Origin of the sequence: Mucilaginibacter sp. 3215 (assembly GCF_050433785.1) — a bacterium.
GTDB lineage: Bacteria > Bacteroidota > Bacteroidia > Sphingobacteriales > Sphingobacteriaceae > Mucilaginibacter.
Map to the genome: position 1 here is coordinate 171,117 of NZ_JBNPWO010000006.1, position 57,671 is coordinate 228,787.

The 57,671-nt window shown below is 43.2% G+C and carries 52 protein-coding genes (2 of these 52 cut by a window edge); 32 read left to right on the forward strand and 20 right to left on the reverse strand.

The features are described 5' to 3' along the window. The 8 genes from ABIC84_RS13300 to ABIC84_RS13335 form a co-directional block, all read left to right on the forward strand. Positions 1-109, forward strand: the 3' portion of a protein-coding gene (locus ABIC84_RS13300; protein WP_176623691.1) for a DEAD/DEAH box helicase. Its footprint begins 1,244 nt before the window's first position; only the last 109 of its 1,353 coding nucleotides appear in the window; its start codon lies off the left edge, out of view; the stop codon is at positions 107-109. Between the two features lie 8 nt (positions 110-117). Beyond that, the gene (locus tag ABIC84_RS13305) at positions 118-384 is read left to right on the forward strand and encodes a hypothetical protein (protein WP_090524369.1); all 267 of its coding nucleotides are present in this window, start codon (positions 118-120) and stop codon (positions 382-384) included. An 8-nt stretch (positions 385-392) separates the two neighbouring features. After that, positions 393-725, forward strand: coding sequence for a gliding motility protein GldC (gene gldC, locus ABIC84_RS13310; protein ID WP_090524371.1), 333 nt, complete (start codon positions 393-395; stop codon positions 723-725). A gap of 9 nt (positions 726-734) precedes the next feature. Beyond that, positions 735-1,169, forward strand: coding sequence for a hypothetical protein (locus ABIC84_RS13315; RefSeq protein WP_429263837.1), 435 nt, complete (start codon positions 735-737; stop codon positions 1,167-1,169). 88 nt (positions 1,170-1,257) lie between these two features. Further along, positions 1,258-4,716 carry a response regulator gene (locus ABIC84_RS13320; protein WP_429263838.1) on the forward strand — a complete coding sequence of 1,153 codons (3,459 nt, stop codon included), beginning with the start codon at positions 1,258-1,260 and terminating at the stop codon, positions 4,714-4,716. Positions 4,717-4,718: 2 nt separating this feature from the next. Next, a complete protein-coding gene (locus tag ABIC84_RS13325; RefSeq protein ID WP_429263839.1) occupies positions 4,719-5,549 on the forward strand; it encodes a CheR family methyltransferase in 831 nt (276 codons plus the stop codon). After that, positions 5,539-6,126 (forward strand): chemotaxis protein CheB, encoded by a 588-nt coding sequence (locus ABIC84_RS13330; protein ID WP_176623699.1) that lies wholly within the window; start codon positions 5,539-5,541, stop codon positions 6,124-6,126. The genes ABIC84_RS13325 and ABIC84_RS13330 overlap by 11 nt, the downstream gene beginning before the upstream one ends. 28 nt (positions 6,127-6,154) lie before the next feature. Then, positions 6,155-8,083 carry a response regulator gene (locus ABIC84_RS13335; protein ID WP_429263840.1) on the forward strand — a complete coding sequence of 643 codons (1,929 nt, stop codon included), beginning with the start codon at positions 6,155-6,157 and terminating at the stop codon, positions 8,081-8,083. On the opposite strand, the gene ABIC84_RS13340 is transcribed toward ABIC84_RS13335, so the two are convergent. Then, on the reverse strand, positions 8,080-8,565 hold the full coding sequence (locus ABIC84_RS13340) for a methylated-DNA--[protein]-cysteine S-methyltransferase (protein WP_429263841.1): 486 nt from the start codon (positions 8,563-8,565) through the stop codon (positions 8,080-8,082). The genes ABIC84_RS13335 and ABIC84_RS13340 overlap by 4 nt on opposite strands. A gap of 92 nt (positions 8,566-8,657) precedes the next feature. On the opposite strand from ABIC84_RS13340, the gene ABIC84_RS13345 reads away from it, so the two are divergent. The 8 genes from ABIC84_RS13345 (at position 8,658) to ABIC84_RS13380 (ending at position 17,600) form a co-directional block, all read left to right on the forward strand. Further along, positions 8,658-9,341 carry a heme exporter protein CcmB gene (locus ABIC84_RS13345; protein WP_429263842.1) on the forward strand — a complete coding sequence of 228 codons (684 nt, stop codon included), beginning with the start codon at positions 8,658-8,660 and terminating at the stop codon, positions 9,339-9,341. A 485-nt stretch (positions 9,342-9,826) separates the two neighbouring features. Continuing rightward, positions 9,827-11,011, forward strand: a complete 1,185-nt coding sequence (locus ABIC84_RS13350) for a carboxypeptidase-like regulatory domain-containing protein (RefSeq protein ID WP_429263843.1) — start codon at positions 9,827-9,829, stop codon at positions 11,009-11,011. Positions 11,012-11,126: 115 nt separating this feature from the next. Next, complete coding sequence (ccsA, locus tag ABIC84_RS13355; protein ID WP_317131846.1) at positions 11,127-11,801, forward strand: cytochrome c biogenesis protein CcsA; 675 nt, start codon at positions 11,127-11,129, stop codon at positions 11,799-11,801. 1 nt (position 11,802) lies between these two features. After that, positions 11,803-12,012 (forward strand): CcmD family protein, encoded by a 210-nt coding sequence (locus ABIC84_RS13360; RefSeq protein WP_429263844.1) that lies wholly within the window; start codon positions 11,803-11,805, stop codon positions 12,010-12,012. A 152-nt stretch (positions 12,013-12,164) separates the two neighbouring features. Then, on the forward strand, positions 12,165-13,601 hold the full coding sequence (locus tag ABIC84_RS13365) for a Glu/Leu/Phe/Val family dehydrogenase (RefSeq protein WP_426589355.1): 1,437 nt from the start codon (positions 12,165-12,167) through the stop codon (positions 13,599-13,601). A gap of 392 nt (positions 13,602-13,993) precedes the next feature. Further along, the gene (locus ABIC84_RS13370) at positions 13,994-14,404 is read left to right on the forward strand and encodes a cytochrome c maturation protein CcmE (protein ID WP_429263845.1); all 411 of its coding nucleotides are present in this window, start codon (positions 13,994-13,996) and stop codon (positions 14,402-14,404) included. Between the two features lie 9 nt (positions 14,405-14,413). After that, a complete protein-coding gene (gene ccsA, locus ABIC84_RS13375) occupies positions 14,414-16,876 on the forward strand; it encodes a cytochrome c biogenesis protein CcsA (RefSeq protein WP_429263846.1) in 2,463 nt (820 codons plus the stop codon). Between the two features lie 10 nt (positions 16,877-16,886). Then, positions 16,887-17,600 carry a phytanoyl-CoA dioxygenase family protein gene (locus tag ABIC84_RS13380; RefSeq protein WP_429263847.1) on the forward strand — a complete coding sequence of 238 codons (714 nt, stop codon included), beginning with the start codon at positions 16,887-16,889 and terminating at the stop codon, positions 17,598-17,600. Here ABIC84_RS13380 and ABIC84_RS13385 read toward each other — a convergent pair. Both ABIC84_RS13385 and ABIC84_RS13390 read right to left on the reverse strand, forming a co-directional pair. Continuing rightward, on the reverse strand, positions 17,594-18,310 hold the full coding sequence (locus ABIC84_RS13385; protein ID WP_426589348.1) for a hypothetical protein: 717 nt from the start codon (positions 18,308-18,310) through the stop codon (positions 17,594-17,596). The genes ABIC84_RS13380 and ABIC84_RS13385 overlap by 7 nt on opposite strands. A 30-nt stretch (positions 18,311-18,340) precedes the next feature. After that, a complete protein-coding gene (locus ABIC84_RS13390; protein WP_429263848.1) occupies positions 18,341-19,261 on the reverse strand; it encodes an alpha/beta fold hydrolase in 921 nt (306 codons plus the stop codon). An 82-nt stretch (positions 19,262-19,343) separates the two neighbouring features. Here ABIC84_RS13390 and ABIC84_RS13395 point away from each other — a divergent pair, with 82 nt between their 5' ends. From ABIC84_RS13395 to ABIC84_RS13420, 6 genes are all read left to right on the forward strand, one after another. Then, the gene (locus tag ABIC84_RS13395; RefSeq protein WP_426589344.1) at positions 19,344-20,126 is read left to right on the forward strand and encodes a Rossmann-like and DUF2520 domain-containing protein; all 783 of its coding nucleotides are present in this window, start codon (positions 19,344-19,346) and stop codon (positions 20,124-20,126) included. A gap of 19 nt (positions 20,127-20,145) precedes the next feature. Beyond that, positions 20,146-20,478 carry a 2Fe-2S iron-sulfur cluster-binding protein gene (locus tag ABIC84_RS13400; protein WP_090524420.1) on the forward strand — a complete coding sequence of 111 codons (333 nt, stop codon included), beginning with the start codon at positions 20,146-20,148 and terminating at the stop codon, positions 20,476-20,478. Positions 20,479-20,568: 90 nt separating this feature from the next. Further along, positions 20,569-20,811, forward strand: coding sequence for a Fe-S cluster assembly protein IscX (gene iscX / locus ABIC84_RS13405; protein WP_091171429.1), 243 nt, complete (start codon positions 20,569-20,571; stop codon positions 20,809-20,811). Between the two features lie 151 nt (positions 20,812-20,962). Then, positions 20,963-21,484, forward strand: coding sequence for a KdsC family phosphatase (locus tag ABIC84_RS13410; protein ID WP_090524424.1), 522 nt, complete (start codon positions 20,963-20,965; stop codon positions 21,482-21,484). Positions 21,485-21,570: 86 nt separating this feature from the next. Then, a complete protein-coding gene (locus ABIC84_RS13415; protein WP_429263849.1) occupies positions 21,571-22,179 on the forward strand; it encodes a Maf family protein in 609 nt (202 codons plus the stop codon). A 265-nt stretch (positions 22,180-22,444) separates the two neighbouring features. Further along, a complete protein-coding gene (locus ABIC84_RS13420) occupies positions 22,445-23,110 on the forward strand; it encodes a DUF4136 domain-containing protein (protein ID WP_426589338.1) in 666 nt (221 codons plus the stop codon). A gap of 48 nt (positions 23,111-23,158) precedes the next feature. Here the strand turns inward: ABIC84_RS13420 and ABIC84_RS13425 are convergent, their stop codons facing one another. The 3 genes from ABIC84_RS13425 to ABIC84_RS13435 form a co-directional block, all read right to left on the reverse strand. Continuing rightward, positions 23,159-23,359 carry a hypothetical protein gene (locus ABIC84_RS13425; RefSeq protein ID WP_429263850.1) on the reverse strand — a complete coding sequence of 67 codons (201 nt, stop codon included), beginning with the start codon at positions 23,357-23,359 and terminating at the stop codon, positions 23,159-23,161. Positions 23,360-23,375: 16 nt separating this feature from the next. Then, positions 23,376-28,073, reverse strand: a complete 4,698-nt coding sequence (locus ABIC84_RS13430) for a T9SS type A sorting domain-containing protein (protein WP_429263851.1) — start codon at positions 28,071-28,073, stop codon at positions 23,376-23,378. Positions 28,074-28,708: 635 nt separating this feature from the next. Further along, complete coding sequence (locus ABIC84_RS13435; RefSeq protein ID WP_429263852.1) at positions 28,709-30,694, reverse strand: M1 family metallopeptidase; 1,986 nt, start codon at positions 30,692-30,694, stop codon at positions 28,709-28,711. Positions 30,695-30,854: 160 nt separating this feature from the next. Here ABIC84_RS13435 and ABIC84_RS13440 point away from each other — a divergent pair, with 160 nt between their 5' ends. The 4 genes from ABIC84_RS13440 to ABIC84_RS13455 are packed head-to-tail and all read left to right on the forward strand — an operon-like array spanning position 30,855 to position 34,002. Further along, positions 30,855-31,562 (forward strand): carboxypeptidase-like regulatory domain-containing protein, encoded by a 708-nt coding sequence (locus ABIC84_RS13440; protein WP_429263853.1) that lies wholly within the window; start codon positions 30,855-30,857, stop codon positions 31,560-31,562. Positions 31,563-31,584: 22 nt separating this feature from the next. Next, entirely contained in the window at positions 31,585-32,337 is a 753-nt protein-coding gene (locus ABIC84_RS13445) for a prolipoprotein diacylglyceryl transferase (RefSeq protein ID WP_429263854.1), read from the forward strand. After that, on the forward strand, positions 32,330-33,727 hold the full coding sequence (locus tag ABIC84_RS13450) for a radical SAM protein (protein ID WP_429263855.1): 1,398 nt from the start codon (positions 32,330-32,332) through the stop codon (positions 33,725-33,727). The genes ABIC84_RS13445 and ABIC84_RS13450 overlap by 8 nt, the downstream gene beginning before the upstream one ends. Further along, positions 33,724-34,002, forward strand: a complete 279-nt coding sequence (locus tag ABIC84_RS13455; RefSeq protein ID WP_429263856.1) for a hypothetical protein — start codon at positions 33,724-33,726, stop codon at positions 34,000-34,002. The genes ABIC84_RS13450 and ABIC84_RS13455 overlap by 4 nt, the downstream gene beginning before the upstream one ends. Positions 34,003-34,293: 291 nt before the next feature. On the opposite strand, the gene ABIC84_RS13460 is transcribed toward ABIC84_RS13455, so the two are convergent. The 5 genes from ABIC84_RS13460 to ABIC84_RS13480 all read right to left on the reverse strand — a co-directional run bounded on the left by ABIC84_RS13460 (position 34,294) and on the right by ABIC84_RS13480 (position 39,560). Continuing rightward, positions 34,294-35,220 carry an exopolyphosphatase gene (locus ABIC84_RS13460; RefSeq protein WP_429263857.1) on the reverse strand — a complete coding sequence of 309 codons (927 nt, stop codon included), beginning with the start codon at positions 35,218-35,220 and terminating at the stop codon, positions 34,294-34,296. Between the two features lie 168 nt (positions 35,221-35,388). After that, complete coding sequence (locus ABIC84_RS13465) at positions 35,389-36,642, reverse strand: ABC transporter permease (RefSeq protein WP_429263858.1); 1,254 nt, start codon at positions 36,640-36,642, stop codon at positions 35,389-35,391. After that, the gene (locus ABIC84_RS13470) at positions 36,635-37,555 is read right to left on the reverse strand and encodes an ABC transporter ATP-binding protein (RefSeq protein ID WP_429263859.1); all 921 of its coding nucleotides are present in this window, start codon (positions 37,553-37,555) and stop codon (positions 36,635-36,637) included. The genes ABIC84_RS13465 and ABIC84_RS13470 overlap by 8 nt, the downstream gene beginning before the upstream one ends. Before the next feature lie 54 nt (positions 37,556-37,609). Beyond that, complete coding sequence (locus ABIC84_RS13475) at positions 37,610-38,266, reverse strand: hypothetical protein (protein ID WP_429263860.1); 657 nt, start codon at positions 38,264-38,266, stop codon at positions 37,610-37,612. A gap of 145 nt (positions 38,267-38,411) precedes the next feature. After that, on the reverse strand, positions 38,412-39,560 hold the full coding sequence (locus ABIC84_RS13480; RefSeq protein ID WP_429263861.1) for an exo-alpha-sialidase: 1,149 nt from the start codon (positions 39,558-39,560) through the stop codon (positions 38,412-38,414). Positions 39,561-39,742: 182 nt separating this feature from the next. On the opposite strand from ABIC84_RS13480, the gene ABIC84_RS13485 reads away from it, so the two are divergent. Both ABIC84_RS13485 and ABIC84_RS13490 read left to right on the forward strand, forming a co-directional pair. Continuing rightward, on the forward strand, positions 39,743-41,716 hold the full coding sequence (locus ABIC84_RS13485; RefSeq protein WP_429263862.1) for a prolyl oligopeptidase family serine peptidase: 1,974 nt from the start codon (positions 39,743-39,745) through the stop codon (positions 41,714-41,716). Between the two features lie 39 nt (positions 41,717-41,755). Beyond that, a complete protein-coding gene (locus ABIC84_RS13490) occupies positions 41,756-43,756 on the forward strand; it encodes a prolyl oligopeptidase family serine peptidase (protein WP_429263863.1) in 2,001 nt (666 codons plus the stop codon). 84 nt (positions 43,757-43,840) lie between these two features. On the opposite strand, the gene ABIC84_RS13495 is transcribed toward ABIC84_RS13490, so the two are convergent. From ABIC84_RS13495 to trpS, 9 genes are all read right to left on the reverse strand, one after another. Further along, positions 43,841-44,377 carry a pyridoxamine 5'-phosphate oxidase family protein gene (locus ABIC84_RS13495; protein WP_426589310.1) on the reverse strand — a complete coding sequence of 179 codons (537 nt, stop codon included), beginning with the start codon at positions 44,375-44,377 and terminating at the stop codon, positions 43,841-43,843. Between the two features lie 148 nt (positions 44,378-44,525). Next, positions 44,526-45,890 carry an exonuclease domain-containing protein gene (locus ABIC84_RS13500; RefSeq protein WP_429263864.1) on the reverse strand — a complete coding sequence of 455 codons (1,365 nt, stop codon included), beginning with the start codon at positions 45,888-45,890 and terminating at the stop codon, positions 44,526-44,528. A gap of 225 nt (positions 45,891-46,115) precedes the next feature. Beyond that, on the reverse strand, positions 46,116-47,963 hold the full coding sequence (gene yidC, locus ABIC84_RS13505) for a membrane protein insertase YidC (protein ID WP_429263865.1): 1,848 nt from the start codon (positions 47,961-47,963) through the stop codon (positions 46,116-46,118). A 22-nt stretch (positions 47,964-47,985) separates the two neighbouring features. Then, positions 47,986-49,596 (reverse strand): CTP synthase, encoded by a 1,611-nt coding sequence (locus tag ABIC84_RS13510; protein ID WP_426589304.1) that lies wholly within the window; start codon positions 49,594-49,596, stop codon positions 47,986-47,988. 196 nt (positions 49,597-49,792) lie between these two features. After that, positions 49,793-51,325, reverse strand: a complete 1,533-nt coding sequence (locus tag ABIC84_RS13515) for an ATP-binding protein (protein WP_429263866.1) — start codon at positions 51,323-51,325, stop codon at positions 49,793-49,795. A 3-nt stretch (positions 51,326-51,328) separates the two neighbouring features. Beyond that, positions 51,329-52,465 carry an FIST signal transduction protein gene (locus ABIC84_RS13520; protein ID WP_429263867.1) on the reverse strand — a complete coding sequence of 379 codons (1,137 nt, stop codon included), beginning with the start codon at positions 52,463-52,465 and terminating at the stop codon, positions 51,329-51,331. Positions 52,466-52,715: 250 nt separating this feature from the next. Next, positions 52,716-53,489 (reverse strand): 3-deoxy-manno-octulosonate cytidylyltransferase, encoded by a 774-nt coding sequence (gene kdsB, locus ABIC84_RS13525; protein WP_429263868.1) that lies wholly within the window; start codon positions 53,487-53,489, stop codon positions 52,716-52,718. Positions 53,490-53,536: 47 nt separating this feature from the next. Next, positions 53,537-54,151, reverse strand: a complete 615-nt coding sequence (locus ABIC84_RS13530; RefSeq protein WP_188831585.1) for a deoxynucleoside kinase — start codon at positions 54,149-54,151, stop codon at positions 53,537-53,539. Positions 54,152-54,278: 127 nt separating this feature from the next. After that, a complete protein-coding gene (trpS, locus tag ABIC84_RS13535) occupies positions 54,279-55,274 on the reverse strand; it encodes a tryptophan--tRNA ligase (protein WP_426589296.1) in 996 nt (331 codons plus the stop codon). 37 nt (positions 55,275-55,311) lie between these two features. Here trpS and ABIC84_RS13540 point away from each other — a divergent pair, with 37 nt between their 5' ends. The 4 genes from ABIC84_RS13540 to ABIC84_RS13555 form a co-directional block, all read left to right on the forward strand. After that, complete coding sequence (locus ABIC84_RS13540) at positions 55,312-56,067, forward strand: lysophospholipid acyltransferase family protein (RefSeq protein ID WP_429263869.1); 756 nt, start codon at positions 55,312-55,314, stop codon at positions 56,065-56,067. Between the two features lie 136 nt (positions 56,068-56,203). Further along, positions 56,204-56,494 (forward strand): Asp-tRNA(Asn)/Glu-tRNA(Gln) amidotransferase subunit GatC, encoded by a 291-nt coding sequence (gene gatC, locus ABIC84_RS13545; RefSeq protein ID WP_176623769.1) that lies wholly within the window; start codon positions 56,204-56,206, stop codon positions 56,492-56,494. Positions 56,495-56,634: 140 nt separating this feature from the next. Beyond that, complete coding sequence (locus ABIC84_RS13550) at positions 56,635-57,375, forward strand: ABC transporter ATP-binding protein (RefSeq protein ID WP_429263870.1); 741 nt, start codon at positions 56,635-56,637, stop codon at positions 57,373-57,375. 66 nt (positions 57,376-57,441) lie between these two features. Further along, positions 57,442-57,671: the 5' portion of a helix-turn-helix domain-containing protein gene (locus ABIC84_RS13555; RefSeq protein WP_429263871.1), read on the forward strand. Its footprint extends 586 nt past the window's final position; only the first 230 of its 816 coding nucleotides appear in the window; the start codon lies at positions 57,442-57,444; its stop codon lies off the right edge, out of view.

Consider the following 57,671-nt stretch of genomic DNA (forward strand, 5'->3'; position numbering starts at 1 on the left):
CCTCAACCAGCGTAAAAAGTTTGATGCCAATAAAGACAAGGCTAAATATGGCTCAAAGGCTGCAAGGCAGGGTTCAGGCCGATCATCCAAAAGCAAAAAAAGACACTAAGCCCATCAATGAAATTCAGATTTACCCCCTTAAATTTTTTTACCGCTTTTTTGGTAGCGGTGGCAGCCTATGTTTTTATTTACGGGGCCGGTATGGCCGGACGTCCGCTTGAGCATTGGGGTGGCACCATAGGCTGGATCTTTTTATTGTTTGCGTTTGTGGTTTTTGTGATTGATATCATGTTCCGCAATTTTTTTATTGAAACCAAAAAAATATGGATGGTAGAGACATTTTTCATTGTTTTGGTTATAATTATATTCTTACTTGTTAAATAAATTTTGAAATGAAAACTGCTGAAATAAAGCTTACCGTTACGCTTGATGATAATAACGTTCCTGAACATATCCTTTGGGAATCAACCGACTCAACCAACAAGGAAGCGCTACCCGTAAAATCGATGATGCTTGCCCTGTGGGACCAAAGCTATAAAAATACCCTGCGCATTGACCTTTGGACAAAGGATATGCCTGTTGACGAAATGAAGCGCTTTTTTTATGAAACCCTGCAAACCATGGGAGACAGCTTTTTACGCGCTACCGGCGAAAAGAATATTGTTGAGGACCTGCGCGATTATTGCGCCCACTTTGCCGATAAGATGGAGATAACTCAAAAATAACAACCTAATATGCGCCTTAGCTCAATTTTATCATTCGCAGGGTTTGCCCTGTTATTTGTTGCAACCTATTGCCCGTTGCTGCGGGTATTCCATGTAACCAGCTGGAATATTTATAAGCTTAACCAACCTTATGGGCTGGTGCTTTTACTGGTAGCTGTTGTCGGGATCATAGTATCGTTCCTTAACCAGGCTAAAATTATGCGTGTGACTGCCTGGCTTTCGGTGGCTCTTGTAGTATTGCTGCTGGTTGCCGCTATTATGAAGGTTAATTCGGCATTTAGCTTTATTCCGTTTAAAGGTATTAACAGATTTTTAACCAGCCAGCTTAAATTTCAATGGGGTTGGTACGTGATGTTTGCCGGCCCGGTTTTGGCTTTAATTGGCGCGTTAAGTAGTAAGCCAAAAACTTTTATGCCAATTACGGCAGATCCTGCTGCAAATTAATACTCCCCGGGTGTTTAAAAAAAGCTGTAACGTTTACTTTACAGCTTTTTTTAAACATATTTGTAATTCAGATTAATACGGATACCTAATGTCAAAGTTTTCCTTCCGCCAGCAGGTTTTAGCTGGCTTTGTAGTGTCAATCATTCTTGTTTTTGTGGTGGGCATTTTGTCCTTTAACAGCCTGCGCCAATTTGAAGAGGATAATGCCTGGGTTGATCATACTCAAAGGGTTATTCATACGTCAACAAGTTTATTGCAGGATCTGGTAGATGCCGAAACTGGTATGCGTGGCTATGGTGCTACCAATAACAAGGCATTCCTTGAACCCTATAATGCCTCTTTGCCTAAAATAGCCGATGGCCTTGCCACTTTGAAGGATTTAGTGAAGGACAATCCTGTGCAGGTAAAACGTATTGATTCGATAAATAAACTGGTAAAGGAGCAATTGCTGATACTCAAAACAAACGTTGAAACACGCGGAAGCCAGGGGCTTGACTACATGGTGCAACGGGGCATGTTTTTAAATGGCAAAGAGAATATGGATCAGGTCCGTATGCTTATTGACCATATGACCAACGCTGAAGAGCGATTGCTTACCAACAGGGAGGAAAGCTCGCAGGAAGCATCTACATTTGCTAAGATCGTAATTGCATGCGGATCATTGGTATTCCTGTTCATTATCCTGATGTTGTTCTTCTATATTCAAAAAACATTTGATCAGCAAAGGAAGACGGAAGAGGAGGTGCGTGTTGCCAATATTGAACTTGGTAAGGTACTTGCCGATAACGAAGCTAAAAACTGGCTGCTTACAGGTACCGGCCAATTGAATGAGAAGATGCAGGGCCAACAGGTTGAAAAGGAACTGTCAAATAATATTCTGTCTGAAGTTTGTACTTACACGAATGCCGCGGCAGGTACATTTTACCTGTATAACGAAGCAAACAACAGGCTTGAGCTTTATGCTTCATACGCGTTCCACAATCCTGATTTTGTTAAAAAATCGGTACAAATGACCGAGGGCTGGCTTGGCCAGGTAGCTAAGGATGGTAAAGCGGCGGTTGTAAAAGGCAAACTGAATGATAAGCTTGAGCTTTCATCGTCGGTATTAAAAACTGAACTGGCCGAATCGTTTATCATACCTTTCTTTTTTGATAAAAAGCTTAAAGGCGTAATGGAGGTTGCTTTTAATGAAGGGATCTCAAAAAATAAATCGGAATACATTTTAGCTATCGCCAATGATATTGGTATAGCTGTTAATACTTCGCAGGCGCGTACTATTATGCACGACCTGTATGAGGAAACCCAGCAGCAGGCCGAAGAGCTGGAAGCACAACAGGAAGAACTGCGGGTTACCAATGAGGAGCTTGTTCAAAAAACTGAAGAGCTGCAGGCCTCAGAAGAAGAACTCCGGGTGCAGCAGGAAGAACTGCGTACCACCAATGCCGAGCTGGAAGAAAAAGCCAGTTTGCTTGAAGAAAAAAACCAGGCCATTGAACAGGCCCGCCAGGCTATCAATCTTAAGGTTGAAGAACTGGAAACCACGGGTAAATACAAATCGGAGTTTTTGGCCAACATGAGCCATGAGCTGCGTACACCGCTTAACAGTATCCTGGTACTGGCGCGGATACTTAAAGATAACAAGCCCGCCAACCTTTCTGAAGACCAGATCAAATATGCCAGCGTGATCTTCAACGCCGGTAATGACCTGCTTACTTTGATCAATGATATCCTCGACCTTTCAAAAATTGAATCGGGCAAGCTGGATATGCAAAATGAGGATATTAAGGTAAGCGATATTGTTGGCGATATGGAAATGCTGTTTGCCGAAGTAGCCAGCAACAAAAAAATTAATTATACAACAAGTATAGACAGGCAACTGCCGCAAACCATATTTACCGATAAGGTACGTATAGAGCAGGTGATCAAAAACCTGTTGAGCAACGCGTTTAAGTTTACTTCTGAAAACGGTTCTATCGCTATCAATGTAAAGCCGGGTGTTAAAGATAAAACCATCAGCTTTGCCATCAAAGATTCGGGTATCGGGATCCCTGCGGATAAGAAAAAAGTAATATTTGAGGCATTTCAGCAGGCCGATGGTTCAACAAGCCGTAAATATGGCGGTACCGGTTTAGGTTTATCTATAAGCCGCGAGCTTGCTTTCCTTTTGGGCGGTAGCATAACCCTGAGCAGTGAGCCGGGCATAGGCAGCGAATTTGTACTTACAGTGCCTTTTGAAGCTAAATTAACACCCGCCGCCCTAATTGAAGAGGCTTTGCCAACTGCCGAAACTTTTAAACCTGTAACAGAGTTCCTGAGCCCGGTTAAAGCTGCCCCGCGCGACCCCGGCAAAGAGCCTTTGGTTGTAATTGTTGAGGATGATAAGAACTTTGCAAACATATTGCAGGATTATGCCCGCGATCATGGGTATAAATCAATTATGGTGTATGAGGGTACCCGGGCGGTTGAAATTGTGAAGGAAGCCAAACCTGATGCAGTGATTCTGGATATTATGCTACCTGGTAAAGATGGCTGGCAGATTTTGAAGGAGTTAAAGAATGATGAGGATACGATGCACATCCCTGTTCACCTGATGTCGGCCGGGGATGCCGCAGCAAACCGCGTACGCCGGGAAGGTGCCATCAACTTCATGAAAAAACCTATCAATACCGAAACGCTGGATAAGCTTTTCGCCGATATCATGGTGCAAAGCGGCACCAGGTTTAAACAGATCCTGCTGGTTGAAGATCACAAGGCCCAAAGCCAGGCTTTGAAAGACCTTATGCAGGGCCAGGGGATTACCGTCGATCAGGCTTTTGACGGTGAATCGGCATTCAGGTTGCTGCATGAAAACGAGTACCAGTGCGTGATCCTTGACCTTAACCTGCCTGATATTTCAGGGTTGGATTTGCTGGATAAGATCAAAGAGGTTGATCGCTTTGCTTCATTGCCTGTTATCATTAATACAGCTATGGAACTTGATAAAACATCGGTTAACAGGTTAATGCACTATGCCAACGCCATGGTGGTTAAAACCAATAAATCATCCGACAGGCTGATTGACGAGGTTAACCTGTTCCTGAACAAGATAAGCGAAACGGCAAATGGACAGCTACAACAGGTGTCACCTGCAGTTCCTGCAAAGCCTAAATCATTAACTAAAGGCAAAGATGCTATTAAGGGTAAAAAAGTGCTCATTGTTGATGACGATATGCGCAACATTTTTGCGCTGAGCAGCGCCCTGCAAAGCTATGACCTTAATGTAGAGATAGCTAATGACGGTGAAGAAGCCATAGCTAAACTTGAGGATATAAAGGATATTGACATAGTACTTATGGACATCATGATGCCAAAAATGGATGGCTATGAAGCTACCAGGCATATCCGTAAGCAAAACAAATGGGCTAAATTACCCGTAATAGCATTAACTGCAAAAGCAATGAAAGACGACCGCGAAAAATGTATAGCGGCCGGCGCCAATGATTATATCACCAAGCCAGTTGATATGGACAGGCTGATTTCGCTGATGCAGCTTTGGCTTGAAAATTAGTTATGGATACAGAGCAGGGAATTATATCACATGCGCAGGTTCATGAGCTTATTGATATTGTAAGAAAGGTTCATGGCTTTGATTTTTCGGGTTATACCAAAGCTTCATTAAAACGGAGGTTAACCCGTATTATGCTGCTCAACAAGTTTGAGTTTTATGACCTTAAACATGTGCTTATTAATGACGCAGACTTTTTTCAAGGCTTTTTGGAAGAAATTACGGTTAACGTAACCGAGATGTTCCGCGATCCTTCATTCTATCGTGCGGTTAACTCACAGGTTGTTCCATATCTTTCAACTTATCAGCACGTTAAAATCTGGAGTGCAGGCTGCTCAACGGGCGAAGAGGTTTACTCTATGGCCATATTGCTGAACGAAGCTGGTTTGGGAAAAAAGTCGTTCATATACGGCACGGATATCAATACCGAGGTTTTAAAGGAGGCCCGCAAAGGGATCTACAGTTTGCGCAATATAAAAACCTACGCGGAAAATTATCAATATACTGATTTAAAAGGTTCAATTACAGACCATTTTACCATTTTGTACGATGCCGCGTCGATACACAATGAGTTAAAACAAAATACATTGTTTTCGGTGCATAATTTAATATCTGATACTGTATTTAATGAGTTTCAGATGATAAGTTGCCGGAATGTTTTTATTTATTTTGAAACTTACCTGCAGGAACGGATCCTTGACCTGTTTTATAAAAGCCTTTGCCCGCTGGGTTATTTATGCCTTGGCAGTAAAGAAACCATTCGGTCAGATACGTTTAAAAGTAAGTTTAAGGTGATCAACCAAAAAGAAAACATTTACCAAAAAGTTGGGACCTGATAAAAAGTTACTGGAAAGATGGCATGCCGCCCAGATCGTATTATTGGGCGGATCGGCAGGCTCGTTCAAAATTTTATTCAAGATCATAAAAGATCTTCCCGAAAAACTGGGAAAAACCGTAATTCTTATCATACACAGGAAAAAAAATTTTTTCAGCGAAATAGAAAAACTATTTGCCGAGAACAGCCGTATGTACATGCGCGAAATTGAGGACAAGGATATTCTTAAAACGGATACTATGTATATTGCCCCGGCAAACTATCATACCTTAATTGAACGCGGCGGTTATTTTAGCCTGGATGTTTCGGAGCCGGTATGGTATTCAAAGCCATCAATTGATGTTACTTTTGAAAGCGCCGCCGAGGTTTATGGTGACAGGTGCATGGCGATATTACTTTCAGGTGCCAACCAGGATGGCGCCGAAGGCTTATTAAAATTAAAGAAGAGCGGCAGCCTTACCATAGCGCAGGAGCCCGGCGACGCGGAAATGGCCGAAATGCCAAAGGCAGCTATAAATTTAGGTGCTGCCGATTATGTTTTAACACAGGATGAGATTTTTAAACTTTTACTTTCATGACAATCACCAACCCCCTAATTAATATTAAATGACCCCTGTTAATATTCTTATAGTTGATGACAGAGAAGGGAACATCATTGCTCTGGAGGCATTGCTTAAACGCGATGATATCAAAATATTTTCTACTACCTCGCCAAATGAAGCCCTTAAAATTGCCTGGGAAACCAATATTGCCATTGCTTTAGTTGATGTTCAGATGCCCGAAATGGACGGCTTTGAACTGGTGGAAATGCTCAAATCAAACCCGCGTACTAAAGATATCCTGGTTGTTTTTGTTACAGCTATTTCGAAAGAAGCCAAGTATGCTGTTAAAGGCCTGGGTACCGGCGCTGTAGATTATCTTTACAAACCGCTCGATCCTTACATTACATCGGCCAAGGTTGATTCATTTGTACAACTGGCCCGCACCCAGGCCGAAATAAAACAAAAGAACGATGAGCTGCAGAACTACGCCATAGTTGTAAAAAACTCGGCCGATATTATCACATCGGTCGACGCGCAAAGTCTCCGCATTGACAATATCAATCCAACCGTCGAAAAAATAATGGGTTTCAGGCCTGATGAGCTTATTGGTAAAAGTATTGTTGACCTGGCCATAGACGATCATAAGCCGCCGTTTCGCAAAAAACTGGGTGAAATCATAAAAGACAACCTGGCCTATGCCATTTTTGAATTTAAGTTTGAAACCTTTGATAAAAGGGTAATTTGGGTGGAGTGCCGCGCGGCATACCGCAACAAAACCATATTTATTAATATCAGCGATATTTCTCCGCAAAAAAGTTACCAGGAGCAGCTCATCAAATCGAAAGAAAACGCGGAATACAGCAAAAAGGTAAAAGAAACCTTTTTGGCCAATATGAGCCATGAGCTGCGTACACCGGTTAATGGCATAATAGGTATCACTTCGCTTTTGCGTAAAACAGATCTTACCGATCAGCAAGTGGGGATGCTTGATTTGCTTGATACCTCATCAAAATCGTTGTTGGGTGTGATCAATGATGTACTTGATATCTCCAAAATTGAGGCTGGTAAATTCAGCATCATCCGAGCGGCCAATAATGTTTATGACATTGTAAACTCGGTTTTTAACCTGCTTAAATTTAAAGCCGACGAAAATAATATTGAGTTTTTGCTGGATATTGAAGATGAAGTACCGGAATACCTCATGGTAGATTCATTACGCCTGAACCAGATATTGATGAACCTGCTGAGCAACGCGCTTAAGTTTACCGAAAGGGGTTATGTAAAGCTGAAGATTACCGTACTTCAAAAACACAATGATAAGGTAAAGCTGAAATTCAGTGTTGAGGATACGGGCATCGGCATCCCGGCCGACAGGCTTAACAGGATCTTTGATTCATTTGAACAGGCCGAAGAAGATACCGTAAGCAAATACGGTGGTACCGGGCTTGGTTTAACCATTGTGAAAAAGCTTGCCGAGCTAAAGGGAGGCGAACTTACCGTAAGCAGCCAGGTAGGCAGGGGCAGTACTTTCAACTTTGTATGCTGGTATACCATCAGTATTAAACCCAAAACTAAGGTAACTGCCAAAACTGATAAAATATTGCCGCCGTTTAATAATGTACGGGTGCTGGTAGCTGAAGATAACATGGTTAACCAGTTTATGCTTTCCAAAATATTAAAGGACTGGAATGTAGAGGTGGAGATGGTTGATAACGGTCGTAAGGTTATTGAAAGGCTTACCAATAAAGACTATGACATTGTTTTAATGGATACACATATGCCCGAAATGAACGGTTACCAGGCAGCTAAAACCATCAGGGTTGATTTTGAGGAGCCTAAACGGAGTATTCCCATCATATCGCTTTCGGCAGCAAGTTATGACCATGAGCAGCAGGAAGCATTATCGGCAGGGATGAACGATGTGCTTTCAAAGCCGTTTCAGCCATACCAACTGCATGAAAAAATGTCGATGTTATTGAAGGTGGGCATTTAAAACTCAAGACTGGTTTGCCCAACGCCCATTACCTTTGCCTCATGCTCAAGCAGCCATTTTTTGCGCCATATACCGCCCGCGTAGCCGGTTAAGCTGCCATTTGACCCTATTACCCGGTGACAGGGCACTACAACCCATAGGTTGTTACGGCCATTGGCAGATGCTATTGCCCTTATAGCCAACGGATTATTCATTTGGTTTGACTGCTGGGCGTAAGTAATGGTTGTTCCGTAAGGGATCTGGATCAACTCGTCCCAAACCTGTTGTTGAAACTCACTGCCTTCCTGCTTTATAGGAAAGGTAAATTGCTTCCTTGTACCGGCAAAGTATTCATTTAACTCATCAATAGCAGCTTGCAGCAGCGGGGTAGGAGCAGGAGCAATCTCATATTCCTCATCGCGTATCGATACTGATGCTATAAAGCCATCTTCTTCGGTTATGCGGGCAATGCCAACCGGCGTGCGGAAATAAGCTACAGGCATGGTAATTGGTATGTTATATTCAAAATTAAGCTAATTTTTTTAGCTTGTCAAATGTCCTTACTCACTCGCAGGTAATTATTACATTTGCGGTGATGAAACTTGTTAACGAAACCTGGTACCTGCTCAAAAAGGAAGTTTTGCTGGAGTGGCGGTCTAAATATGCTTTTAATGGCGTTTTGCTGTATGTGGTTTCAACGGTTTTTGTTTGTTATATCTCCCTCAACTTAAATCCCGGTTTTTCCAATAGCAGCGGTTACCCCATAGTTTGGAACGTGTTGTTTTGGATCATTATGCTGTTTGCATCAGTAAATGCCATAGCCAAAAGCTTTATGCAGGAAAGTAAAAGCCGGCTGCTCTATTACTATTCTATTGCCAGTCCGCAGGCAATTATCCTATCAAAAACAATCTATAATATTTTGCTGATGGCTTTATTAAGCACATTGGCATTGGTGGTATTTAAGGTGTTTTTCCCCAATACCCTTGGCGATCCGCTGTATTATTTTCTTGCTGTATTGTTAGGAAGCATCAGCTTTTCTACTGTGTTCACCATGATCTCGGCCATCGCGTCAAAGGCGGGTAATAATGGTACCCTCATGGCTATATTAAGCTTCCCGGTTATTATTCCTGTTATACTGGTGCTTATTAAGTTAAGTAAAAGTGCAATGGACGGGGTAGACCGGAGTTTCTTTTACGGCAACATAGGCGTTTTGTGCGCTATCAATGCCATTGTAATAGCTACTGCTTTACTGCTTTTCCCATACCTGTGGAGGGACTGAGTAGGGGACGATGCTTAAGTTTTGAAAAGAGAGGTACTGAAATAAACGTGATGGCTTGTGAATATATTTATCGACATTGTGCGTAGGGCAGCGTTAGGGATTGCAGCGGAAAACCCACAGCGCGGGCAGGCCATGCAGTACAGGCGAGGCGAGGATTTGCAGCGTAAAGCCCGGGCCGCAGGCAACGCCCACATGACAGCAAATTGCTCCAACTTGCGCTTGTTGTTAACGAGTGCTTACAATGGGCTTACGTTTATAACGTAAGCGGAGGCGATACAATCGCCAACCCACATTAAGCGCTCATTAAAAATCAGCGCAAGAAAAATAAAAACGAGCGGAAGAAAAAGATTAAAAATATAAATTCTCTAATTTAATAAATTCGGGTTCAGGCATTACCGCAACAAAAATTATACACCGGCAATTCATTAACCGTTCATAAAAAATGCGTTTTTTAGCAGATTGAAAAAATATCCTAATTTTAATTAATGCGTTTTTATTGGTTTTTGCTTATCGCGTTTATATGTCCGCTCATCGTTTCGGCACAAACCGGTACTATTACAGGTAAGGTAGTGCGGGCCGATACTAAAAGCCCGGTAGCCAATGCCAGCGTATTTTTAAATAATGCCACCTACGGTACCTCTACTGCCGAGGATGGTACTTTTACCCTGGCTGGCGTGAAGCCGGGACAATACCAACTGGTCGTCACTGGCGTTAGCATTGAAGAATATTCCACAACGGTGCTGGTTGGCCGCGAACCTGCAAAATTAAGTATCGAGGTTAATCAAAAAGTGCTGATGCTGCGCGAAGTAGTGATCAGCAGCAGTGCCGATTGGAAAAAGAACTATGAACTGTTCCGTAAGGAATTTGTTGGTGATACCGAAAACGGCAAGGAATGTAAGGTAACCAATCCACATATTTTAAATATCATTTATCATAGGGGTAAACAACAGTTGGAGGCATCAGGCGACGAGTTTTTGGTGGTAGAGAACCTGGCGCTGGGCTACCGTACCAAATTTTTGCTCAAAAACTTTTTGTACGATGCTATTGAGCATACCATATCCTATTCGGGAAGTGCGCTTTTTGAAAACCTGCCCGGTAGTTCGGCACAAAAGAAACTCTGGAAGCAGAAACGCGAACAGGCCTATTATGGATCGGCCCAGCATTTTTACCGCTCGCTTTATAAAGGAACGTTAAAACAAGAAGGGTTCGAAGCGCATGATTTTACGAGGCAAATTAATCCGGAGCGGCCGGAAGAAGCCGTGTTGATGCAGAAGATGAAAAAATACCGGGAGGGGCCGCGCGATTCGGCGATGCGTTATTATAACCTGTCGAAAATGACCAAATGGTACCGGGAAAACCTCGCGAAGCTACCCTACCAGGAGTTTGAGATCTTGAGGAAAACACCGCAGGATGGGATTTATGCCCTTACCTTTCCGCATTTTTTATATGTAGTATATACCAAACGCGAAGAAACTACCGAGTTTAAGGACGTTTATCATCCGCTGGATATGCCTAACTACGAAACCAGTATCATGACCAAATATTCAAGTTATATTGCTTTTGATATGAACGGTATTGTGATATCAAGCCCGAGCCCGCTTTATGAGGGCTCATGGTCAAAAGCAAAGCTTGGCGATTTGCTGCCGGTTGATTATGAGCCGGGGGATTGATTTTGGTCATTATGTCATTGCATCATTAGGTCATTTTTTATTTGCATGAATAATGACTCAATGACCTAATGAATAATGACAATGAAATTTCACTACATTTGCCTGCATAAATCATATGAAGTTTATTTATCAAACATGGTGGAAGGTTGCGGCTGTTTTGCTGGTGCTGTCTACCTTTTACACAGGCTTGGTTTTCAAAGCGCCGAGGCTGCCAATTATTCACGAAACCATCCGTAATTTGTATTTTCACGTACCCATGTGGATGGGGATGCTGACTGTTTTTGTGGTATCGGTTTATTTCAGTATTAAATACCTGCAAACGGGTAAAGAAGAGCATGACCTTGCTGCTGTTGAGAGCGTTAATACCGGGTTGCTGTTTTACACTTTGGGCCTTTTAACCGGTATGCTTTGGGCAAAATTTACCTGGGGTGAATTTTGGAGCGGCGACCCTAAACAAAACAGTGCTGCCATCGCATTTTTGTTGTACTGCGCTTACCTGGTGCTCCGCAACTCTATTGATGAGGAGCAAAAGCGGGCCAAGATTTCGGCCATCTACAATATCTTCGCTTTCCCCATCATGATTGTGCTGATATTTGTTTTGCCCCGCATGACAGATTCATTACACCCCGGCAGTGGCGGTAACCCTGCATTTGGTAAATACGACCTTGATAACGGTATGAAGATAGCCTTTTATCCGGCTATGTTAGGCTGGAGTTTTATTGCCCTTTGGATAGCAACTATCCGTTACCGCATCCGTTTAATTGAGAATAAGAAGAACGCTATAAATTAAGATGAAGAAATTAACGCTTTTATTGTTGCTGCTTACGTTTTGTACCGTTGTTTTTGCACAACCAGGGCAGCAGGTTGAAATGGCCGACGCTTTGCGCCAGTCGGGAAAAATTTACGTGGTTGTAGCAACTATTTCCATAATTTTTGTTGGCCTGGCCATTTACCTGTTTACTATAGACCGCCGGTTAAAAAAAGTCGAAAACGAAAAGTAGTTCAAATAATATGTTTAAACAATTTAAACATATTATTCATGGCGGTGTTAGGTAGTGTATACGGCACACTAACTAAGAAATATTTGCAATATTGATAAAAATTGTACCAAATTTGCTCACTTTTTTAAGAGATTAATATTTATACAATAGTTATGGCTACGAATATTTTGATTGCCGACCAGGAAACACACTTCTTCAGCGACGTGTGTAAAAACTTCGATTATGCTGCCCAATTCACCAAACATGATGCCGGTTTGCTTGATCAAATTAAATCATGTAACAGTGTTTACCGCTTCCGTTTTCCTATCCGCAGGGGCAACGGGTTCGAGGTAATTGACGCCTGGCGTGTGGAGCACTCGCACCACCAATCGCCCACTAAAGGCGGTATCCGCTACAGCGAAATGGTGAACGAGGATGAGGTGATGGCCCTCGCCGCGCTCATGACTTACAAATGCGCCATTGTTAACGTTCCGTTTGGCGGCGCCAAAGGCGGTATCAAAATTAATCCTAAAAACTATACCGTAAGCGAGCTGGAAAACATCACCCGCCGTTATACCGTTGAGTTAATCAAAAAGAACTTTATTGGCCCAAGCATTGACGTGCCTGCACCTGACTATGGATCGGGCGAGCGCGAAATGAGCTGGATTGCCGATACTTATGCTACCATGAACCCCGGTCAGCTGGATGCTATGGGCGCTGTAACCGGTAAGCCTATTGCGCTGCATGGTATCGCGGGCAGGAGGGAAGCTACCGGCCGTGGAGTAGCCATTGCCACCCGCGAGTGCGTAAGCGTTGGCGAGGATATGCAAAGGATTGGCCTTTTGCCAGGCTTATCAGGCAAAAGGGTAATTGTACAGGGCCTTGGTAACGTAGGCTACTATTCGGCTAAGTTTTTATCCGAAATGGGTGCTATAATAGTTGGCCTTTGCGAGTTTGAAGGCGCTATTTATAACGAGAACGGCTTAGATATCGAGGCTGTATTCCAGCATCGTAAGGCCACCGGTTCTATTTTGGGATATGCGGCTGCAATACAGGAATTTACCAATACCATGGAAGGGCTTGAACAACCATGCGATATTTTAGTGCCGGCAGCTCTTGAAAACCAGATCACTGAATCAAATATCCGTAACATACAAGCTAAAATTATTGTTGAAGGCGCAAACGGCCCAACATCACCCGAGGCTGAGGCTATATTTTACGCCAATGGTGGGATGATAGTTCCGGATATGTTTGCCAATGCCGGCGGTGTTACCGTATCATATTTTGAATGGTTGAAAAACCTGAGCCACGTAGCTTTCGGCCGTATGAACCGCAGGTTTGAGGAAAACTCCAACCTTAACCTGGTAAACATGGTTGAAGGGATCACTGGTGTAGCTTTAACCCCGGTACAGCGCTCAACCATTATTAAAGGTGCATCAGAGCTTGAACTGGTAAACTCAGGACTGGAAGATACCATGATCCGCTCATACCACGAGATCAGGGAGATCTACAAAAACAATCCCGATATCGGTACCCTGCGTAACGCAGCCATGGTTGGCGCAATCAATAAAATAGCGGTATCGTACCAAAATTTAGGTATCTGGCCATAATTAAGGATTTAATAGTTTTAATATATAGCGAGGTGGGTTTGAAAAAGCCTACCTCGTTTTTGTTTTTAATTATGCCACGATAGGGACCGCAGCGGATACCGGCCAATGAGCGTAGAGCCTGCAGGCGTATGAGCGTAGAGCCCGGGCCGAAGGCATCGCCATAAAACACTATAATAAATAACCGTCATTGCGAGGAACGAAGCAATCCCCGACTTTACAGAGCAGCCATGTAAATGTCCCTGTATAGTTCGCGATTGCTTCGTTCCTCGCAATGACGCTGATTTGCATTCAATCAAGAATGATTCTAAATAATACATATGTCTTGTAATAAACATTATTCGCTGCATGTTTTGTATTTTTGCAAATCGTTATTATAATAATATAAACCGCGGATGAAAAAAAGTGCAATTTTTGGTCTTGTTGTTATCGCTATAGCCATAGCGGTTATCATTAGTGTTTATTCAAGCTCAAGCACCTATGCTACCTTTGCCGAGGCGCAGCAAACCAGCAGCGAACTGCATGTAATAGGCCAATTCAGCAAGGGAAAGGAGATGGTTTATGACGCTACTAAGGATGCCAATTATTTTTCATTTTACATGAAAGATAATAAGGGAGAAGAACGTAAAGTTGTTTTTACCGGTACCAAGCCGGAAGATTTTGAGCGCTCGGAGCAACTGGTACTTACCGGCCAGATGGTTGGAAGTGAGTTTCATGCATCGAAGATCCTGATGAAATGCCCATCCAAATACACGCAGGATAAGTTAGAAGTTACAGAAGCGAAGGCTAAACAAGCCAGCATTTAATCATTTTTGATGAATACAGTTTTTAAGGGCGAACACCTTTTACCGGGACAAATCGGCCAGTTTTTTATTGTTCTTTCGTTTGGTGCAGCCCTGCTGTCATTTATAAGTTACTATTTTGCTACTACTGATGATGCCGGTAAGGCCGACAGCAGCTGGCAGCGTTTAGGCCGTTTAGGTTTCTACGTAAATTCTATCTCTATTTTAGGAATGGGTACCTGCCTGTTCTATGTGCTTTATAATCATTATTTCGAATATCATTATGCCTGGGCTTATACCTCACGCTCATTGCCTGTTTATTACCTGGTATCAGGTTTCTGGAACGGACAGGAGGGCGGCTTTTTGCTTTGGGCTTTTTGGCAGGCCGTTTTGGGTAACGTACTTATTGCAAGGGCCAAATCTTGGGAGCGCCCGGTAATGACCGTTGTTGCCCTGTCGCAAGTGATATTGGGCACTATGGTACTTGGTATCGATATTTTCGGTCAGCGGATAGGCAGCTCGCCGTTCCTGTTGCTGCGTAATTCAGGTATCGAAGCGCCTATCTTCTCGCAGCCAAACTACCTCGACTTTATAAAAGACGGACAAGGGATGAACCCATCGCTGCAAAATTACTGGATGGTGATTCACCCGCCTACATTGTTCCTGGGTTTTGCATCTATTATAGTTCCGTTTGCTTATGCGGTTGCAGGGCTTTGGCAAAAACGATATAAAGAGTGGGTACAGCCCGCTATATCATACGCCCTGTTTGGTTCTATGATATTGGGTACCGGTGTGATCATGGGCTCGTTCTGGGCATATGAATCATTGAACTTTGGCGGTTTCTGGGCCTGGGACCCGGTTGAGAACGGTTCGATATTTCCGTGGTTAACCATGGTTGCGGCATTGCACGTACTTATCGTATTTAAAAATACAGGTCACTCATATTTTACAGCTACGTTGCTGGTATTGCTAAGCTTTGTACTGGTATGGTACACCTCATTCCTTTCAAGGAGCGGTATCCTGGGCGAAAGCTCGGTGCATGCGTTTACCGATTTAGGTATGTTTTGGCAACTGGTTATCGGCATCCTGATATTCCTTTTGCTATCTGTTTTTGTTTTGGTATGGAGATGGAAAGAATTGCCCATCACCAAAAAAGATGAAGAAACTTACTCGCGCGAGTTTTGGATGTTTGTTGGTTCGGTGTTTTTAGGGCTGTCATGTTTCCACCTTATTGTAGTAACATCGGTACCTGTATGGAATGCCATGTTTGGTACCAAAATAGCACCTCCATCTGATGCTGTTAAACATTATAATGTGATCCAGTCGTCATTTGCTTTTGTGGTGACTTTACTTACTGGCTTTACGCAATTCCTGAAATATAAAAAGACTGATATTACCCGGTTTTTCATTACCACAGGCGTTTACCTTTTGTTTGCCATATTGGTAACGGCGCTTGTTGTTTACTTAACCGGGGTTTATCGCCTTAATTTCGTGTTCAATCTGGTGATGTGCGGTTCGGTTTATTCGGTTATTGCCAATGCCAAAGTTTTGGTTGATGCCTTTAAGGGTAAGTTTAAACTGGCCGGTTCGGCCGTAGCGCATTTAGGATTTGGCTTGTTGATGGTGGGCGCGGTAATAGCAGCAGGCACCAGTAAAGTAGTTTCTGAAAACGCGAGTGGCGTAGTTAATGTGCAGGGTTTTGACGCTAAGGCTGGCAATGCCCGCGAAAATATCATGATCTACAAAAACACCCCGGTAAAAATGGGCGATTATACAGTTACCTACCTTGGCGACTCGGTATCATCACCTTACCATTTTTACAGGGTTGATTATAAAAAGTTTGATGCTAACGGCAAAGTGCTTGAAAACTTTGTGCTTAAACCCAAAGTACAGGCCAGTCGCGATGCGGGAATGTCTTCATCGCCCGATACTAAACATTACTTGTTAAATGATCTTTATACTCACGTTACCGCTATCCCAAGCGAAGGTTTTGCTATGCAGGGCGAAGCCGGGCATGACGAAGGTAACGATGATAAAAACTATGATGAGCCGGTAGCTCATGAAGTTGCCATCGGCGATACCATCAGGTACCGCGACGGCTTTATGCTGGTTAAATCACTAAACAAACAGGCTACGGTACAAAACATTCCGCTTACTGCTAATGATGTGGCTATTGGCGCTAATATCGAGGTTCATGCCCGCGACGGCAAAGTATACAATGCCGAGCCCGTATTTATGATCAGGGGCGGTAACGTGTTTGACTTTGCCCGTAAGGTCGAGGATGCCGGTTTAAAACTGCGTTTTTCAAGGATCAACCCTGAAAATAAAAAGGTAGAGATCACTGTTTATCAGCAGCCACAAAATAAACGTCCGTGGATTGTAATGCGTGCTATCAGTTTCCCGTATATCAACTTCTTCTGGAGTGGTACGATCATTATGGTGATAGGCTTCCTGCTTTCAATTCAAAGACGTAATAAAGAACTTAAAACTGTTTAATTTCTGTTAGATGGATTTAACCGGGCACCGGTATCATATAGCTCATGACGGATTTACTGTTATGGATGATATTTATACCGGTGCCGAAGTTAATACCGTAATTAACGTCATAGAATCCGCTGACAGATCAGGCCCGCTTTTCCGCCAAACAGCCGATGTATTTGCTATAAGGCAGTTTCTGAAGGCTGTTCCGGATGTTTCTCCTCTTTTATTGAATAACAAGTTAAAAAACATTATCTCTGATATTTTTGGCGATGGCTACTTTGTTGTAAAATCAATCTATTTTGATAAGCCCGGATCATCAAATTGGTTTGTGGCCTGGCACCAGGATTTGACCATATCGGTGGATGGGAAAATTGACATAGCAGGTTATAGCCCCTGGACGGTTAAACAAAACCAGTTTGCTGTACAGCCTCCACTCCATATTTTGCAGGATAATTTCACTGTCCGCATTCATCTGGATGACACCAATGAAAATAATGGTGCATTGAAAGTATTACCCGGTTCACACCTTAAAGAAATATATCGCCCCGAAAACATCGACTGGCAGCAAGAAACTGAAGTGAGTTGTAATGTACAGGCCGGTGGTATCATGATCATGCGGCCGTTGCTCATGCACGCCTCAAGCCGAACCACCAATAACAAAAAACGTAGGGTAGCACATATTGAGTTTAGCAGGGTAACGCTTGCTGATGAGATTGATTGGGCGGAAAGGGTTTATTGATCATACTTCCTTGTTCCGTAAGGTACCCCGACACTTATGAAGAACGCTTTCAACATATCGTATTTCTGTTTACAATCTATTCCTATACTTATTTTTTCCGAACCGGACTCACTCGCCTTGCAAGCAAAACAAATATCAAGATGGTCAATCACATTATCATTCTTATCAAGAAATACGATCGAATTGCGTGGTTCGAAGCAACCCGGCAGGGCTGTTATCAGGTAGTTTTTCATACCGCTATAGCCATAGTTGAAAATAATATCAGAGACCTTTTCAAGTTGTTCACGCGTTAAGACTTTTGACTGCTTAACATTGTCGTATTTTAATTGGCCATTTTCTATAATAATGCCTCCAATGCTATCCGGTTCTTCTGATGCTTTAGGAAAACCTGCCGAATCAATAGTTATATTAGGATTCTTTGGTAGGCCAACATATGATATTGCTAAAATTTTAGTTGCAACTGAAAAAGGAAATTTCTTTAACCGCTGGGTGGCAGTAAATCTGTTTGTATAGAAGCAGTTGTCGAATGCAGGCTTATAGCCCTTGATGCTTTCACGCGGATATGTTACGTGATATACAGCTTTTCGTTGAATACGTTTAACCTTTTTATGAATTGTAGTATCCGCCGAATAAGAGGGGTGGTAATTGATATTTGCGTAACATGCCAGGTTTGTTAATAATAATAAGCAGGTAATAAATCTGAATTTCATCTTCTAAAACTAAAGATAAAAATGATTTTATTACCGCTTCAAAAACGAAAGGATTTTAGCATTCACTGTATCTGCTTTTTCGATCATGGGTAAATGCGCTGCACCATCAACCGGGAAAAAGTCGGTCTTTAATACACTGCGGATGGAATCACTAAAACGTATTGGCAGGGTTTTATCTGCTTTACCCCATATCAGCAGTACGTTTTTACCGGCACTATTTAAACAGGTATTACTTTGTTTACCGTCCTGGTTGTAATTGTACATGGTTGAAACCAGGGCCTTCCCGAAACCTTTATATCTCATTTGCGGCAGATAACGTTTTATCCATTCCGGATGAGCTTTTGGATGAAGAAAGTCACTCATTTGCCCTTTAGCACGTTCGCCGGAATTTACAGTTTCGTTGTAAAGGGTGAAATATTGCGGTGCTACCGGTTTCTTTTGTTCATATACAGGGTCAACAAGAATTACTTTATTAACCAGGTTGGGATGGCTGCAGGTAAAGTTTGTTATTACCGCACCGCCGAATGATACACCTGCTAAATTTACTTTGTTTCCTAATTTAAGCTGATTGATAAGATCAAGAATTTGGGTGTTGTAAAAATCCTGATTGTAAGGAACATTTGGCCTGTCTGAATAGCCGCGGCCGTACATGTCATAGCGTAATACCCGGTAGCCTTTTTTTATCAAAAAATCGTAGGTTGGGTCCCAGATATAATAGGGTACGCTAAAACCGTGAACAAGAATAACAACTTCGGCATTAGCAGGGCCTTCAAGTTGATAATGGGTTACGCCCTGACTTAATTTGATAAAGCTGCCAGGGATGTTTTTGCGGCTGGCATCGGTTAAGGTTTTGGTTTCCTTATTGTTATATCTATAGAAGCCGTAAAGGATTAATGACGCGGCCCCGACAAGAAATATCACAATTATTATGCTTACTTTAAGTATTTTCATGCGGTATTAGATGTTGGTTCCTAAAATACAGAAATATTTATACTACAGTTAGTTAAATAATTTACTCCATTGTAAAGATAATATGAACATTACCATAATAGGCTCGGGCAATGTAGCTACTCATATGGCTGCAGCGTTTAAAAATGCCGGCCACCGCATTGTACAGGTATACAGCCGCAATATGCAGCATGCCGCGCTGCTGGCTTACCATGTAGCTGCCGAAGCGATAGATAACCTTGACAATATTAATCCCGATACAGGATTGTTTGTTGTTTCGGTTAAGGACGATGCTATAACGACTGTTGTTAAAGCGCTATCGGCCCATAAAAAGTTAATAGTACATACATCGGGCTCAACCGATTTGAACAGTTTACTGGCTTTTACCCCGAAGGCCGGTGTATTTTATCCCCTGCAAACGTTTAGCAAGATAAGAGAGGTTGATTTCCGATCTGTCCCGCTCTGTCTTGAAGGTGCTGACGACGGTATACTTGCTGATTTAAAGCAGCTGGCATTTACCATCAGTAATAATGTATATAGCGTTAACTCCGCCCGGCGCAAAATATTGCACCTTGCCGCGGTATTTGCCTGTAATTTTCCCAATTATTTGTACGGGGTTGCCCAGGACCTGCTTGCGCAAAATCAGATGGAGTTTAACCTGCTGCGCCCCCTGATCCTGGAAACTGCCCAAAAAGTGCTTGAACAGGAGCCGCGCAATGTGCAAACCGGCCCGGCAGTGCGTAATGACGAAGGCACTATGGCCATGCACATGCAGATGCTAAGCGAGATGCCTATGTTACAGGAAGTTTATACTTTATTAAGTCAGGGTATTATCAAAAACAATAAAGGGTTTACCGCACCCGAGTAATTTTGTTACTTTTGCTTAAATGAACATTTATAAAATAAAGATCAATTTCGAGGAAAAAGGGCACGAAAGCGTTGAGTTACCTATAGCCGAAGGAGAATCTGTATTAGACGTATGCCTGGAGAATGGCATTGAACTACAGCACAATTGCGGTGGTGTTTGCGGATGCAGCACATGCCATGTTTATGTAAACAAGGGGATGGATAACATCCAGGAGATATCCGATAAAGAAGAGGATTTTATTGACAGGGCTGTTAACCCGCGCATTAATTCGCGCCTGGGTTGCCAGTGTGTGATTGTTGATGGCGACATTGAAGTTACCCTGCCGGATCAGTCGCAGTTTTTAGGCCACTAATATTTGCATCAATCCGTTTAAACAATAAATAAAACGTATAATTTACAACGTATTAGCGTAACCCCCGGGTAGTACGTAAAATCAACAACAATGAGCGATAATAAATTTGCCTTACCAATTCACTGGAATGATTATGAAGATATTGCCATTGAACTTTATGAAAAGTTTGGTGACGATTTTGACGAATCAAGAATATACCGCATCCGTTTTACCGAACTGCTGGAATGGGTATTGAGCCTGCCTAATTTTGCTGGTACCCGTGCCGAGTCAAACGAAGGCCACCTGGAGCAGATCCAATCGGCCTGGGTATACGAGTGGCGGGATAATCAATAATTCAGTTGGCAGTTTTGAGCTGGCGGTTTGCAGTTTTAAATTTGCCATTAGCAGTTTAGCACGAAGCAAACATTCTATAATCAAAAAAATCGGTGAAAATCACCTCAACAAATTGGTGTAATCACGAAACAAAATCGGTGTAATCACAACCATGGAATCATTCCTGAATAAATTAAAAGATATTACTACCCTCATTTTTGATGTGGATGGCGTTTTGACCGACGGATCTGTTTTTGTAACGGAAGCCGGCGAACAAAGCCGCGCCTTTAATATTAAAGATGGCTATGCGCTGCAGTTAGCTGTTAAATGCGGTTATAATGTTTGCGCGATATCGGGCAGCCGCTCAAAAAGTGCCATGTACAGGTTAAACAGCCTTGGCATCCAGGATGTGTATATGGGCACACATACCAAATCGCAAAGGTTCAAGATCTACCTGGAAGAAAAAAGCATTATTGCCACGAATGTATTATACATGGGCGATGATATCCCCGACCTGGAAGTGATGAAGCTTGCAGGCCTGCCTGTTTGCCCTGCCGATGCTGTTGAAGAGATCAAAGCGGTTAGCGCCTATGTATCGCCCTACGGCGGCGGCAAAGGCTGTGCCCGCGATATCATTGAAAAAGTGCTCAAGGTTCAGGATAAATGGATGAGCAAACAGGCGTATAGCTGGTAAACCCCACCCAAACCCTCCCCGAAAGGGAGGGCTTTAAGAAGAGTTCCCATTATATATTGGTTATGGATTTATCATCTACAAACACAATGCACAAGAAAGTCTCCCCTATCGGGGGAGATTTAGAGGGGGTGATCCCACCCGTAATTCTCGCGTCAAAATCGCCAAGGCGTCAAGAGCTGCTCCGGCTTATGGATATTGATTTCAGGGTTGTGCTTAAAGAGGTTGATGAGTCATTTCCTGATGGGCTTATCCCAACAGAGGTGGCCTTGCATATAGCCCGCAAAAAAGCAGAAGCATTTGATGAAACGGTAGGAGACGAGGTTGTGCTTACTGCCGATACCATAGTGTGTATTGATGGCCTGATACTGGGTAAACCCGAAACCCGCGCACATGCTATCGAAATGCTGCAAATGCTATCGGGCCGTGTACACCAGGTTATTACCGGTGTATGTTTGTTATATAAAGGGCGTTATAACAATTTCTATGATCTTACCGAAGTGTTATTCCGTAAGCTTTCTGATGCCGAGATCAGTAATTATGTAGATAAGTACCAGCCGCTTGACAAGGCCGGATCGTACGGCATCCAGGAACTGATAGGCCTCATAGGCATCGAACGGATTGAAGGCTCATATACCAACGTTGTTGGCTTACCTACCCAAAAGGTTTATGCGCAATTGCGCAGCTTAAGCAAATAGATGTCCCGGTATTACCCGCCTTGGCGTAAGTATTGGGCGGCTGTCCGTGCGGGGATTACTTGTGCCTTTCGCAATGTGTGGCTGGCATGAGGGCGGATGACTGGTGCCTTTCCTGGTAAATATTTTATTCGTCGTTACAGTTTCGCTAAACATCGTTACTTTTTGATAAAGCTTGTTTTTCCGGTACAATTAAATAAATAATTATTTAATTTAAACCTTTGTTTCCTGCATAGTCTAACGTATTAAATAAAGGGAGTAATTTGTCATGAAAAAAACTATTAATACAGGGCTGGTGTTACTGCTGGTGGCCACCTTGTCTGCATGCAGCAGTTACAATTATTACACCGCAGCCCGAAACAAAACAGATTTATCCGCTTACCGTACATTTGCCTGGCTACCTCCTGCAACCATGACCAATAAAGCCGGCGCAGTTGTAAAAAAGGAAGTGGCTGATGAAAGGGTTAAGGACGCGGCTATTTCGGCATTGGAAAACAAAGGGTTAAAATTTCAGGAAAACAACCCCGATTTACTGGTAAGTTATACCACAGTTACCGGCCGGGGAATGAAAACAGAGTTTTATCCTTACTACTATGGCGGTTACCCGGGCTTCGGTTTAGGATTTGGCTGGGGTTGGGGCGGTGGCTGGGGCTATCGTCCGTTTTATGGCTATGGCGGCTGGGGCTGGGGATATCCTTATGGTTACGGTTACGGCGGCGGCGGTTATGCCCGCGTGCCTTACAAAGAAGGTACCCTGATTATTGACATTATGGATACCAAATCGCGTAAACTGGTATGGCGTGGTTTTGGTGTTGGCGAACTGCACAACCCGCAAAAAACTGTAAAGGAACTGCCAAAAGTAGTTAACGGCATTATTGAGCAACTACAGCTTAACCAGGTACAGCAAGACCAGGTGCCAATGAAAAAAGCATAAGAAATTTGCTGATCAATTATAGAACTGATGCAAAAATCCCTTCGGGCGCTAAGCCTGGAGGGATTTTTGTTTGCGGTATAAATGGGTTACAGCAAAAGTAAGGGCAGCTACGGCTAAAACAATAACCCAGCCATCAAGCGGGCAGGTAGCGTCGCCATCGGCATTATCACATGGATTATCTAACTGGGCAAAACTGCTTAAGGTGCCGGCCGCAAGAACAAGGGCGGTTAAAAAGAACTTTTTTTTCATATGCGCAAATCGCTTGTTATTGTTTTAAAAATTTACCGGTGCCAATCAACTGTTTGGTTTTGTTATCGGTAACCCTTATAATATATGTTCCGGGTACCAAACCGGCTACGTTGTTTTTCCAGTAAAGCTGTGTGATATTTACTGCCTTCAGTATCACGCCACTGCTGTTAGTTAACTGAATATTATAGTTTGCTGAAGCGTTGGTTTGCCCTATGGTTAGGTTTAATGTTTCCGTTACAGGGTTTGGATATATCGTAAGCAGGCTATTGCTTATGTTATTTTTTGTATTGGCATACATTAATGGCAGTTCTTTTGACAGGCTGATATCATTGTTTAAATCAGTTAACTGAACACGGTAATTATTTAAGCCTTTTGCCGGGTTAGGGTCGGTATAAGAGTAAGTTCCCAAACCGTTCGATTTTATCACATCCAGATCGTCCCAGGTTTTGCCGTTATCGGTGCTTCTCTGCAGTGTAAATGTGGTGTAGTTGGCCTCATTTTCAACAATCCAGGTTGTTTTAGCGCCGCCGGCTGCTTTTACTGCATTAAAATCAAGCAGCCGCAGGCCCAATACAGGTGATTGGCGCAATATCAGCTGAAAACGTTTTTTACCAAAAGTAGCCGGGGTACTTTTATCAATATTGTAGCTGTAAATGTTGTTGTGTTTAAGATCCAGCGAATCTTTAGTAAAGTTATCCTTAAGCCATATTTCATAAATGGCAGGTACATTGCTAAGCGCTCTTAGTTTTAATTGATATGGCCCGGATGAGGTAGCGTCAGACGTTAGAGGGATGATCTCCTGCTGTTTTTTAGGGAAAGGCCGGTGATGGATAACGGTTTTAACGCTATCGCTTGACAGGGCCGACAAGGCTATCTGTGCACCATTGGTTCCGAGGTCTTCCGCGTCCTTACTATTTTCAAACGCTGTACTGGCGTCGTTGTTAAACGCAAGCACAATATCATCGGTATTAATGGAATCCTTTATCATTTGTAGCCTCAATATCGGTTCGGCCGATGATGATGAAGTTTGTTGTGATGCTGCTGATTGTGCTGTAGCTGCTTTCAATATGCCCATGTTGGCAGCGGTGGCAGCCAGTTTTTGCAGCCCTTTATCAGCAGGGGCACTTAATAAGGCTATCAAATTTGAAGCTGTTGGTTGCGTTGTTGATTTCGCCGATTCCCTGAAGGTTAATGACTGCGAAGCCGAGGTAGCCTGTATAAAAAACGCCTGTCCGCTGGCTATCATATTGCTTGCATAGCCATCGCTTGAAATGCCGGGGTTGATATTGGTAGTCGTATCTGCCGTTGATATAGCAGTCGCTTTTTGCATATAGCTGGCATACTGCTTTGTTTTTGGATTGTAAACCCATATTTTGCCCGGAGCCGATAGGGTTGCAGCCGAAGATACCTCAGAAGGGAAACCTGCTCCGTAAATTGAGGATGTGGCGGAAACTGTTGTTGTTGTGCCCCTGCGGTTAAATTTTTCCCAATTGATGGTGGCCGCGTAAGGATTTCCAATTAGGTTATATCCCTTTACCTGGCTGCCTGTTGTATTGCTGAACAAGAGGCTGGTTGTGCCGCTGTACCAGTTGTTTACTGTAATGTTACCTGTATTTAATGTACCTGTTGTTGTTAAAGTGGTGTTGGTAGGCACATAGCTTGCGGTTGTTGAAGTTGCAAGGTCGGCGGCTGTCCTGTCTCCCCTGAAAAAGAAAAGGAAGCCGTTGCCGGCAGGGATAGTATGTGAGCCGTCGGTATCAAAAACATAAGTTGGCGAGGAGTTAATGTTGTTGATCCCCCTGAAATTGCCGGCTGTAAATGATGCCTGCGACGAGGCTATGTTTTCCCTGAAGCAGTAAATTGTGGGATTGCCGGATTTATCAAAGCCGCCTGTAGTGCCTGTAGTACCGGTTATCCATGATGAGTTTTTAAGGTAATTTACACTGATTACCTTGGCTGCTGAACCGGTATTAACAGGTGATGAAAGTAACCTGTACCCCCTGTTATATGAATTGCCGCCGCTTATAAAACGCTGTACATTTACATTGCCTGTAATTGCTGTTCCCGAAGGAATAGCATCTACGGTGGCCGAACCAGTGGCATCGGAGTTTAATGTTAAAACGCCGCCGGCGGCAAGGGTAGCTGTACCACCCATAGTAAGGATACCCGATGATGATACCGCGAATTTACCGGTGCCCGACATGGTTTTGGTGCCGCTGCCATTTACAGTAACATTATTAAATTTTGTGCCGTTGGTACTGTTATCTGTGAGGGCTTGAGCACCTGCTTTACTAAAAAATACTGTTCCGGTACCTGCTGTAAATGTACCTGTATTGGTGTAATCTCCATTAAAAGTAAATGTGCCCGAGCCGCCTGTAATAACGGCGCTGTTAGTAGTGTTGCCCGTAATACTGATATTGCCCGAGCCCTGGGTTACGTTTGCTGAATTGGTCCAGGTTCCTGCAACAGTTATAATAGGGTTATTGGTATTAAGATTTACCGCCCCGCCGCTTGTGATCCAGTTTCCGCTTACGGTTAGCGCGCCTCCGTCAACAGTTTTGGCTGCCGCCCCTGATAAGGTAAGATTATCATAGTTGGAGGGGTTTGTACCTATAAAGCTGTCATTAGTAGCGTATACCGTTTGCGTGCCCGAAGTTGCCGCATAATTTACAAGTCCTGTACCGCTTCCGCCGGTTGTAAAATCAATAGTACCACCGGTAGCGGCACTTATTGGGGTATTGCCTGTTAAAGTTAATGTGGAGGCACCGGTACCGGTATCCATATCAATTAATGCAGCATTGGTTACAGTTACTATACCATCATTCCTGTTTACATAGTTTAAATTGGTAGTGGCTATGTTGCTTGCAGTTAATGATCCGGAATTTAGATGAAATGCCGCGTTATTTACCGAATAGTTTTGCAGGAACCCTAAGGCGTAGTAGCCAATTGCCGAAGACGTGGTATTTAATGATAACGAATTGGTGATACTAAATACGGGGACTGTTGTATTGATAGTGGTTGTATTTGATGTTGGCGAGGTAAATATGTTTGGTGCCGGTGGCGTTGTATTATCGCCCACTATAAAAGAGTTGCAGCTTAATGTTGCATTCCCTGTACCTGTAATAGTTGTTGTTACATCGCCGCTGCTGCTGTTGTGATTTTGTGTGATGGCGCCGTTTACCGTAAGTGAATAGGTGTTATTGATGGTTAAGGTAATTGACGGAGACCCGAATAGTGTACTGGTTAAAGGGCCAAATACCATGGATGCTATACTGGGTACACTACTTTGAACAATAGGTTGGTTTTTAAATGAAACAACACCTATGCGTGCCACATTGGTAGAAGTTGGCACCGTTGCGGAGCTCCAGTTACCGGTATTGTTCCAGTTATTGTCCGACGCGCCTGTCCAGTCAATTGCATTTGCAAAAGTTATGATATTACCATTTGACGAGGGGCCGGTGTAAGTAATAGCAGAGCTGTTTCCATTCCCTGTAAGGGTGTTAATACTGGTGACGGTAATGGTACCTGTAGGGCTGCTGCCATAGTTTAGCTGGCTTTTTACTGTACCTGTATAAAAATAATAGCCGGGGACAGAGTAGGATCCATCTGTATTGCCCGAGCTTGAGATAAGGTCGCCTACACTATAATCTTGTATAGCGTTACCAGTGTAAGTTACTGAACTTATCAGCGCGTCTGTCGATGTAGAATAATACGAATCATCTGATCGGTACAAACTCCCCGAACTATTGAAGTAGCCCTCGAAGCCTGCCCCGGAGGTATTCATTACCAGTTGATTAATGATAAAGTTGCCCCTTGATATTATTTTTAATCCGTAAAGGGTTACGCTTTCATTTTCATAATAAGCAGGTTGTGTTACATTATTAGCTGCATCGTTTGCCCCGGTGGTGGTAAATTGAAGCACACGGGTATACATATCAAAATTATCCCATTGAAAGCGGCCGGCAGTAGTACACGTTGATTCGAGATAGGAATAATAGTAAGTGCTGTAGCTGCCGCCCGTTGTGCTTGTACTTGAAGCAACAAGGGTTTTGGCTGTGGTCATGCCTGCTACAAAAACATCTTTAAAAATTGCCCAGCGGCCGTTTTTTAAACGTTGTACCTTGATCATATATGTTTGCTGATCATTGGCCATTGTAGCGTTAAGAAGCTCATTATAATGGCCCGAGTTCGTGCCATTGTCATACCTGTACCGCAAGCTGAGTGTCGTGCCCGTATGGGTTATATAAATACCCTGCATGTTATTGGTAGTATAATCGTTTGCGATAAGCCAATAACGCCAGGTATTGTTACCAACAGCCATCACGTCAGGATCAGAGGGGCCTGTACTACTGTTGTTTTTATAAATGAAGTTCCACTCAAAATCATTAGCGGTAAGATCTACGCTCCCTGATGTGCCGCTTCCGACAAAATCCCACCTGATGGCGCTTATCGCGTTGGTGGCCGGTACTGCGGATCGCAGGCTTACTGAGCCGTTTAAAGGACTTGTAGTTGATGCATCTATGGTAACCGAGGAACTTGTGCGGGTGGCATTACCAACCCCGGTTGCTCCTAATGATGTTATAGTACCGGCAGAGGAAGTTTCAAAGTTATTGTAATAGTAGGTAAGGTTATCGCTGGTTTCCTGGGCCGCAGCTGCACTGATCAGGCATAGCAGATATCCGGTAAATAAAACGCAGCGTAATTGTGTTTTCAAATTAATAGGGTTTCGGGCGAATAATGTCAATAATAATGCTGGTTCAATAAAAACCGGATTAAAGTACAAATTTCAACTCAGATGTGGGTTTGTGCTGCCAATTGCATCAGTTGCGATGTCTTTTATTGAAAAAATGGAAAATTGAGAGAAGTTAATTATTGATTATTGTTTACACGTTTTGGGGAATATTTTCCACTATGCTTTTAATCAATAAGCAGGTTGTTAACTTACAGTAAGGGCTGATTAATCACCGGTCAACGATAAATATTTAAAAAATATTCCTGTTAGGAGTGAGGATTTTTGTTGCTGATAAAAAACTGTTCAGATTTGATTGGGGATTATGTGTCCTGTAACAATCATCATCATTGACTTTAGTCAACCGAATGCCGGTTAATGTGACGATGACTACATGCTGCAGGGGTATTTCAGAGCGGCTTGGGATAAGTGTTCAATTTTTAAAAAAACGGGTGTTCAACTTTTTGTAGTGTATAATTGTAATGTCCTGATTGTCAATGTATATGTGTTCAGTTTGTATTTTATTGAGAATGCAAGTAGCTGATAATCAGTGTTTGTTTATTTAAAAAAATACGCCAGGTGTTCCACATTAAAAAATTGAACACCTGGCGTTATATGCTTTATTTAATCTTTTGTACGTTATTGCCGCGGTTAAGATCAGGCAAGGCGTTGTCGGGATCAATGGTCACCGATTCGGCTTCCCGTGTGGTGGGCAGTGTATAAGTGATTTGCCCGGCCTGCAGCCAGGTTTCAACCGGCAGGTAAAAGCGTTTCTTATTGCCGTCTTTAAATTTTACCTCAACAGTAAACGGCATGGGTAACTGCTCTTTGTTTACCGCTTTGATGGTGATCCCTTTGGATGCATCTTTACCTGCATATTTCGCGTCGATAAGCGCTATATCAACCAACCAGTTATTGTAAAACCAGCCCTTCCAAAACCAGGAAAGGTCTTCGCCCGCCCCATTCTCCATCGAACGGAAAAAATCATCAGGCTGCGGGTGCTTAAAGGCCCACTGGTTAATGTAATTTTTAAAGGCGTAGTCAAATCTGTCTTTTCCTATTATTTGCTCGCGCAGCAACACCAGGCCAAAGGCTGGCTTATAGTACGTGAGAGGGTGACGGTATTTTTCGGGGATGGCATCAGGGGCCGTCATAATGCTTGGCGATTGCGGATCAAGCAGCGAGGGGATGATCTCATCGGCAGGGTTACCGCCACCGGGTGCATACTCGCTATCACGCTTGGGTGCATATTCACCTTTATTGAAAGCGTCTGACGCGTATATGTCAATAAAAGTATTCAGGCCTTCATCCATCCAGGCATAGCGGCGCTCGTTTGATCCTACAATCATCGGGAACCAGTTATGGCCTATCTCGTGCGCTGTTACCCAGTAAAGTACGCTGCCTTTATCGGTAATGCCATCAAACACAATACCCGGATACTCCATGCCGCCGGCAATACCGGCCTCGTTAATGGCTACCGGGTAAGGGTATACAAACCATTTTTCAGAAAAGTATTCAATTGATTTTTTGAGATACTCGGTGGCCCGGCCCCAGGCATCGTTGCCATAGCTTTCGGCCGGGTAAACGCTCATCGCTAACGATTTTTTACCGCCGGGCAGGTTAACCCTCGCTGCATCCCATATGTAAGCTTTTGATGCGCCGAAGGCAACATCGCGGGTATTGAGCATTTTGAAATGCCAGGTGAGGGTACCCTTGTTAACCGGGCGACTTGCTGGGTCATTAACTTCGGCCAAATCGCGGATCATGATGGTTTTATCACTGCTGCGGGCTTGGTCTAAGCGGGCTATTTGTTTAGCAGTCAGTACCTCCTTTGGGTTAAGTAATTCGCCCGATCCTGCTACGATCATATCCCATGGTACGGTTACCGAATAATCTATATCTCCATAATCTAAATAAAACTCGCCGCTGCCCAAAAATGGCAGGGTGTCCCAGCCGTGGCTATCGTCATAAACACACATCCGCGGAAACCATTGCGCAATTTCGTAGATCTTACCATTTTTAGTATCGCAATAGTCGGTACGGCCACCAAAAGCACCCGGAATGGTATAATGATAATTGACGCGCAGCTTTATTGCACCTTTTTGCAGCGGATGTGCAAGGCGCACCTGCATGCGGGCGTCAGTAATTACATAAGGTACGGGTTTAACCACATCACCATTATCAACCGAAACGGATTCTATCTGGTAACCGCTGGTATGCTGGTCGGCGCCGGGGGTATGGTCTGTGAAGAAGTTAGAGCGGGCATCCTGTTTATAAGTATTTTGATCAAGCTGCAGCCAAAGATACGGAAGGGCATCGGGGCTGTTGTTGGTATAGTTGATCACCACAGTACCGCTGATTGTTTTCTTTACGGTATCCAGGGTAACTTTCAGGTTATAGTCCGCCCTGTTTTGCCAGTACTTTGGTCCGGGTGCGCCATTAGCCGAATGAAAGTCGTTACTTTTTTCGGTATAAAACCTAGGCGAAAAAGCTGCCGCCGGATTGTAGTTTGATGACGTATCGCTTGGATTGAGTTTCCTTTTTTGCGCGAATGCGCCGAGTGCTAAAACCGACAGTAAACCAATGCCGATAAATTTTAATTTCATGGTGTGCAATTAAGCACCCAATATACAAAGGATGGCCGGAAAACAGTTTGTTAAAAAAGTTTTAAATAATTATGGAATTTTATGCCGGGTAGCATCATTATAATAAACTACTTAATCACCCGGATGAATTAATATATTTATCAATTAAAACGTTGGTATAATGTCTATTCAACAAATCAGCATACCTAAACCCTGCCACGAGCAATGGTCACAGATGGTACCCGCTAACAGCGGTCGTTATTGTTATCACTGCTGCAAAACGGTTATCGATTTTACGGTAATGAGCAATGACGAGACCATTAAACTTCTTGCGGCAAAGGATAATGTTTGCGGCAGATTTGGCCAAATGCAGCTGATTGAAATTAATGCGGGTATTGGCGCAAATAATAAGCGATCCTTATCATGGATTGGTATCCTGACAGCAGCAATAATAAGCTTAACCCAGCTTGAAAAAGCTGAAGCCAAAACCAGGCACAGCCTTGAGCAGGGAGAGTTTCAACGTAAAAGCAATTTGCTCATACCTGTCCCTACCAGTGTTCAAATATTAGTAAAAGGCCTTGTAACCGAAAAAGGGACTAATGTTCCGATTCCCGGCGCTACAGTCCGTTGTAAAAACGGTGAAAGTGCAAGCACTGATGTTGATGGCGAATTTAAGTTTTTGGAACTTTCGGAGGCAGATACCCTTGTTGTTGGCTTTATCGGTTTTAAGACACAGGAAATAAGGCTTGCCGACATAGCTGACAGGTCGCAAATAAAAATAGAATTAGAGCCGGAACCGCTAACTGAACAATTTGTTGTGGTAGGAGGTGTATTTGTGCGCCATTCTTTTATTCATCGCCTGTGGCATAAAATAAAAAACATATTTTAGGGCTTTATTATAAAAGCTAAACTTGCATTTTCCTGTAAATATACCTTTAGGCAACTCATCTATCCCGGTACATTTTGTTTGCGAAACATTGTCGTACTTTTTAGGTTACCGGTATTACGCCTGGTTACGGAAACATACTGCTGATAAGATCAGTACCGATCATCGACTTATCATCTTTATAGGTGCGGCGGCAGGCGCATTTATTGGTTCGCACCTGGTTGGGATCTTTGAAAATCCGCCTTTGCTGTTTTCGCATTTCAATATCATCTATATTATGGGCAATAAAACCATAGTAGGTGGGATGCTTGGTGGATTGATAGGTGTCGAGCTTACCAAAAAACAGTTGGGGGTAACCGCGTCGTCCGGTGATCTGATGGTTTACCCGCTCATCCTAGCTATGGTTATTGGTCGTACAGGGTGCTTTTTGGCCGGACTGGAAGATGGTACTTACGGTATAGCCTCCAACCTGCCCTGGGCTGTCGATTTTGGCGATGGTATCCGCAGGCATCCTACCAATTTATATGAAATTGTGTTTTGGGTAATGCTTTGGGGTATACTCAAACTCATAGAACAAAACCACCGTTTTGCAGATGGTGCAAGGTTTAAAGTATTCATGGCAAGCTACCTCGTTTTCAGGCTACTGGTTGAATTTATCAAACCCGATTACTTTTTCAGTTTTGGTTTATCGGTAATTCAGTTAGTTTCTGTCGCCGGTATTTTGTATTATTATAAAGTATTTTTATATCCCCAAAAGCTGTTTGTAAACCATGCCTGAACGCCCGTATATATACTATGATTTTACGTTAAGCATTTGCTCCACCTGTTTGCGTAGGGTTGATGCCAAGATCGTTTTTGAGGATGATAAGGTTTACATGCTTAAAAACTGCCGCCAACATGGTTTTGAAAAGGTGCTGATTGCCACAGATGTGGAATATTATAAAAACTGCCGCAACTATGCCAAGCGGAGTGAAATGCCGCTTAAATTCAACGCCAAGACACATTATGGCTGCCCGTATGATTGCGGCCTGTGCCAAGACCATGAGCAGCACTCATGCCTTACTGTTGTTGAAGTAACAGACCGATGTAATTTAAGCTGCCCTACCTGCTACGCCATGTCATCACCCACATATGGCAGGCATCGCACTTTGGCCGAAATAGAACAGATGCTGGACGTAGTAGTAGCAAATGAAGGCCAACCGGATGTGGTACAGATCAGCGGGGGAGAGCCAACGGTGCACCCGCAGTTTTTCGAGATCCTGGATATAGCCAAAACCAAGCCTATCAAACATCTGATGATAAATACTAACGGCATTCGCATAGCTAAAGATGAAAATTTTGTAAAGCGGCTGGCAACCTACATGCCCGATTTTGAGATTTACCTGCAGTTTGATTCTTTTAAAAAAGAAGCGCTGGAGCATCTGCGGGGCGAGGATTTGCGTGAGGTAAGGCAAAAGGCAATTGAAAATCTTAATAAATATAACCTGTCAACAACACTGGTTGTTACTTTGCAAAAAGGTTTAAATACCGATGAGTTGGGGACAATTATTGAATATGCCTTACAGCAACCCTGCGTTCGTGGCGTGACCTTCCAGCCTACCCAGCAGGCCGGCAGGTTAGAGAATTTTAATGAGCAAACCGACCGCTATACCCTCACTGAAGTGCGTAGCGCGATACTGGAACAAACCAAGATCTTTAATAAAAACGACCTGATCCCGGTGCCCTGCAACCCGGATGCCCTGGTGATGGGTTATGCCCTTAAATTGGGCGACGAGGTGATCCCGCTGACCCGGATGATAAACCCGGATGATCTTTTAGATAATTCAAAAAATACTATTGTATACGAAAATGATGAACGCCTGAAAGGCCATCTGCTCAATATGTTCAGCACAGGTAATTCGGTTGACAAAGCTAAAGAACACCTGCACTCGTTATTATGCTGCCTGCCCGAAATTGACGCGCCAAGTTTAAGCTACGATAACTTGTTCAGGGTGATTATAATGCAGTTTATAGATGCGCAGAATTTTGATGTGCGTGCTATCAAAAAATCATGTGTACACATTGTAAATAAAGACATGCAGATCATCCCTTTTGAAACCATGAACATTTTTTACAGGGATGATAAGCGGGAATATCTGGAGCAATTAAGAGGAGAAATTTTGGTATGACAGAGGAAGAACAATTACAACCACCAAATCAGCTTCCTGGTAATAAACCTTCAGGCGGAATCAAGATAGTAGGGATTAATCTGGCAGTATTTGTCGGCTATACGTTGCTTAGTCTGCTGATCGACGGCGGTCTAATCGCCGGGTTGCTAATGATTGCCCAAGTGATTGTTTGTATTATACTTTCATTGTATTTCCGTAAATGGAGTTGGTTTTTAGCCGGTTTACTGGTTTTAGTAATTGGATTTTCAACCTGTGTTTCACTGGTAAGGTTTTAGTATCTTATAAGCTGGTATATATAAAAGTATAATGGAAACGCAGAAGAAGTCCCCCGGTAGTAATAAAATGATGGTTGTAGGTATCAATTTAGCGATATTGGCAGCTTACACTATATATTTCAGATGGGTTGTTAATGAAGAGTTTATTATAATAGCCGAAGCCTTCGTTATTTTTTTACATATATTACTATGCCTGATATTGGCAATTTTTGCTTTGAGAAAAGAATTTTTGTTTAGCGCACTCGTAGTACTGCTAATTGGTTTTTCGTCATGCTGGGTTGTTTTCTCCATTTAGGCTAACATCCCCGCCAAAACCCCTTCTTTTAATGAGTTAGTACACATGCTCACTTTATGAATATCCAGCGCATGCATAATAAAACGGGTAACCAAAGAGGCAGCTACGATCATATCAACCCGTACCGGGATAATCCCCGGATTACCCAAACGCTCTTTATGGCTTGAGAGAATAAGTTTATTGGTGATAGCCAACAATTCTTCTTCATCAAAATCATAATGCTGAATGCTCTTTAAATCAAAGACTCGGGCCTTTTCTGTTTCAATCAATCCGGCAAAAGTTTCAAACGAGCCTGATGAGCCAACAAGGGTATCAATTTCAATGCCTGCAGTGGCAATGAACAGATCATTCAGCGTATCCTCCAGATACAAATTCATGGCCTCAATAGAGGCGGGAGGAATAGGGTCAGTATGGTGAAACTGGTCCATAAGACGTGCCGCGCCAACTTCAAAACTTTGTTTCCATAGGATCTTATCGGCGTTGCCTAAAATAAACTCTACACTGCCGCCACCAATATCCATGATGAGCGAATTTTTGGCCGATAAACAGCCGCTTAACTTTACACCGCTGTAGATAAAGCCGGCTTCCTGTTCGCCGTCGATAATTTCGATAGTAATGCCCGTTTGGGCTTCAACTTCTTTAATAAAATCCTTTCCGTTTGATGCACTCCGCAAGGCCGAAGTTGCTATCGCCCTAACACCGTCAACATGGTTGGCTGCGATAAGTTCCTGAAAACGTTGCATGGTATTTACCCCACGTTGAAAAGCTTCGGGCAAAATATAACCCTTATTAATGCCGCCTTCACCAAGTTTAACGGCTTCAGTGATGTGCACAATTTCCCGGTAGTTGTGGACCTCGCCTTCGGCAATCAATAAATGGAAGGTATTTGTACCCAAATCCATTACTGCAACGCGTTTACTCATATGGCTAAAATAGTTTTTTTGAGCCTAAAGCTGAAGACTTAAAGCAAAAAGCTTTTGATGAGCCTAAAGCTCGAGCCCAAAAGCCAAAAGCTTAAGTTAAGTATAATGTAAAAGTCTGACACACTCAGGTGGCTTTAAGCCTTTCGCTTTCGGCTTTAAGCTTGAAAACTATTCTTTATAAAAAAACCATTTGGCCAATTCTTTATAGCTTGCTTTTTTGCCGTACATTAATACGCCTACCCGGTAGATCCGCGCCGCAACATACGTGGTAAATAAAAAGCCAATAACCATCATACACATGGAAACAGCAACCTGCCATATTGGTGGATCAAACGGAATCCGTACCATCATAGCTACCGGTGCTGTGAAAGGGATCATGGACAACCATACAGCCAGCGGACTATCCGGCGCGCGAAATAATACCGATACCGATAAAATATAAGTGAACAGTAAGGGCATGGTAATAGGAAACATAAACTGCTGGGTTTCTGTTTCACTGTCAACTGCCGAGCCTACGGCAGCAAACAGGGCAGCGTATAAAAGATATCCGCTTAAAAAGTAAAATATAAAGCAGCCCATGATATACCCGAACGGAATAGTTTGTAACACCGCGAGCGCATTTACCATAGGGCTGGTTGGAGAGTTAAGCGCGTGGCCGGCTATTTTGGTGGATATTACGGATAAAATTATCCAGGCGCCAAATTGGGTTAAGCCAACCAAGCCAACACCAATAATTTTGCCCAGCATCAACTGAAACGGTTTTACTGACGATATTACCACCTCGATAATACGATTGGTTTTTTCCTCAATCACCCCACGCATTACCTGCCCGCCGTATATAAACAGGGATATGTAAATAAGGATAGCGCAGGCAATACCGATCAAAATATTGGGGCCGATATTGGCGCTCTTATCGCCTTTGTCAGAAATTTCAATGGCGTTTAATGATATGTTGGTTCTTTTTATACTTCGTAATAAGGCTGTATCAATATGATGCCTGATGAGGTTGTTTGAAAAGGCAATATCGCTCATCTGCTTCTCAATTTCTTCGGAAAGAGGGATAGAGGCTTTCCTTTTTGAAAAGATCTGTACTGAGTCCTTCTGTGTATAGTGTGCAGGGATATATAAAATAGAAATACCCTCGCTCTCCTTTAATAATTGTTTTGACGACTTAAGATCAGTGAGGGCATAGGTGAACTTTACGTTAGTTACATCGTGAAATTTATTGGCGAAATCGCCGCTTTTATCAATCACATTAACCGTTTGTAAGGAAGATAATTTATCGCTGTCTTTGGCTACCATAGTAACAACAAATCCCATGGCCAGGATCAGCAGCGGTACTACGAATATCATGATGATAAATGATTTTTTTCGTACACGGGTAAGGTACTCGCGTTGTATAATGAGTAATACTTTATTCATGGCCGGTGGAATTTAGGTTTACTTTTTCAATAAAAATTTCGTGCATGCTCGGAATAACCTCCTGCAGCATATTTACCCGCGCTTTAGGAATTAAGTGTTGCAATATATCATTGGAGTTATGTCCTTCCTTTAGTTTTATCTTGATATTGTGATTATCATCATCGGCAATAACTTCGCTCATTATTTCAAATGGCTGGCGGCCATCAAATGCAATACGTTCGCCGGCATACTCAATGAGGTAGGTTTCGTTACGGTACGAATTGCGGATATGTTTAACCTTGCCATCCAGTATCTTGTGCGATTTATGGATGAGGGCAATAGCATCGCAAAGCTCCTCTACTGATTCCATTCGGTGTGTTGAAAATAAAATAGTAGCGCCTTTTTTATTCAGTTCCAGTATTTCGTCTTTAATCAGCTCGGCATTTACGGGGTCAAATCCGCTGAAAGGCTCATCTAAAATGATCAGGTCGGGCTCATGTAGTACAGTTGCCACAAACTGCGCTTTTTGCTGCATGCCCTTTGAAAGCTCTTCTATTTTCTTTTTCCACCAGGTTTCCATCCCCAGTTTCTCAAACCAAAATTTAAGGCGTTTTTGAGCTTCAGCCCGGCTTAAGCCTTTTAAACGGGCCAGGTAAATCATTTGCTCACCGATCTCCATCTTCTTGTACAAGCCGCGTTCTTCGGGCAGGTAGCCGATACGTTCAATGTGCGATTGATTAAGTTTTTCACCGTTAAAATAGATCTCGCCCGAATCGGGAGCGGTAATTTGGTTAACTATACGGATAAGGGATGTTTTACCGGCGCCGTTAGGGCCAAGCAAGCCGAAAATCTGCCCGCTTTCAACTTCCAAACTTACATCACTGAGTGCGCGGTGACGGGCGTATTGTTTAACAATATTGCGGATGCTTAGCATTTGTTCAGGTTTATGTATCTGTTTTGCTTGTTAGATGGAGTTAACCAATAAAAGTTACAGTTCCGGTTTATCATATGGTTGGCCGGGGTTGTCCATTTCATAGAACGGCTTTTGCCATTGCTGGTTATTGATAACATTTAAGGCTGTTACAGCTATGTAAATTCCGATAACAGGAATTATCAGATACACAAGTCCGAGATATCGGATGTAAAAAATATAACTGGAATTTCCGACGAGTGTAAATACTAACGGTACAGCTGTGTAAAATATCGGGATAAATAGCTCGCCCAGGGCAAAAAGCCGCAATGGCAGCCTGAATTCTGTTGGGCGTAGCAAAAAAGTCATGATCACGAGGCATATTATTATCAGGAAATTGATAGCACCGCTAACCTGGTAAAAGATGATTAATGATTGTACATTGATTTGGAAAATGCCGATAGCCGCACTAACTAAGCCCCATATCACGCTATAGATCGCGTAAATGATAAATGCATTCACTATAAAAGGTTTTTCATTGGTATACTTAAAAATACTTATCACAAATATCATCAGCCACGCAAAACAGATGACCGGAATAAATGAGAATAAATGCCTGACACTTTCCGGAACTGTAAATGAAATGGTTTGCATGGCATGCATTAGCAATAATACCAAAGCACTTATTACTGATGTGGCAATGGTAAGGTAGGCAGTATCTCGAGTTGGTTTCATGAGCAGGGTAGGTTTATATTTAAAGTGAACGGCATAACAATTTAGCCTAACCGGTAATAAGGTATGGCCGTTTATTGAAATTAAAAAACGGTGTAATTGTTTTGGTACAAAATACGTTGTTTGTTTAATTATATAGCCTGCGGATTTATTTCAGTTGCTTTAAGCTAAACCTCAGCGTTTCAATAGCCTCCTTTTGCCTCGAAATGATTACATACATATAGCCATTGTAAATGATGGTATGTGGGTAACCATATTGCCCGCCTTTCCACAAACCTTCTTTTTTTAGATGGTACAACTCATTAGCTATGATATAGTTTTTCTCGAATGATTTGCCATCGGCAGAAAGGGATAACACCAGCGGGTTACGGTCATAATGATGAAGTATATCAGGAATACCAACATAATAAAATCGCTTATCCGGTAACCGACCGAAATGAAATTTACTGTCATTGTCCGAAAAGGGGGCCTCAACCGGCCGCGACCAGCTTTTGCCGTTGTCTTTGCTTTCTGTAAGCCATAAATGGCCTTTCCAGCCTTTGCCGGTTACCCTGAGCAACATATGCAGTATATTGTCGTTTGTTTGGAAAAACGAACCTTCGCAAAGCGGCGGTAAACCTGATTTTGCGGCAGGCGCATAAAACATAGCAGGGTTATCCTGTTTATAAAGTGAATCGGGATAAAAGCTGCTCAGCTTCCAGCCCGAAAGTCCGCGGGGATCATCTGTGTAAGGGAAAGTGAAATTACCGCTGATGATCAGCTTTCCGCTATTGGTAACCTCCGGGCCGTGGTTTGGTACAACTGGCAAATGCATATCAAGCGGTTCGCTCCAATGCTCGCCGTCGGTGCTGGTTTTGGCCCACAAGTGGGTGTTATTGCGATGTTTGTCGTAATCGCCGTAATAGGCTACCAAAGTTCCTTTATATTGATAAAGCCCGGCGGCGGTGAGAACCGTGAGCGTATCGTTGACTTTGCCTGGAGTGACTAAGGTTTTTAATGCCGACCAGTGTTTAAAATCTTTAGAAGTGGCATAAACCACCCTTTGCCCCGGCGAATCCTCATCAATCATTCCGTTGCTCCATATTGCCACAAAGCGGTCTTTAAAATGAATGATAGAAGCATGATGGTTGTAAAGCCACTCTTTATCCGGCGAATAGATCATTGATCGTTCGATGGTTAACTTTGGCACTCCGGCTTCGGTTTGGTAATTGTTGCGAATAGCCGGGATTTGAGCATGGGTATTAAGAATGGATAAAAAAAAGCAGATAACAAAGAGTAGCTTGAATTTTGCAGACATGATCCTAATTAACGCAAATTATCCGGTAAGTGAAAGTGGAGTTGAGGTGCCCGCGTTTGTTTGTCCAGAAAAATCATCGTTATTAATATGCGAAAATTTTATAACAAAATCGTGGCAATCCTTTTATTCCATAAATCAAGGTTCTTTTACTAAATTACAGGCTCTATCAACATACATCATTTATGAAGCGAGCCTTATTCCTTATACTTACGCTTTCTGCCGCCGTTAATGTATCTGCCCAACAGAAAAAAGCTTTAAAACCTGCTGATGTTTACCGGATCCCAACGGTAAGCGACCCGCAATTATCGCCCGATGGCAAGTGGGTGGCTTATAGTGTTTCTGAAGTTGATACTGCAAAAGACCGTCGTGTATCACACCTGTGGATGCAGAGTTTTGATGGCAAAGAGTCTATCGAACTGACCCATGGTGAGGAGGCTGCCTCATCGCCGCGCTGGAGCCCGGATGGTAAGTATGTATCATTCCTGTCTTCGCGCGATTCAAAAACAGGCTCACAGGTTTGGCTCATCGACCGCCGGGGTGGCGAAGGGGTAAAACTGACCAATATTAAAGGCGATTTGAGCGATTACGCCTGGAGCCCTGATGGCAAGCGTTTGGTAATGGTGATAGGCGACCCGGAAAATAAAGACAAGGAAGAACCCAAAACCCCCAAACCCATTGTTATTGACCGCTATCATTTTAAACAGGATATAATAGGATATCTTCAGCACCTGCATAACCACCTGTATTTAATTGATGTAACCACAAAAAAGCTGGATACATTAACCAGGGGCGATAAAGATGAAAGTTCGCCGGTATGGTCGCCGGACAGTAAGACTATTGCATTTGTGAGTAACCGCAGTGCCGATCCCGATAAAAATCAAAATACCGATATTTTTACCATTGATGCCCGGCCAGGCGCCAGCATGTTGCAGCTAACCACCTGGAAGGGGAGGGACGGTAACCCGCAATGGAGCCCCGATGGCAGGTATATTTCCTACCTGCGCTCAACCAGCGATGCTGATTATATGATGTATGATCAAAATGTGGTTTGCATAATGGACGTTGTAGGGCAAAATAACAAACCGCTTACGCTGCAGCTTGATCGCCCCGCCGGGGCGCAAACCTGGGCCAAAGACAGTAAGAACATCGTATTTATAGTAACGGACGATCGTACCCGCTATTTGGCTAATATCAACATCAACACTGGCAAAATCACGCCGATTAACAAGGGTGATTATGTTTTCAACGATATAAACACCAACCTTTCGGGCAACTGGGTAGTACAAAAAACAGACCCGTATACCCCCGCCGAATTATTCGCTTTGGAAGATAGGAAGCTTCGCAGGTTAACTTTCCACCATCAGGCCTGGTTAAATACTGTACAACTGGCTTATGTCAAAGGTTTTGAATCAACCAGTGTTGATGGTACAAAAGTATCTGGTATCATTTTAACGCCCGACAGCGTTCCCAATAAAAAATATCCGTTGATCCTTTTTATTCATGGCGGCCCGGTAGGGCAGGATGAATTTGGTTTTGATGCTACAAGGCAAACGCTGGCTGCTGCCGGTTACGCTGTAGCGGCTGTGAACTACAGGGGTAGTAATGGCCGCGGGTTGGATTATTGTAAAGCCATTTATGCCGATTGGGGCAATAAGGAGGTAAAAGATTTGCTTGGGGCTGTCGATCAACTTGAGAAATTAGGCATCGCCGATCCTGATAAGCTGGGCATAGGCGGCTGGAGTTATGGCGGCATCCTTACCGACTATACGATAGCCTCTGATACCCGCTTTAAAGCAGCAGCCAGCGGAGCGGGTAGTGCGCTGCAGCTTTCGGTTTATGGTAGCGACCAATATGTGTTACAGTACGAAAACGAAATAGGCGTACCCTGGAAAAATGTTGATAAATGGATCCAGATCTCGTACCCGTTTTTTCATGCTAATAAAATAAAGACCCCGGTACTGTTTATGTCCGGCTTGAAAGACTTTAACGTGCCAACCATCGGCAGTGAGCAGATGTATGAAGCATTACGCACACAAGGTATCCCAACCGAATTGATATTATATCCCAATCAGTTTCACGGCCTTACCAAACCAAGCTACCAGGTTGACAGGTTGCAGCGCTATGTGGAATGGTATGATAGGTATTTAAAAAAATAATATTTTTATGCCCTCGAAACGGTTTTTTTATCGTATTTTATGAAATATGTCCTGTTGATTTTAGGCGGATTGGCTTCTTTACCGTTGATTGCTCAAACTGCGAAAAAGCCACTTAAACCTACCGATCTGTATAAACAGCCAACGCTGATGGCGCCGCAGCTTTCTCCGGATGGTAAATGGGTGGTTTACGAATTATCTGAGGTGGATACAGCTAAGGATAAGCGTGTATCGCACTTGTGGATGCAGAGTTTTGACGGCAAGCAATCTATTCAGCTTACTTATGGCGATGAGCCGGCATCCACTCCTAAATGGACCCCTGATGGTAAGTTTATTTCTTATCTGTCCGAAAAGGATTCAAAGAACGGCGGGCAGGTTTGGCTGATGGACAGGCGCGGTGGCGAGGGGCACAAGCTGACCGATATTAAAGGTGAACTCGAAGAGTATGTTTGGTCGCCGGATAGCAAAAGGCTGGCATTGATCATTAAAGATCCCGAAAACAAAGGAAAGGAAACGCCCAAAACTACTCCTCCTATAAAAATAGACCGTTACCATTTTAAGCAGGATATTGAAGGGTATCTGCAACACCGGCATTCGCATTTGTACTTGTATGATGTGGCCGCAAAAAAGCTGGATACCCTGACCAGCGGTAATATGGACGATAGTTCCCCGCAGTGGAGCCCCGACGGAAAAACGATTGCCTACGTAAGTAATCATACGGCCGATCCGGATCGGAATGAAAATACAGACATCTTCACGATAGAAGCTAAACCCGGTACCGAGCCGCAACAGCTTACCACTTTTACCGGCCATGATATCAATCCCCTTTGGAGCCCGGACGGCAAGCGTATTGCTTACCTCCGTTCAACAAGCGATGCAGATTATTTCATCTATCAGCACGATGTTTTATATCTGATGGATGCCGACGGGAAAAATAATCGTCCGTTAACGGATCAATTGGACAGGCCTGTTAGCAATATTGCATGGAGCCGGGACAGCAAAGACCTGGAATACCTGGTACACAGCGACAGAGTCCGTTATATCAACAGGTATAACCTGCTTACCCGTAAATCGGTATTGGTGTATAAAGGGAACCAATGCAGTTTTGCTGATATAATGAGCCATTCGTTAGGTGTATGGGTAGGGAAGATGACCACGCCATACATGCCGCATGAGCTGGTGGCGATTGAAAACGGAAAAATCCGCCGTTTAACTTTTCACCAGGAAAAGTGGCTGAACGAAGTTAAGCTGGCCTATGTGAAAGGTTTCCAGTCGTTCAGCAGCGATGGCACACTGGTTTCGGGGATACTTTATACGCCCGATAGCGTAGTTACTAAGAAAATGCCTTTCATTCTTTACATTCACGGTGGCCCTACCGATCAGGACGAGTTTGAGTTTGATGAGATCAGGCAAACATTGGCCTGCGCCGGTTATGCTGTAGCCGCTGTAAATTACCGCGGCAGTACCGGGCGCGGCATCGAATATACCAAAGCTATTTATGCCGATTGGGGCAATAAGGAAGTGAAAGACTTACTGGGTGCTGTAGATGAACTGGTTAAACTTGGTATAGCCGATAAAGACCGCCTGGGAATTGGCGGTTGGAGTTACGGAGGCATCCTTACCGATTATACCATAGCTACTGATCCCCGCTTTAAAGCAGCATCAAGCGGGGCGGGCAGTGCCTTACAGTTAGCCATTTATGGATCAGATCAATGGGTGATGCAATACGATAATGAATTGGGGGCACCCTGGAAAAATGCTGATAAGTACATTAAGCTGTCGTACCCATTTTTTCATGCTGATAAAATAAAAACGCCAACCCAGTTCATGTCGGGTTTAAAAGACTTTAACGTGCCCACCGGCGGGGGCGAACAAATGTATGAAGCGCTGAGATCGCAGGGTGTGCCAACGCAACTGGTACTTTATCCCGGCCAGTATCACGGTATTACCGTACCAAGCTACCAGGTTGACCGACTGAAGCGCTATATTGAATGGTTTGATAAATATTTGGCCCCCCAGTCCCCTAAAGCGGGAGCTTTTTGATAGGCAACTTAAAAAAGGCTCAGATAATTACCTCTGAGCCTTTTCTTTTATTCTGTAAAATCAATAATTCTGAAAATTCTGATTTCAGACAACCAGCTTTCCTTCAACCGAATCATCAATGGTTTTACCAATAGCGGCACCGGCGAGCCGTTTTACAAAAGCAACGGCATTACCATGTTTATTGTCCCAATAATAGCCTTCGGTTGGTTCAACTTTAATAACGCTGATGCGCGGATCGTCGACACCTTCGGTAAACCACACTTTGAGTGTCGGTTCCCATAGTTCTTTGATCTTTTCTTTATCTTCGGTAATGGTGGCTATCCCATAAAGGTTTAAAAAGTCAGAATATCCGGAACCCTGGAAAAGCAGATGGACAAAGGGGTCTTTAGCTAACTCCTCATTTTTATGGCTGTCATTAGCGCTCAGAAACCAAAAGTTGCCCTCATCGTCAATTTTCTGTGCCGACATTGGCCTCACTGAAGCAGGTACGCCTGTTTTAAGACTGCTCACAAAGAAGCAGCTTTTTGCGCTTTCGGCAAGTTCTTTGATCTTGGCCAGGGCTTCAGGTCCATTCAAGTCCTTCATATTATCCTCGGGCTGTTGTTGATTAATACTATCCATTGTTTCAAGTTTTTGTGGTAAATGTTATAAGGGTAACCAATCAAAAACTCAATTGTGTGGATTTATTTAACTTAATAGATAATTATTTAGTTAGAAATGGTGGTCTAACTTACGAAGTTTTTAAAACTTCGTAAGTTAATATTAATCATTACCCAAACACCACCATCCTGTCCGGATATTTTGAAGCATAAGTTGCTACAATATTTTTGATATAGTCATTCCCCGGATAAGGTGTGAGATAGCTTTTGAGTTGCTGTATGTTATTGGCATCAAAATAATGGGAGATATAGCCCATACCATAAAACTGGCCTTTCTCCACCAAAATACAGCTGTGCTCATCGCCGGTACGGCCCTCATCCCTGATTGCATAAGTTGGTAAAGCCTGTTTAAGCTGATCGATGGCGTTGTTGACCTTTTCGTTATAACTGTCTGGAGGTTCAACACCTTCGCAGGCGCAGGTATTTCCGGCTGCACTGAGGCAGGGCTCATTGTTTTTTTGTATAAAACAAAGCTTAGGACATAAATCAAATGCTTCTATCAGTTTGTTGAGCAGGTTATAGCCATCAAGCAGGGAATTGCAGGTGTATATCGGGTCGCTGTATTTACGGTATTTATCAACCGCAAGGCGAATGTACCCGCGTTGATCTTCAAAAGCGTAAAGACAGAAAGCGTTTTCAAAACGTTTTAATGAGCGATTGTATTTAGGCCACAGGCGTTTGATCTCGATGGCTTCCAATACAAAAGCAATGAGTTCGGTGCCGCAAACCTGATAGCTAACCTGGTGAATATTGCGCAAAAATTCCTGTCGCTGAAAACCCGGGTTGTTGCCAGTAAAATGGCTGCTTACCCTTTTTTTAACGTTTTTGGCTTTACCTACGTATATTACTTTACCTTTTTGATCATGAAAATAATATACGCCCGGTGTATATGGCAACTGGTCAATGTCTTTTTTGGATAAGTTGGGTGGCAGCACCTGATCTTTTGAACCTTGCTTAAGCGACTGTTTGATGTGGTTCTCTGTATCGCTTTTCAGCAATAAGGTAAACAGCTCGGCAGTAGCTTCAGCATCGCCCATGGCACGGTGGCGGCTTTGATTATCTATACCCAAATGTTTACACAATCTGCCAAGGCTATATGAAGGCAAGCCTGGCAATATCTTACGCCCAAGCCTTACAGTACAAAGCTTATTTGTTTGCAGATCATATCCCGCGGCAGCAAGATGATATCTGACAAAAGAAAAATCAAAATTTACATTGTGCGCTACAAAGATTTTACCGTGAATGAGGTGGTAAATATCAGCTGCCACATCCTCAAAAGGGGGGGCATCCTTTACCATCTCGTTGGTAATACCTGTTAAGGCGCTAATGTAAATAGGGATCTCGCGCTGCGGGTTAACAAGTGTTTCAAACCGCTTTACTACTTTTTTTCCATCATGTATGCATATGGCTATTTCAGTGATACCATTAGCGCTGGCATGCCCCCCTGTAGTTTCTATATCGACAATTGCATACATGATATTTCAAATGTAATATAAATTTGCTAATTATTTTAGTGATGAAATGTAAAAAAACGTCATTGCGAGGAACGAAGCAATCCCCGACTTACAGAGCCGCCCTGACAATTCGCGATTGCTTCGTACCTCGCAATGACGATTGTAAAAAACAAAAGCCCCTGAGAAACTTTCCCAGGGGCTTAAATATCTTTCGGACTTTCCGACTGCGGACTTCCGACTAAAGACTTAAGACTTCTTATTCTTATTAGCCTGTATCTGTTGTTGCTGGCGCATCATCTCTTCCATTTTGGCACCAAAGCCTGATTTTTTCTTCTTGGTATCTTCAGGCTTCTTTTTATTCTCCTGGATCTGGGCATGGATTTTTTTATCATCAACCATGAATTTGATCAGGTATTGCTGTAAAAAGGTGAACATGTTGGCCAAAAAGTAATAATAGTTCAAACCGGCAGGGTAACTGTTAAGCGTGAACAGGAATACCAGCGGAGTGATGTAGCCAATGTATTTCATTTGCCCTGTAGCACCGGAGATCTGGTTGTTGAAATAAGTATAGATCAACGTTGAAATGGTCATTAGTAAACACATTAAGCTAATGTGGTTAACACCGCCAAGGAAAGCTATCGGAGCAAATTTAATAACTGAATCATAAGTTGAAAGGTCATGCATCCACAGAAAACTTTCGCCCCTTAGCTCAAACAAACTCGGGAAAAAGCGGAAGAACGCGATAACAATCGGCATTTGGATGAGCAATGGTAAACAGCCACCCAATGGATTAACACCTGCTTTTTTGTAAAGCTTAAGATACTCCTGTTGTAGTAATGTAGGGTTATCCTCACCAACTTTAGCTTTGATCTCATCCATTTCGGGCTTCAGCACACGCATTTTGGCCATTGAAAGGTATGACTTGTAAGTGAGCGGCGATAACACCAGTTTAAGCAATACAGTCAATACCAGGATAATCAAACCATAGTTCCAGTTAAACTTGTTAAGGAAGTTAAATACAGGCAATACCGCAAAACGGTTGATATATTTTAATGGTCCCCAACCCAGATTAACCAGTTTATCAAGGTCGTGCCCCTGGTCTTTAAGCGTATTAAAACGGTTGGGTCCAAAGTAAAACTCCAACGGTAAAGAACCATCAGTGCCGCGGGTAAGCGACAGATCGGCTTTCATTTGTTTTACATCGGTGGTATCATTAAAATCAGTAGCAACAGCAATATCTGTTTTGGTAATGCCGCCCTTAGCTATCAACACATTTGAAAAGAAGTGCTGTTTAAAAGCAACCCAGGCCATTTTTTTATCGCTGATAGTTTTTTGATCGTCTTTGCCTTCGCTTAGGTAATCAGCGTCTCCATCGGTATTGTAATAGTACACCGTTGAATACTGGCGCTCCATTTTGATGTCTTTTTCCTGTTTGTGCAGGCTGGTGGCCCAGTTAAGGTTAATGGTGCTGCTGTTGGCAATAACGCCGTCAAGGCCGGTAGGCTTAATGGTTAAGCCAAGTTTAAAACCATCACCTTTTAAGCTGTATATATAATCAATATATTGGGTAGGGCTGTAGCTTAAACGCATAGTAACCGAACCGGAATCTTTTTCGGCTATATTAAGTTCCTTTGTACTTGAGGTAAAATAGTAATTGTTGGTGTTGATATTGGCAACACCGGCAGCAAACTTCAATCCAAATTGGTTATTGTCGCCGCTGAAAAGCACCAGGGGCTTCTTATCAAAAGTTTTGTAGTTTTTTAACTCAACGGAAGCTACCTTGCCTCCATGGGTGCTTAATTTAATAAGCAACTCTTTATTACCGATAGTAACAAACTCTTCTTTACCAACAGATGCGGCGCCAAAAGGCATTTTCAATAAAGCCGAATCAACTTTGGCTGTTTTGGCGGTATCAAACTTAGCTGTGGTTTTAGCAGCAGCGGCAGCTACAGCGGCACCAGCTTTTTTCAGCGAATCCTGGTGCTGTACTTCGCGCTCTTTTTTAAGGTCGGCTTCCGATGGCTTTAAAAAGTATATCGAGCCGGCAATGATCGCCATGATCAGGAATAATCCTGTAAACGTATTTTTATCCATTATCTAATTATCGTACAATTACTTATTTTTTGCGGGCATAAGCCAGCGAAGCGGCGACAAAGTTAATAAAAAGTGGGTGCGGATTAGCAACTGTTGATTTTAATTCGGGGTGAAATTGCGAACCGACAAAAAACGGGTGGTTTTTAAGCTCTACAATCTCCACCAGGCCATTGTCAGGATTTATGCCAGATGGGGTAAGGCCGGCGGCCTCATATTGCTTAAGGTACTCGTTATTAAACTCATAACGGTGACGGTGCCTTTCCGAAATGTGGTTTTTGCCGTAGATAGCAGCTGCTTTAGTGCCTTTTTTAATATCGCAGGGATAAGCGCCTAAACGCATAGTGCCGCCTTTCAGGGTGATATTTTTCTGATCTTCCATCATGCCGATAACCGGATGTGGTGTTTCAGCGTTCATTTCGGTACTGTTAGCATCCTCAAGGCCCAATACATTACGGCCAAACTCAACTACCGCACATTGCATACCTAAACAGATACCAAAGAAAGGGATATTATTTTCGCGTACATGGCGGATAGCCTGGATCTTACCTTCAAAACCACGCTCGCCAAATCCTGGGGCAACCAGTACGCCGTGTATGCCCTTTAATTTTTCAACAGCGTTTTCTGGCGTAAGCTGCTCCGAAGGGATATATTCAATCCGCACTTTACATTCCTGTTTAGCGCCTGCATGGATAAAGGCTTCGGTAATGGATTTATAAGCATCCGGCAACTCCACATATTTACCAACCAGCGCAATACGTACATCGGCGGTCGGGTTTTTGAGGCGGCCAAGAAATTCCTTCCAGTTTTCGAGGTTTGGCTCGTTTTTGTGCGGAAGTTTTAATTTGGTCAATACGGTTTTGTCAAGCTGTTCTTTCAGCATTAACAAAGGCACGTCATAAATACTTGGCGCGTCAATCGATTCAATCACCGCGTTGATATTTACGTTACAGAATAGTGCAATTTTTTTGCGGATATCATTGGTAAGGTGGTGTTCGGTACGGCAAACCAAAATATCGGGCTGGATACCATACTCTAATAACATTTTTACAGAGTGCTGCGTAGGTTTGGTTTTTAATTCGCCTGCCGCTGCAAGGAATGGTACCAGCGTAAGATGAATAACCAATGAGTTGCCCGATCCAATTTCCCAGCGGAATTGTCTTACAGCCTCAATATATGGTAATGATTCAATATCGCCTACAGTACCGCCAAGTTCGGTGATCACAATATCGTAATCGCCGCTTTCGCCCAATATGCGGAAGTTCCTTTTTATTTCATCGGTAATGTGGGGTACTACCTGTACAGTTTTCCCTAAAAAAGCCCCTTCACGTTCTTTATTAATTACATTTTGGTAAATGCGGCCGGTAGTGATGTTGTTGGCTTTTGAAGTAGGAGTGTTCAGGAAACGCTCATAATGGCCAAGATCAAGATCGGTTTCGGCACCATCTTCGGTAACATAGCATTCGCCGTGCTCATAAGGGTTAAGCGTTCCCGGATCAATATTGATATAAGGATCAAACTTTTGGATGGTTACACGGTAACCGCGCGATTGAAGGAGTTTGGCTAAAGAAGCAGAGATTATACCTTTTCCTAACGATGAGGTAACACCGCCCGTAACAAAAATATATTTAGTCATGATTTTTTTTGAAAATGGCCTGGCTTTATACCGCGACCAATTGTTTCTGTACGGGATACAAAAGTAAGAAAATTTTCACGCTTCGCCGTATCTGTTTTTAAAAAATGGAACTGTAAATATCTTTTGTTTGTAATTGGTTTTTACAGAGTGTATTATGTGCGTTTTTTTGAACAGGTGTGTCAAAACGAAAGCTATGTTACACGCTTGCCCTTTGCCTGGTATACAGTTCAATCTTGCGGTGCAATTCATTAGGGTTAAAGGGCTTGCTCACGTAATCGTTCATGCCAACGGTAAAGGCCATATCCTGGATATCAAGCATGGCAGATGCAGTAAGGGCTATAATGGGCAATTTTTTGTACTTATCATCAGGCAGCTCACGGATAGCGCGGGTAGCCTGGTAACCATCCATTTCGGGCATTTGCAAATCCATCAAAATCATATCATAGTCGTGGGTTTGCACCAGCATTAAGGCAATTTCGCCGTTTTCGGCCACATCGCATTCAACATCCCATTGCTTCATGAATTGTTTGGCCAGTATTACGTTGATCTGGTTATCTTCGGCAATTAGCAGCCTTGTACCCTTAAGACTTTTTAAGCGATAAAACTCATCACTATCGGCTGTGCTGCTTAATTGTTTTTTGCTGTTTTTAAAGGTAAGGGTAAAATTAAATACCGAGCCTTTGCCATATTCGCTTTCAACGGTAATATCGCTGCCAAGCAGTTGGAGCAGGCGTTTGGTAATAGTTAAACCCAAGCCTGTACCGCCGTATTTGCGGGTTGTATCTGAACTGGCCTGGTTAAAGCTTTCAAAAATATGATCAACTTTATCGGGCGTTATACCTATCCCGGTATCGGATATCTCAAAATCAATGGTTGATGAGTCAGTTGTGTTGCTTGCTAACGATGCGGTTACCGTTACTTTTCCTTTATGGGTAAATTTAACAGCATTGCTCATCAGGTTGGTGAGGATTTGGCCCAAACGTACCGGGTCGCCAATAATGGCATTAGGCAAATCCTGGTCCATCATCAGTTTTATCTGGATATTTTTTTCGTTTGCTTTTTGCAGCAGGGCAAGACGGATATTTTTGATCAGATCGGTAAGACTAAAGTCAACGCTTTCAAACTCAACACCGCCAGCCTCTATCTTGCTGAAATCCAATATGTCATTGATGAGCACCAGCAGGTTTTCAGCCGAAAACTTAAGGAAGTTCAGGAACTCCATTTGCTCGGGTTTGGGATCCTGGTGAATGAGCAGGTGAGTAAAACCAATAACGGCGTTCATTGGCGTGCGGATCTCGTGGCTCATAATGCTCAGGAACTGTGCCTTGGCCATGGCCGCTTTTTCGGCAAGTTCTTTTGAATGGATCAGGGCAACTTCCAGTTCTTTAGCTTTAGCTATGCGCTCGTGCAAAAAGCTGATGATATGGATCAGGTCATCGTCTGAGTCAGAGATGTTTAACTCCACATCGGGATTAAGTGCCCTGATGGCTTCTTTAAGCTGAGAGATAGAACGCTGTTTGATGTCATTTTGCAACCTCAGGTCATCAGTAACGGTTACGTATTCACGCTCACTTACATTAAAGGCATGGTCTGCAAGCTTTATCGATTTTTCAAAGTTTTTGAAGCTATTGTTTACTGCATCTAAAAACTGCAAAATAGCGCCATCTTCCAGGTATTGTTCGGGGAGCAATTTTTTTATCTGCTTATCCAATAAGTGATGGTACTCCATAAATCAGTGTTCGGTAAAGGTTGTGATGGTCATGGTTTGGTTATGCAATTCGCAGTTCGACCCTTTATTGAGAGGAGATAACTCTCCATACGAATAAAAGCCGGCCATAGCTGTTTTATTGCCGAAAATATGTTTGGCTGCCATTAATTCCTCGTCTGTGCGATCATTAAGTACCAGTTTTCGGCCCACGCAGCTAATCAATATGGCCAGATCAGCATGCTCCGGCCCGGTTACGGCGTCGGCAGCGGCCGATGAAGAAGCACCGATCAGTTTTTCAAAGTTGGCTTTCATCAGGCGTACTTTACTCCCTTCGGGCAAATTGCCGGCAAAGGTCATTGATTTTTTGTGTTCGTTAACGCTCAATATAGTTCGCACCAGTTTTTTGTCAGAGCCTTCAATGCTTAATGATAAAGGGAACAGCAGGGCCGAACCGGGCAGTTCTTTAGCATACTCACCTAAATATTCTTTGTAAAGATCGAGCGCGCTTTTACCATCTATCTCAAAAAGTACATTTTTATCCGACCTGGTAATGCTTCGCTGTGGTCCAAACTCTTCCCAGCCCCCGTTTGAGCCATGGCTGATATGCAGGCTATCGCCATAGAAGCCTATGGCGATCACATTACCTTGCGCGGGGACAGCATTAAGGCTGGTAAATGTGCTGTTAAATCGCGCTGCATCGCCGGCCAGCCCTCCGGTTACGGGAACCTTACCGGGATTATCGCGGTTAAAGCCGTCAACCAGTTCACTTCCGTTTATAAAAGTGCCATCGGATATAATGAAAACACAATTTAAGCCTTTTTTATCCAATTGCGCCATCAGGAAAGCCCCTGTTTCGGCACTGTTGGCCTGTTTGTTTACATGGGTAGTTGTACACGCTATGGATGATTTTTCCAGTTCAATTGCGGTTACTACAATGCTATCATCATATACATCGCTACCCATGATCTCACCGGCGGTGGAGGCAAAAACAACATTAGCAATAGGATAGCTCTTTTTAAGATAATCATAAATTTCAGGACCGGTAATTAATTTCGGTGCACCGAAAGCAAGTACCAACTGACATTTTTCAGCACTAAATTCAGGGTCTGTAAAGTAATTTACCCAACCCTTGTTTACAAAATGATGCTGCCTTATCTTCATGATGATTTTAGGTTAATAATATGGTGATGCTACAGATGAAGTTAATAAATTAAGAAACAAAAATTGCTTGAAATATGAAAGTATTAAACAGCTTATTGTTTACAGAAAATTCATTAATTATAAATATTGGAATTGTGTTTTAATAGTTTAAATTGGACTTTAATACAGTACGCTTGATCTTATACGTATTAAGAATAACAAGGTTATCAGTACGGGAAGTGTTAGTCTATTGGGAGGGTTGAATCAGAAACTATATGTCAAACTTCAGTCTCTCCAGATCTTCAGGCACATCAACGGCATGGGTTTCCAGCTCGGTTTCGGCCACTTTGATACGGTAACCATTATCTATCCAGCGAAGCTGCTCCAGGCTTTCGGCTTTTTCAAGCGGGGATACCGGTAGTTTGGTAACTTCCTGCAATATATCTGCACGATAACCGTAAATGCCAATGTGTTTAAAAAAGGTGTGAAATTCGAGCCAGTTCTCGGGCTCCTGGCCGCGGATATGGGGCAGGGTAGCGCGGGAGAAATAAATAGCTTCGGATAATTTATTGATCACCACCTTGGGCGAATTGGTATTATGCAGTTCCTGTTCGGTCAGGATCCTTTTTACAAGAGTGGCCAGTTGGGTTTCCGGATCGTTAAAGCAGGCTGTTAATTTGGTGATCTGCTCGGGGTCAATAAAAGGCTCATCGCCCTGGATATTGATGATCACGTCATAGCCAGGGTGCAGGCGGGCAACTTCGGCACAACGGTCGGTGCCACTTTGGTGGTTGGCACCTGTCATTACAGCAATGCCGCCAAAGCCGTTTACATGGTTAAAAATCCGGTCGTCATCGGTAGCCACGATAACTTCGCTCAGGCTCCGGCATTTTTTTGCCTGCTCATATACGCGTTGGATCATAGTTTTACCGCCGATATCAACCAATGGTTTACCGGGAAAACGTGACGACGCATAGCGGGCCGGGATAATGCCTAAGAAGCCCCTCTTAATCTCCCCGGAGGGGAGAGACTGAATTTTTACCATAATTTTTAATAAAAAGTCCTCCCTACCGGGGAGGATTAGGAGGGGCTCTAAAACAACCCGTTAATCTCCCTTTCAATCAAGTTTACAATGGTAGCCATATCCTCGGTATTGTTAGCAAAATCAAGATTGTCTTTATCAAGGATGAGGAGTTTGCCCAATTTATAGTTGTTGATCCATTTATCATACTTTTCGTTCAGTTTAGAAAGATAATCTAAACGGATGCCTATTTCGTACTCTCGGCCGCGGCGCTGAATATTGCTTACCAGGGTTGGCACAGATGCTTTAAGGTAAACCAACAGATCGGGCGGTTTAATAAACTCGGTGATATTTTGAAAAATTGATTCGTAGTTTTCGTAGTCGCGCGTGGTCATCAGGCCCATATCATGCAGGTTTTCGGCAAAAATATAGGCATCTTCATAAATGGTGCGGTCCTGTATAATATTATGCCCGCTTTTTTGGATATCGATGATCTGGCGGTAACGGCTATTCAGGAAATAGATCTGAAGGTTAAAGCTCCAGCGTTTCATGTCGCTGTAAAAATCCTCCAAATAGGGATTGTTATCTACAGCTTCATACAAAGGGTCCCACCCGTAATTTTTAGTGAGCATTTCGGTAAGGGTGGTCTTTCCGGCGCCTATATTTCCTACAATAGCTATGTGCATATATTTTAGTTCATGGGTTATAGTTCATGGTTCATAGCTGATGTTTTTTTGACGAAGAACACCCGCTGTTTTGAAATGAACTCCGACTAATATACACTATGAACTATGAACTATCAAAGCCCGCTATTTAAAATTTCCGGAAGCCGATGATCTCTCTAACTTCTCTTATAGTTCTTGAAGCGCTTTCGCGGGCCTTTTCGGCACCCATTTCGGCTACCTTACGCAGGTAATCAGCGTCGTTGGCAATGGCATTGATCCTGTCACGGATAGGGGCTGTTGCCAGTACCATATCTTCGGCAAGCTGTTTCTTTAAATCGCCGTAACGGATAGCCATTTTATTATAAAGCCCGTCAAAGTGGGCGAGGGTATCAGGGGTGGAAACAACCTTCATTAAATCAAACAGGTTTTGGATCTCCTGTGGTTTTTGCTGGTTTTCAACGGTAGGGCCGCTATCGGTTACCGCGCGCATTACTTTTTTGCGGATGGCTTCAGGTGTATCGCCCAAAAATATAGCATTGCCTTCGCCTTCTGATTTGCCCATTTTTCCCTTGCCATCCAATCCCGGAATTTTTACCAAACTTTCGCCAAAGCTAAAGGCAAAAGGCTCGGGGAAATAATCATGGTTATATAGCCTGTTGAAACGGTTGCCAAAAGTGCGGGCCATTTCAAGATGCTGCTCCTGATCTTTACCTACAGGCACTTTAGTAGCTTTGTGGATAATAATATCCGCAGCCATTAAAACCGGGTAGGTAAGCAAGCCGGCGTTCACATTTTCGGGATTGGCGCGTACTTTATCTTTAAAAGAAGTTGCGCGTTCCAGCTCGCCCAAATAAGCGTTCATGTTCAGGTACAGGTACAATTCAGTAACCTCCGGAACGTCGGATTGCACGTATATGGTAGCCTTTTCAGGGTCGATGCCCGCGGCTAAATATTCTATCAGCACCTGTTTTACGTTGCCATGTAAGTTGGCAGGCGTAGGGTGTGTAGTTAACGAATGGAGGTCGGCAATAAAAAAAAAGCAGTTGTATTCATCCTGCATTTTTATAAAGTTTTGCAACGCCCCGTAATAATTTCCTAAGTGTAAGTTTCCGGTCGAACGGATGCCACTAACAACAGTCTCCATAGTGTGGCGAAAGTAAGGAATTTTTCTATTTTTGGTAATGATGAAAATGATATTGAGAAAAGTACACGTATATCTTTACATTGTGAGCGTGGCCCTGGGCTACGTTATATTATGGCCTTTTTTCTATTATTTTTCGCGTAAGCCCGAACGCTATCATACGCTCAATTCATTCAGAAGGGTTTGGGGATTAGTGAGTTCTGCTTTTGCAGGCATATTTTACCATTTTGAATATGAGCAACCGATTGACTGGAGCAGGCCTTATATCATTTGTCCTAATCACACCTCAAACCTTGATATTTCGGCTATGTGTATCCTGGTTAAAAGCAATTGCTGTTTTATGGGCAAACATGAGCTGGAAGATGGCCTGGTAACTGGTCTGTTTTTCCGTACAGTAGATATTCCTGTTAATCGCGATAGTAAAATGTCGTCGTTTAGGGCGTTTAAAAAAGCATCCGAGAAATTACAGGAGGGCATTTCTCTTATCATTTTCCCCGAAGGCGGTATTTCAGATCATTATCCTCCGCAGCTTTGCCCGTTTAAAAATGGTCCTTTCAGGCTGGCTATTGAGCTGAAAATACCTGTCATCCCGGTATCGTCGGCAAATACCTGGCAAATACTTTGGGATACCGGCATTAAGCACGGCAGCAGGCCAGGGGTCTCTAAATTTAAGGTTCATAAGCCTATTGAAACCGCACATCTGAGTATTGACGATGCCGATGCTTTACGGGATGAGGTATTTGAAATTATGAACAATGATTTAAAGTTTGAAGGCGCTGTTTCTACCCTGGCTTAGGCAATAATATAACAGCAGACCGGGAATTTGTAATATATTTGTGCATAAACCCATTGAAGCGGCCCAGTTAAGCATAGATAATGCCGGCGCTTTGCGAGATGAGGATCACGCTATTATAAAATAAAAAACAACAGGCATGACCATTGATAAAGAAACCGTTGAAAAAGTAGCCCACCTGGCCCGCCTTGAACTTACCGAAGCGGAAGTACAGGATGCAATGAAGGATATGAGCAAGATCCTTGATTTTATGGCTAAATTGAACGAGGTGGATACCACAGGTGTTGAACCGCTGGTTTACATGACCACCGGTGCCAACGTGCTGCGAGAGGACGTGGTTAAACAACAAATTACCCACGAAGAAGCTTTGGAAAATGCCCCAAAACATGATGATGATTACTTTTTAGTAGCCAAGGTGATTGAGAAATAAGTTCCAGGTCTGAAGTTCTAAGTCCGAAGTCTTCAGTCGAAAGTTAGAATAAAAAACGACTTTCGACTAAAAACTTAAGACTTTCGACTTCCCGGCTGTAACATTAGGCACCCCGGTGCAGTCCAAACAAAAAATAATTCATGGAGCCAATAAATACTGCCAAGCCGTTAATAACCATAAAAGATATCGGGCGTAAATATGTAATAGGTGCCGAGGTGATCCACGCACTTAAATCTGTTTCGCTTTCTATCAACAAAGGCGAATTTGTGGCTTTAATGGGGCCTTCCGGCTCTGGCAAATCAACCCTCATGAATATTTTGGGCTGTTTGGATACCCCAACCAAAGGGCAATACATCCTTAACGGAATAGATGTGAGCCACATGACCGATAGCCAGCTTGCCGAAGTACGTAACTCGGAAATTGGTTTCGTGTTCCAGACTTTTAACCTGCTGCCCCGTAATACCGCTTTGGATAACGTAGCGCTGCCACTGATCTATGCTGGCGTTAATAAAGAAAAACGTAAGGAACGTGCCGGCAATGCATTGAAAAATGTTGGTCTTGGTCACCGTATGGATCACAAACCAAACGAGCTTTCGGGCGGACAAAGACAGCGTGTTGCTGTGGCAAGGGCGCTGATCAATGATCCATCCATTATACTGGCCGATGAGCCAACAGGTAACCTTGATACCAAAACATCCATCGAAATCATGGGCCTTATCGAAGATATCCACGCCAAAGGTAACACCATTATCCTGGTGACGCACGAAGAAGATATTGCTTTACATGCCCACCGCATAGTGAGGATGCGCGATGGATTGATAGAGAATGACTACGTTAATACCAATATTCAAACCGTTGACCGCAGGGTAGAGGAGGTGTAAGGCCCCCCGGCCCTAAAGGGGGAGTGATAGTGTTTATTATCTACAGTATAATGCAAATCTATCTCCGTGAAACAACTACAAACAGGCAGCTTCTACGGGCAAACCAATCAAACAACACATTTACAGGGTATCACCATAACTGATACCGAATATACCCTTGATAAGGTGGACTGGCACTACCATGAAAATGCCTACTTCACTTTTATATTGGCCGGGAATGTTATTGAGGGCAATAAAAAGGAGGTTTATCATTGCCCAGCAGGTACTCTGCTGTTTCATAACTGGCATGATCCGCA

Excerpts from the sequence above, each read along its gene's own strand:
- ABIC84_RS13530 (WP_188831585.1), bottom strand. The coding sequence starts at position 54,151 with ATGCACATAGCTATTGTAGGAAATATAGGCGCCGGAAAGACCACCCTT.
- kdsB (WP_429263868.1), bottom strand. The coding sequence starts at position 53,489 with ATGGTAAAAATTCAGTCTCTCCCCTCCGGGGAGATTAAGAGGGGCTTC.
- ABIC84_RS13415 (WP_429263849.1), top strand. The coding sequence starts at position 21,571 with ATGCACAAGAAAGTCTCCCCTATCGGGGGAGATTTAGAGGGGGTGATC.
- ABIC84_RS13540 (WP_429263869.1), top strand. The coding sequence starts at position 55,312 with ATGATGAAAATGATATTGAGAAAAGTACACGTATATCTTTACATTGTG.
- ABIC84_RS13515 (WP_429263866.1), bottom strand. The coding sequence starts at position 51,325 with ATGGAGTACCATCACTTATTGGATAAGCAGATAAAAAAATTGCTCCCC.
- ABIC84_RS13315 (WP_429263837.1), top strand. The coding sequence starts at position 735 with ATGCGCCTTAGCTCAATTTTATCATTCGCAGGGTTTGCCCTGTTATTT.
- ABIC84_RS13460 (WP_429263857.1), bottom strand. The coding sequence starts at position 35,220 with ATGAGTAAACGCGTTGCAGTAATGGATTTGGGTACAAATACCTTCCAT.
- ABIC84_RS13470 (WP_429263859.1), bottom strand. The coding sequence starts at position 37,555 with ATGCTAAGCATCCGCAATATTGTTAAACAATACGCCCGTCACCGCGCA.
- ABIC84_RS13365 (WP_426589355.1), top strand. The coding sequence starts at position 12,165 with ATGGCTACGAATATTTTGATTGCCGACCAGGAAACACACTTCTTCAGC.
- ABIC84_RS13305 (WP_090524369.1), top strand. The coding sequence starts at position 118 with ATGAAATTCAGATTTACCCCCTTAAATTTTTTTACCGCTTTTTTGGTA.
- ABIC84_RS13490 (WP_429263863.1), top strand. The coding sequence starts at position 41,756 with ATGAAATATGTCCTGTTGATTTTAGGCGGATTGGCTTCTTTACCGTTG.
- ABIC84_RS13425 (WP_429263850.1), bottom strand. The coding sequence starts at position 23,359 with ATGAAAAAAAAGTTCTTTTTAACCGCCCTTGTTCTTGCGGCCGGCACC.
- trpS (WP_426589296.1), bottom strand. The coding sequence starts at position 55,274 with ATGGAGACTGTTGTTAGTGGCATCCGTTCGACCGGAAACTTACACTTA.
- ABIC84_RS13400 (WP_090524420.1), top strand. The coding sequence starts at position 20,146 with ATGAACATTTATAAAATAAAGATCAATTTCGAGGAAAAAGGGCACGAA.
- ABIC84_RS13360 (WP_429263844.1), top strand. The coding sequence starts at position 11,803 with ATGAAGAAATTAACGCTTTTATTGTTGCTGCTTACGTTTTGTACCGTT.
- ABIC84_RS13550 (WP_429263870.1), top strand. The coding sequence starts at position 56,635 with ATGGAGCCAATAAATACTGCCAAGCCGTTAATAACCATAAAAGATATC.
- ABIC84_RS13380 (WP_429263847.1), top strand. The coding sequence starts at position 16,887 with ATGGATTTAACCGGGCACCGGTATCATATAGCTCATGACGGATTTACT.
- ABIC84_RS13510 (WP_426589304.1), bottom strand. The coding sequence starts at position 49,596 with ATGACTAAATATATTTTTGTTACGGGCGGTGTTACCTCATCGTTAGGA.
- ABIC84_RS13410 (WP_090524424.1), top strand. The coding sequence starts at position 20,963 with ATGGAATCATTCCTGAATAAATTAAAAGATATTACTACCCTCATTTTT.
- ABIC84_RS13350 (WP_429263843.1), top strand. The coding sequence starts at position 9,827 with ATGCGTTTTTATTGGTTTTTGCTTATCGCGTTTATATGTCCGCTCATC.
- ABIC84_RS13465 (WP_429263858.1), bottom strand. The coding sequence starts at position 36,642 with ATGAATAAAGTATTACTCATTATACAACGCGAGTACCTTACCCGTGTA.
- ABIC84_RS13455 (WP_429263856.1), top strand. The coding sequence starts at position 33,724 with ATGACAGAGGAAGAACAATTACAACCACCAAATCAGCTTCCTGGTAAT.
- ABIC84_RS13420 (WP_426589338.1), top strand. The coding sequence starts at position 22,445 with ATGAAAAAAACTATTAATACAGGGCTGGTGTTACTGCTGGTGGCCACC.
- ABIC84_RS13440 (WP_429263853.1), top strand. The coding sequence starts at position 30,855 with ATGTCTATTCAACAAATCAGCATACCTAAACCCTGCCACGAGCAATGG.
- yidC (WP_429263865.1), bottom strand. The coding sequence starts at position 47,963 with ATGGATAAAAATACGTTTACAGGATTATTCCTGATCATGGCGATCATT.
- ABIC84_RS13480 (WP_429263861.1), bottom strand. The coding sequence starts at position 39,560 with ATGTCTGCAAAATTCAAGCTACTCTTTGTTATCTGCTTTTTTTTATCC.
- ABIC84_RS13520 (WP_429263867.1), bottom strand. The coding sequence starts at position 52,465 with ATGAAGATAAGGCAGCATCATTTTGTAAACAAGGGTTGGGTAAATTAC.
- ABIC84_RS13345 (WP_429263842.1), top strand. The coding sequence starts at position 8,658 with ATGAAACTTGTTAACGAAACCTGGTACCTGCTCAAAAAGGAAGTTTTG.
- ABIC84_RS13385 (WP_426589348.1), bottom strand. The coding sequence starts at position 18,310 with ATGAAATTCAGATTTATTACCTGCTTATTATTATTAACAAACCTGGCA.
- ABIC84_RS13485 (WP_429263862.1), top strand. The coding sequence starts at position 39,743 with ATGAAGCGAGCCTTATTCCTTATACTTACGCTTTCTGCCGCCGTTAAT.
- gldC (WP_090524371.1), top strand. The coding sequence starts at position 393 with ATGAAAACTGCTGAAATAAAGCTTACCGTTACGCTTGATGATAATAAC.
- ccsA (WP_317131846.1), top strand. The coding sequence starts at position 11,127 with ATGAAGTTTATTTATCAAACATGGTGGAAGGTTGCGGCTGTTTTGCTG.
- ABIC84_RS13325 (WP_429263839.1), top strand. The coding sequence starts at position 4,719 with ATGGATACAGAGCAGGGAATTATATCACATGCGCAGGTTCATGAGCTT.
- ABIC84_RS13495 (WP_426589310.1), bottom strand. The coding sequence starts at position 44,377 with ATGGATAGTATTAATCAACAACAGCCCGAGGATAATATGAAGGACTTG.
- ABIC84_RS13500 (WP_429263864.1), bottom strand. The coding sequence starts at position 45,890 with ATGTATGCAATTGTCGATATAGAAACTACAGGGGGGCATGCCAGCGCT.
- ABIC84_RS13435 (WP_429263852.1), bottom strand. The coding sequence starts at position 30,694 with ATGAAATTAAAATTTATCGGCATTGGTTTACTGTCGGTTTTAGCACTC.
- gatC (WP_176623769.1), top strand. The coding sequence starts at position 56,204 with ATGACCATTGATAAAGAAACCGTTGAAAAAGTAGCCCACCTGGCCCGC.
- ABIC84_RS13450 (WP_429263855.1), top strand. The coding sequence starts at position 32,330 with ATGCCTGAACGCCCGTATATATACTATGATTTTACGTTAAGCATTTGC.
- ABIC84_RS13390 (WP_429263848.1), bottom strand. The coding sequence starts at position 19,261 with ATGAAAATACTTAAAGTAAGCATAATAATTGTGATATTTCTTGTCGGG.
- ccsA (WP_429263846.1), top strand. The coding sequence starts at position 14,414 with ATGAATACAGTTTTTAAGGGCGAACACCTTTTACCGGGACAAATCGGC.
- iscX (WP_091171429.1), top strand. The coding sequence starts at position 20,569 with ATGAGCGATAATAAATTTGCCTTACCAATTCACTGGAATGATTATGAA.
- ABIC84_RS13320 (WP_429263838.1), top strand. The coding sequence starts at position 1,258 with ATGTCAAAGTTTTCCTTCCGCCAGCAGGTTTTAGCTGGCTTTGTAGTG.
- ABIC84_RS13475 (WP_429263860.1), bottom strand. The coding sequence starts at position 38,266 with ATGAAACCAACTCGAGATACTGCCTACCTTACCATTGCCACATCAGTA.
- ABIC84_RS13395 (WP_426589344.1), top strand. The coding sequence starts at position 19,344 with ATGAACATTACCATAATAGGCTCGGGCAATGTAGCTACTCATATGGCT.
- ABIC84_RS13340 (WP_429263841.1), bottom strand. The coding sequence starts at position 8,565 with ATGCCTGTAGCTTATTTCCGCACGCCGGTTGGCATTGCCCGCATAACC.
- ABIC84_RS13370 (WP_429263845.1), top strand. The coding sequence starts at position 13,994 with ATGAAAAAAAGTGCAATTTTTGGTCTTGTTGTTATCGCTATAGCCATA.
- ABIC84_RS13335 (WP_429263840.1), top strand. The coding sequence starts at position 6,155 with ATGACCCCTGTTAATATTCTTATAGTTGATGACAGAGAAGGGAACATC.